We start from the raw sequence: 55,114 nt of genomic DNA on the forward strand, positions 1-55,114 counted from the left end.
CCATGAGAAAGCTGGTGCATCTATGCTTCGGCGTGCTTAAAACTCGGACACCGTATCGGCCCGACTACGCCTGAACGCTTGACGGTCAAGACGGTATCTAGACATATTAATGCCGCGGCTGCCTGAACCTGCCAAGAGCGTCTGCCGCTGCCGGTGTCTGACACCCTCGGGAGACACCCTCGGTGTGAAGCGAATCTCCCCAGGGTGTCAGACACCTAGAGCAGAAGCAGCCACACGCGAAGCGTCATCGCCCCGACGCAAGACGTCGCGTAAGCCCCCGAAGGCCGCCCGCGCGGCCGCCGCGGGCGGGCCCCGCAAGATCTTTCTCTCTCCCCCCACCGTGGGCAAGAACCTAAAGAACCCCACTCGCCCCACAGACCGCAAAGCTGAATCAACTGGAGCCCGTCGCAGCGGGGGCCGAGGCGCGCGGGGCGTGTAGATGCGCCCGAGGGAAACCGAAGGGAGCCGATGGCGTACGAGGTTGACGAAGGGGCAGTCCGGAGCGAAGGCTCCGGACCGCAATCGTAGCCCCGCGCGCCTCGGCCCCCGCTACGGCGGGCGTCTAAAGAACCCCCCTCAACGCCAGCCTAAACAACAAACACCCCCATAAAACCTAATGCGACCCACCCAAATAAGCCGCCACCACAGCCGGATCATGCTTCAGCTTGTCCGCACTCCCATGCACAGAAATCCGCCCATTCTCCAGCACATACCCATAATCCGCGACATTCAACGCCGCCGCCGCGAACTGCTCCACCAGCAGCATCGTCACGCCTTCTTCCTTGAGCCGCGCAATGATACGGAACACTTCCTCCACCAGAATCGGCGCCAGTCCCATCGACGGCTCGTCCAGCAGCACCAGCTCCGGGTTCAGCATCACCGCACGCGCCATCGCCAGCATCTGCTGCTCGCCGCCCGATAACGTGCCTGCCAGCTGATCGCGCCGTTCCTTCAGCCGAGGGAAGAGATCCATCGCCCGCCCCAGATCCGCCTGCACGTCACCCTTCGGCCGGCTGCCCGTCAGGCGAGGAAACGCGCCCAGCAGCAGGTTGTCCGTCACCGACAGCGTCGGAAACACCCGGCGTCCCTCCGGCGAATGCGCCAGTCCCAAGCGGGCAATCCGATGCGACTCCAGCCCGTCGATGCGCTTGCTGCCCAGCGTGATCTCCCCCGCCGTCGGCCGGATCATCCCCGACAATGCCCGCATCGTCGTCGTCTTGCCGGCCCCGTTCGACCCGATCAGCGTGACCACCTTTGCCTTGGGCACCTCCATGCTGATGCCGTGCAGCACCTTCACTTTCCCGTAGCCTGCTTCCAGATTCTTGATCGATAGCATCTTGTTGTCCCCTTGGCGTCAGGCGGGCGCGCCGCCCAGATACGCCTCGATCACCTTGGCGTTGCTTTGCACTTCATTTGGCAGCCCTTCGGCGATCTTCTGGCCGAAGTCCAGCACCGACACGGTGTCGCACACGCCCATCACCACGTCCATGTGGTGTTCGATGAGGATCAGCGTGATGCCGTGATCGCGCACCTTGCGGATGATGGCCAGCAGCTCCACGATGTCGGGCGCCGTCAGGCCGGCCGCCGGTTCGTCCAGCAGCAGCAGTTGCGGATCCAGCGCCAGCGCGCGTGCGATCTCAAGCAGGCGCTGCTTGCCGTAGGGCAGGTTGCGCGCTTCTTCGTTGGCCAGCGACTCCAGCCCCACGAACTCCAGCAGCGCCATGGCCCGCGCCCGGGCGCCCTGTTCTTCGGTCTTCCACTTGGGCGTGCGCAGCGCGATGGCCGCCAGGCCCGTCGTGAAGGTGTGGTGCAGGCCCACCAGCACGTTCTCCAACGCGGTCATCTCGCCAAAGAGCTGCACGTTCTGGAATGTGCGGGCGATGCCGGCCTCGGCGATATGGGCCGGGGGCAGGCCGACAAGCGACTTGCCGGAAAACTCCACCGCACCGGCGGTGGGCACGTAGATGCCGGTCAGCACGTTCATCATCGTGCTCTTGCCGGAGCCGTTCGGTCCGATCAGCCCGTGGATCGTGCCGCGTTTGACGGTCAGGTCCACTTCGTTCAGCGCCTTCAGGCCGCCAAACTGCATCAGCACGCTCTTGGCCGCCAGCAGTGTCTCGCCTTTGCCGGCTACTGCGTCGGGCACGGCGTCCTGTTCCTTCACCAGGTCCTTCTTCACCGTCAGCGCGGCGCGGCGCGTGGAGAAGAACAGGTTGCGCACGAAGCCCACGATGCCGTCGGGCAGGTAATACACGACGAACAGGATCATGGCGCCGAAGATGGTCAGACGCCAGTCGGTCACGGCCTCCAGCCAGTACGAGAAGACTGCCAGCACGATCGTCCCGATCACTGGCACCGCCACCTTGCGCGGTTCGGTGCGGCCTTTCGAGATGGCCACGGCGCTGCCTACCGTCACCAGGATCGCCACCGCCAGCGCGATCAGGCGGAACGTGCCGATGTCGTCCAGCATCTTGGGCAGCAGCACGATGATCGACGCGCCCAGCAGCGCGCCGGTGCGGCTCTTGCGTCCGCCCATGATGATGGCCAGCAGGAACAGGATCGTGAGTTCGAAGTTGTACGTGTTGGGCGAGATGTACTGTTCCGAATACGAATACAGCGCGCCCGCCAGCCCGGCAAATCCCGCACTGATGACGAACGCGATCACCTTGTGGCGGTACACCGACACGCCCATGCAGTCCGAGGCGATCGGGCTGTCACGCAGGGCTTCGAACGAGCGGCCCAGGTGCGACTTCAGGATCCGGTGCACCACGATCAGCGAGATCACCAGCAGCGCGCCGACCAGCCAGAAATACTCGGCCTTGGTCAGCACGTGTCCGGCGATGGACGGCTTGGAGATCTTGATGCCTAGCGGGCCTTCGGTCAGGAAGGTCATTTCGTTGATCAGGATCTGGATGATCGTGCCGAATGCCAGCGTCACCATCGCCAGATAGGGGCCCGTGACGCGCAGCGCCGGCAGGGCCAGCACCGCGCCGAACGCGGCGGCGATGAGGATGGCGGCGGGTAGCGTCAGCCAGATCGGAATCTGCAGGTGAAAGACCAGAACGCCGGCCACATACGAGCCGATGCCGAACAGGCCTGCGTGGCCCAGCGACACCTGGCCGGTGTATCCCACCACGATATCGAGCCCGAACAGCAGGATCGAATAGATCATGATGGTTTCAATCAGGTGCAGGTAATACGTGTTGGTCACGCCCAGCGGCACGGCGGCCAGGCAGGCCACGGCCACGATGGATAGAAGAAGGTGCAGGGGTTTCATCGCTTACACCTTCTTGATCGCGGTCTTGCCGAACAGGCCGGCGGGCTTGAAGGTCAGCACGAGCAACAGCAATACCAATCCCGGCACGTCTTTGTATCCCGTAGATAGATAGAAACCGGTGGTCGTCTCGGCGATCCCCAGGATCAGCCCGCCCACCACGACGCCCATCCCGCTGGACAGGCCGCCAATGATCGCGACGGCAAATGCCTTCAGGCCGAGCACCGCGCCCATCGTGGCGCCGGTCAGCGTCAGCGGCGCGACCAGCACGCCTGCGAACGCCGCGGTCAGCGACGAGAGCGCGTACGAGAACGTGATGACCATGCCCGTGTTGATGCCCATCAGGCCGGCCGCGTCGCGGTCGTTGGATGTGGCGACGAAGGCCTTGCCGTAGATCGACTTGCGGTTGAAGATTTCCACCAGGATCATCATGCCCAGCGCGCCAAACACCACCAGCAACTCCATCGGCAAGACGTTCGCGCCCAGCACCTGGATGGGCGCCTCGGGCAGCGGCGAGGGAAAGCGCAGGTCGTCGCGGCCCCAGATGTTCTCGGCCACGTTCTTGAAGATGATGCCCAGCGCAATGGTGGCCATGATCCAGCCGAATTCGGATCGCGTCTTGATGGCGGGCCGCACGCCCACGCGCTCGACCAGCGCGCCCTGCGCGAAGCCGAAGATGCAGACGATGGGAATCATGACCCAGTAGTTCACGCCCAGTCCGACAAGCGTCAGACCGACGAGCGCACCCAGCATCAGGGCTTCGCCCTGGCCGAAGTTCAAGGTGCCGGACGTGGCGAAGGTGAGCTGGTAGCCGAAGGCAATGACCGCGTAGATCATGCCTAGCGCGATACCGCTATAGATGAGCTGTAGAAGAATCATGGTGTGTGTCTTGAGGCGCTGTGTTCCGTCCCAACCCCCTTGGGCAGAACGCTGTTTTCAGGCGGCTGCATGCCCCGCGCCCTGAGCTTGGGGCGCGGGCGGCGGCGGCCGGGCAGCCGCCGCCTTCCTGCTTGTTGGGATTAGTTGGCCTTGACGACCCGGCCGCCCTTGACCTCGCCGATGACCACTTCCTTGGCGGTGATCGCGTCGTGGTTGTCGTGCGAGAAGGGCTTGTTGTAGGTCATCACCACGCCCTCGACCGGGGTCTGCAGGTTCTCAAGCGCTTCGCGCACCTTGGGACCGTCGGTGGAGTTTGCCTGCTTGATGGCGGCTGCCAGCAGGAAGATCGAGTCATAGCCCTGCGCGGCCGACACCGGCGAGTCGATGCGGTTGTTCTTGGGCTTGAACTTGGCCAGGTACGCGTCGATGAACGCCTTGCGCTTGGGCGTGTCCGGGTCCTGGATGAAGGTCTGCGGCATGCGCGCGCCTTCGCCGTTGGCGCCGGAGTTGTCGATGTAGTTGGCCATGGACAGCGTCCAGCTGCCGATGATCGGCACCTTCCAGCCCAGCTTGGTCATGCCGTTGGCGATCTGCGCCAGCTCGGGGCCGATGCCGTAGGTCAGCACGGCTTCGGCGCCCGCGGCCTTGGCCTTGAGCAGCTGGGCCGTCATGTCGACGTCCTTGATGTTGAACTTTTCGACGGCCACGGGCTTGATGCCCTTGGCGTCCAGCGCTTTCTCCAGATCTTCGCGGCCCAGCTGGCCGTAGTTGGTGGAGTCGGCCAGGATCGCCACTTTCTTGAAGCCGCGGCGCGTGATCGCTTCTTCGACGATCATCGGGGCCTGGATGCTGTCGTGCGCCGCGTTGCGGAACACGTAGTTGTCGGGGTATTCCGGCGCCTTGAACTGATGCGTGATCACGCTGCCGGTGGCCACGTTGTTGAACACCGGAATCTTGGCGTCCTGGTAGAAGCGCTGGGAGGCCAGCGCCACGCCCGTGTTGATGTAGCCGACGGTGGCGGTCACCTGTTCCTTGTTGATCAGCTCCTGCGCGATCTGCACGCCGCGCTCGTTCTTGGCTTCGTCATCGCGTTCGACGGCGACGAGCTGGCGGCCCAGCACGCCGCCGTTCTTGTTGATCTCTTCGATGGCCAGGCGCACGCCGTCGCGCATGCTGACGCCCATGGAGGACGAGCCGCCGGTGTAGGGGCCGGCCACGCCGATCTTGATGGGGTCGGCGGCGTAGGACGCGGCCGATACGGCAAATGCAAGGGTTCCTGCAAGCAGCTTCAAACGAAAATCCATGGATGTCTCCGTTGTAATTGGGTGAACTGCGTGGAAAGCCGTGTGCCGGCGCCAGTCGGCGTGGGTTGTTTTGTTGGCGCGCTCCTTTATTGCGTGTCGTGACTGTCTGCTTAATCGCTTACGCGAATCTGACCCGGCGGCGCTTTTCCGCGTAAATACCTAGTGCCGCTGCAAGGTTCCTTTCAGACTGCTGAACGTCTTTAGCCTGATGGCGGGCCCGCAGCTGCATCGGCGCGCCGGGCGCGCGCAGACGTGCTGGCCGCATCCTAGCGATCAGGGTGCGGTGTCGTGCGGAAATTCATTCCGCCATCGAGTGGAAATTTATTCCTGACTGGCCTCGGGCCCGCATGGCCATTGGGCTGCGCGCTGGCAGACCTCGGTCAGCCATAGGGAAAACGCCTGGACTGCGCCACCAGGTGCGCGTGTGGTTTCGGTGCACAGGTAGTACTGCGACTCGCCGGGGATTTCCACGTCCAGCAGGCGGACCAGCTTGCCTTCGTCCAGCCACTCGGCGGCCAGCGACCGGCGCGTCAGCGCCACGCCCTGGCCCGCGCGTGCGGCGGCGAGCATCATGCCCAGGTCCACCAGCCACACGCCGCGCGACGGTTCGGGCCAGTCCAGGCCCGCTGCCGCCAGCCACGGACGCCAAGGCTCCATCGGGCAACGCAGCAGGTCGGCGCGGGCCAGGTCCGCCGGGCGCTGGAACGGGCCGCGCGCCGCCTGATAGCCGGGCGAGCACACCGCGAACACGGGATCGTGCGTCAGGGGGTGTGCATGCAGCCCGGGATACTTGCCGCTGCCGAAGCGGATCCACACATCGGCGTTGGGCGGCATGATGTCCAGGTAGGGAATGGACAGCATGATTTCCAGTTCGACATCGGGATGTGCCGCCGTGAAGCCGGGCAGGGCGGGGATGAGCACCTGCCGCGCGAACGTGGGTGTGGACACCACACGCAGCGTTTCCAGCTTGGGTTCGTTGCGCTTGTGCAGCGAGGCGTCCGACAGCAGGTCGAGCGCCGTGCGCACCTGCTCCAGGTATTCGCGTCCGGCCGCGCTCAACGTCGCGCCGCGGCTGCTGCGGATGAAGAGTGTGACGTCAAGCAGGGTTTCAAGCGAGGCGATGCGCTTGCCGATGGCGCTGGCGGTGACGAAGAGTTCTTCGCTGGCCCGCTCGAAAGAGCCCAGGCGGGCGGCGGCTTCGAACGCCTGGATGGCGGCGAGCGGCGGCAGGCGCACGTCTTTGGAAGATGAAGGTCCGCGCATGGAGCGGTGGCGGGCCGGTCCCGCGCCCGACAGAAAGTGGTGAGGCCCCGATTATAAAAGTGCGGGGGCGGGCACGCCGTGCCCGTACTGGCGCAGCACCTGAGCGATCTCCACGCGATAGCCGTCCAGCCATTGCGATTGCGCCGCCTTGGCTTCCAAATGCGCCGGATGCCGGATCAGCGCGTCCAGCGCATCGAGCGTGTCCCAGTAATACACATTGGCGAACAGTCCCCGGGTGGTGTCTTGCCAGGACTCTTCACCGAGGTAGCCAGGCATCGCGCGGGCCGCCTGCGCAATGCGCTGGTCCAGTTGATGGAACGCATCGTCGAACTGCTTTTTCGCGAAGATGAAGGTGGATGTGTACATGGCGGCGCCTCAGACGCCCTTGACCGCCAGGCTGACCGCCAACCCGGCCATGACTGCGGCGATGACCCCGTCCAGGACCCGCCAGGCCGTCGCGCTGGCAAAGAACGGGGCGAAGAGGCGCGACCCGATGCCCAGGACGGCGAGCCACAGCAGGCTGGCCGTGAAGGCGCCGGCCGCGAAGGCCATGCGGGCGTCTTCGAAGCCATGCGCCAGCGAGCCCACCACCACCATGTCCAGCCAGAAATGCGGATTGAGCAGCGAAAAGCCCAGCGCGCCCAGCATGGCGGCGCGGCGCGACGGCACCACGTCGCGGGCGGCGGCGAGACCACCCGTGGCCGTCCAGGCGCGGCGCGCGGACTGCGCCGCGTACCAGGTCAAAAAGGCCACGCCGAACCACAGCACGGCGGTGGTCAGCCAGGGGAACCACGCGGTCAGCGCCTGCAGGCCGGACACGCTCGCGAAGATGAACACCAGGTCGATCAGCGCGCAGATGGCGACGACGCTGAGCAGGTGCGCGCGCATGAGGCCCTGGCGCAGGATGAACGCGCTTTGCGCGCCCACGACAGCGAACAGGCCGAGGCCCGTGGCCGTGCCGCTGGCCCAGGCGGTGAGGAAGGCGGGGGATGACAACGTGGCAAACATGGAAGGGATACCTGTGAAACCGGTGACTGCAACGCCTGTGGCGGCGCTTCTATGGGTTGCCGGGCGCGTGGAGCGGGCGGCATGGTGTGATTTTCCCTTGCCATGCATGTGAAATACAGCTAATTTTCCTTCACTATATTAAGCGCAGCTAATGTCATGAGAATCGATCACGGCAACCTGCGCGCACTGGCTGCGGTGGTGCGCGAAGGAAGTTTCGAGCGCGCGGCGCTGTCGCTCAGCGTCACGCCGTCAGCGGTGTCGCAACGGATCAAGGCCCTGGAAGACCGCATGGGCCGGCTGCTGGTCCAGCGCACCGTGCCCGCCGCCGCCACGGCCGATGGCCAGGTGCTGGTCCAATTGGCCGAGCAGACCGCCTTGCTCGAGCACGATGCGCTGAACCGGCTGGGCGTGGCCGATGACGACATCCCCCACGCCAGCATCCCGATCGCCGTCAATCACGACAGCCTGGAAACCTGGTTCGTCGACGCCGCCCTGCAGTTCGCCGCGCGCACCCGCGCCACGCTCGACATGCTGTCCGAAGACCAGGACCACACGGCCGCCCTGCTGCGCAACGGTTCCGTGCTGGGCGCCGTGACCACGCTGGCCGATCCCGTGCAGGGTTGCCGCATCCATGCGCTGGGCAGCATGCGCTACGTGGCTACCTGCACGCCCGACTTCCACAAGCGCTACTTCGCGTCGGGGGTCAATGCGCAGACGCTGGCCCAGGCGCCCGTCCTGGTGTTCAACCGCAAGGACGCCCTGCAGGCGCGCTTTGCGCACAAGATCGCCGACCCCGCGCCGTGGGAGCCGCCGGTCTGGTGGGTCCCGTCCACACGCGCATTCGTACAGGCGACGCTGGGCGGGTTGGGTTGGACCATGAACCCGCTGCCGCTGGTGCAGGAACACCTTGATGCCGGTCAACTCGTCCTGCTGCGCGGCCGGGCGTGGGAGGACGTGCCGCTCTACTGGCAGCATTGGCGGGTAAACTCCGAGGCCATGGAAGCCTTGACCGACGCGGTGCTGTCAGCCGCCCGCAGCCTGGTCAGGCGCCGTTAACGTCTCAGGAGGACACGCATGAACATCCGCAAGTTTGCCGCCATTGCCGCGATTGGCCTGTGCACCGCCGGTTCGGCGTGGGCCAAGGACTACAAGGTGGGCCAGGTCGAAATCGACGATCTCTGGGTGCGCGCTTCCGCGCCGGGCCAGGCCAACGGTGCGGGCTACATGGATATCGACAACGACGCCAAGGCACCGGACCGCTTGCTGTCCGTGACATCGGACGCCGCCGAGCGCGTGGAACTGCACACCGTGCAGACCGAGAACGGCGTGTCCAAGATGCGCCAGGTCGAAGGCGGCATCGCGCTGCCCGCCGACACCGAGGTCAAGCTCAGCCCGGGCGGCTACCACATCATGTTCATCAAGCTGAAGGCGCCGTTCAAGGACGGCGCCACCGTGCCCGCCACGCTCAAGTTCGAAAAGGCGGGCGAAGTGGCGGTGCAGTTCAAGGTCATGCCGGCCTCGCACAACCCCGGCATGAGCCACGGTCATGGCGGCATGAAGCACTGATCCCGGCAAGCCCGCGTCCCCGGGGCGCGGCAGTCTTGCCAAGTGGCTGCGGCCTTGCCGCCGCCGCCAATAACAAGGCCGACTCGCATTGAGTCGGCCTTTTGCTTGGTCCGCTTACCTGCGCCGCTGCGGGCGAGGGTCAGCGGGCAGCGATCAATACAGGCCTTGCTGGCGCATGGCGTCCGCGACCTTCACGAAGCCGGCGATGTTGGCGCCGTCCAGGTAGTTCACGTACTCGCGCTCGGAGTGGCCGTGACGCACGCAGTTTTCGTGGATGTCGCGCATGATGGCGTGCAGGCGGGCGTCCACTTCCTCGCGGGTCCACGACAGGCGGGCCGAGTTCTGCGCCATTTCCAGGCCCGACACGGCCACGCCGCCGGCGTTGCTGGCCTTGCCCGGCGCGTACAGCACACGGGCGGCAACGAAGGCCTTGGCGGCTTCAAGCGTGGCGGGCATGTTCGCGCCTTCGGCGACGGCCAGCACGCCGTTCTTGATCAGCGTCTGCGCATCCGACAGTTCCAGCTCGTTTTGCGTGGCGCAGGGCAGGGCGACGTCCACGGGCACATGCCACGGGCGCTTGCCGGCCTCGTATTGCAGGCCGAATTGGCGGGCGTAGGTGTCCAGGCGGCCCCGCAGGTCGTTCTTGATGTGCATCAGCGCCACGAGCTTCTCGTGGTTGAAGCCGGCCTCGTCGACGACGGTGCCGTTCGAATCCGACACGGTGATGACGCGGGCGCCCAGGGCCATCGCCTTCTCGATGGCGTATTGCGCCACGTTGCCCGAGCCCGACACGGAAACGCGCATGCCATCAAAGGACTTGCCCACGCGCTTGAGCATTTCTTCGGCGAAGTACACGGTGCCGTAGCCGGTGGCTTCGGGACGGATCAGGCTGCCGCCAAAGGTCAGGCCCTTGCCGGTGAACACGCTGGCGGTCGAGTTGGACAGCTTTTTCATCATGCCGGCCATGAAGCCGACTTCGCGCGCGCCCACGCCGATGTCGCCGGCCGGCACGTCGGTGTCCGGGCCCAGGTGGCGGTACAGCTCGATCATCAGCGCCTGGCAAAAGCGCATGACTTCGGCATCGGACTTGCCCTTGGGATCGAAGTCCGAGCCGCCCTTGCCGCCGCCCATGGGCAGCGTGGTCAGCGAGTTCTTCAGGGTCTGTTCGAAGGCGAGGAACTTCAGGATCGACAGGTTCACGGACGGGTGAAAGCGCATGCCGCCCTTGAACGGGCCGATCGCCGAGCTGTGCTGGATGCGGAAGGCGCGGTTGACCTGGGCGCGGCCCTGGTCGTCGGTCCAGCACACGCGGAACTGGATGACGCGCTCGGGTTCGACCAGGCGTTCGAGCAGGGCGTGTTCAGCGTAGTGGGGATGCTTCTCGACGAAAGGCCACAAGCTGAGCATCACCTCCTGGACGGCTTGCATGTACTCGGGTTGCTGCGGGTCGCGCGCGGCGACGCCACGCAGAAAGTCGTCCAGACTCTGCACTTTCACCATGATCTCCTCGGGGGTGCTTCGAATAGGTGCGGAAATTGCGCCAGATTGGGGCGCGGTCAGTTTGTTTTGGTGCAAGACTGCACCGGTATGGTGCGGCGATTGTAGGGGCAAAATGTTGCCCTGCGCAAAGCGAAAAACCGCGCCATCATGTTGATAACAAACGGATTTTTCGAAGCAAAAATCGGGGACGTATTTCCGGGTGGGCGTCTCGGGATGCGGAATCCAAAGGTGCGCGGTTGGGCGTGATGCTTGAAATATCAGGGGAAATTAATGTGTCCCCGTTTTAAATGTCTGCCTCGTCATAGAGGCGGCTGCCCGTGCCCTCAGGCCACGAGGTCATTGTCAGGCCGCTTGCATGCGCAGCGGCCCGTGTCTCGCACGTAATACGACCCCAATTAAATATTGAGAAAAATCACGCGCGCAAGGTGGTGTCGTAATCGATCGTCAACGGCGCGTGATCCGAGAAGCGCTCGTCCTTGTAGATGGCCACGTTACGCGCCTTGGCGGCGATGCCCGGCGTGGCGATCTGGTAGTCGATGCGCCACCCGACGTTCTTGGCCCAGGCCTGGCCGCGGTTGCTCCACCAGGTGTATTGGTCCGGACGGTCATCAATGGTGCGAAACACGTCCACAAAGCCGCGCTTGTCGAAAACGTCCGTGAGCCACGCGCGCTCTTCGGGCAGGAAGCCCGAGTTCTTCATGTTGCCCTTCCAATTCTTCAGGTCGATTTCCTTGTGCGCGATGTTCCAGTCGCCGCAGATGACGAATTCGCGGCCGGTCGTCTTGTGCTCATGCATCAGGGCATCGATCCACGGCCCGAACCGGTCCAGGAAGCGGTACTTCGCCTGCTGGCGTTCGTCGCCGCTGGAGCCGGAAGGCAGGTAAGCGCTGATGATCGACAGATCCTTCCAGTCGGCGCGGATGATGCGGCCTTCGTTGTCGAACTCTTCACAATCAAAGCCGTTGTTCACGCGCTCGGCGGCATCTCGCAGGTAGATGCCCACGCCGCTGTAGCCCTTTTTCACGGCGTGATGAAAGTGGCCGGTGTAGCCGGGCGGATGGCGCAGGTCGTCGGTCAGGTCCTCGTGGGAGACCTTGATTTCCTGCAGGCACAGCACGTCGGCGGCGTGCTTTTCCATCCACGGTTGCAGGCCCTTCTTGAAGGCGGACCGGATGCCATTGAGGTTGATCGACGTGATGCGCAGCAAAGCGAAACTCCTGTAATGCGGCCGCAGGGGGGCGGACAATGCCAGGAATTTAACCGACTCGGCGGCGCCATCCGGGAAAGTCCCCGACAGCGGATAAAATGCGGGGTCTGCCACCTACCGGAACCCCTTGCATGCCCGCCGCCCAGTCCTCCGTCACCGCCCTGGATTTCGTCCGCTTTGCCTTGAACGAGGGCGTTCTGCGCTTTGGCAGCTTCAAGGTCAAGTCGGGCCGTATCAGCCCCTATTTCTTTAACGCGGGCCTGTTCAACAATGGCCGCTCGGTCGGCAAGCTGGCGCAGTTCTACGCGCAGGCCCTGCTGGATTCCGGCGTCGAGTTCGACATGCTGTTTGGCCCGGCGTACAAGGGGATCCCGCTGTCCACCGCCACCGCCGTGGCGCTGGCCGGCCATCCTGACATGCAGGGCCGCAGCGACGTGCCGTTTGCCTACAACCGCAAGGAAGCCAAGGACCATGGCGAAGGCGGCACCCTGGTCGGCGCGCCGCTCAAGGGCAAGGTCGTCATCATCGACGACGTCATCACTGCCGGCACGTCGGTGCGCGAATCGGTGGAAATCATCCGCGCCGCGGGCGCAGAGCCGGCCGCCGTGCTGATCGCGATGGACCGCATGGAGCGCGCCGGCCCGGACGACGCCTTGTCGCCCCACTCGGCCGTGCAGGACGTGGCCAAGACCTATGGCATCCCCGTGGTCGCGATTGCTTCGCTGACCGACATCCTGGCCTTGCTGCAAGACGATGCGGCGTTTGCCGAGAATCGGGATGCCGTGCTGGCGTATCGGACGAAGTACGGGGTGAAGTAAACGGGCCGGTTTGCCGGAAGCAACACGTAGGGCGGCCAGTGGCCGCCCATTTCATTGGCAAAGATAATGCGCGACGGGTTCGGCGACCCCATGGGGTTGGCCGAACACGGTAACGCCGCTGGCACGCGCCGCGTCCGCCAGCTTTCGGTCGAAGGTGGCCAGACAGGCGCGGTGCCGAAGGGAGAGCTCGAGATAGCTCGCGTCGTAGGCGGTCAAGCCATGGATGCGGGCGATCTCGCAGGTGCACGCGATGTGGTGAGCGGCATCGTCGTGGTCTGGGCGGAAAGGCAGGCTGTCCAGAAGCTGGTTGAATGCAGCGACCTGATCCTGCGAGATACGCCGGCTGCGCTCGGCACGCAGAACGCCATTGGCGACCTCGACGCGCCAGATGTGAGGCACCGTGTTTTGCGAGCCGTGGGCGACGTCGAGCAGGTGCCGGGCAAGGAGCGATTCGTGGACATCCACACGATCGAGCAGCCATGCAAGCGCGACCGACGCATCGGGTACCAGATTGAAGGTGTTCATTCTCTCCCTTCTTCGATCCATTCGCGGATGGTTTCGTGAGAGACGGGGGCTGCTGTCTGCAGGCGCTTCATGGCCTCAAGGGCGTCGTGCGCGTCGAGCGAGGTTTCGGGCAGGACGGGCGTCAGCCTGGCACGGCGCACGCCGTCGACCGCGATGATGAAGTGCTGCCCCTGGTTGAGGGCCTGCAGGTAGTCGGTGAATCGGTGCAGCAGGTCGTTGCTGCTGACCTCGATGTATTTCATGGCCAAGTCTCCGGCGAATTCGACCAGATCATTCTTGGCCAAGCAAAAGGCCGCGGCAAGATGCCGCGGCCTTTGACTTAGTCTGATATTGCGCCGGTCCCCCGTTTGGCGAACCGGCAGCCCATCAACTATCCAACTTCTGCTTCAGCAAGTCATTCACCTGCTGCGGGTTGGCCTTGCCGCGGGCGGCCTTCATGATCTGGCCGACCAGGGAGTTGAACGCCTTTTGCTTTCCGGCTCGGTACTCCTCGACGATGGCCGGGTTGGCGGCCAGCACCTCGTCGATCATCGCGCCGATGGCGCCCGTGTCGCTGATCTGTTTCAGGCCGCGGGACTCGATGATGGCGTCGGCGTCGCCGCCGTTCTCGCCGGCCCACATGGCGCCAAAGACCTCGCGGGCGATCTTGTTGGAGATCGTGCCGTCGATGATGCGGCCGATCAGGGCCGCCAGCGCGGGCGCGGCGACGGGCGATTCGGCGATGGTCTTTTCTTCCTTGTTGAGCACCGCGGCGACTTCGCCCATGACCCAGTTGGACGCAAGCTTGGCCTGACCGGCCGGCAGCGCGTGCGCCACGGCCTCAAAGTAGGCGGCCAGGTCGCGGCTGACGGTCAGTTGGGCCGCGTCGTAGGCGGGCAGGCCGTATTCCGATTCAAAGCGCGCGCGCTGGGCGGCCGGCAGTTCGGGCATGGCGGCGCGGACCTCGTCCACCCAGTCGCCGGAGATCACCAGCGTGGGCAGGTCGGGATCGGGGAAGTAGCGGTAGTCGTGCGCGTCTTCCTTGCTGCGCATGCTGCGCGTTTCGTCGCGGTCCGCGTCGTACAGACGCGTTTCCTGGACCACGGTGCCGCCGTCCTCGATCAGCTCGATCTGGCGGCGCGCTTCATAAATGATGGCGCGTTCCAGGAAGCGGAACGAGTTGACGTTCTTGATCTCGGTGCGGGTGCCGAATTCCTTCTGGCCCACCGGGCGCACCGACACGTTGGCGTCGCAACGGAACGAGCCTTCCTGCATGTTGCCGTCGCAGATGCCCAGCCACACGACCAGGCTGTGCAGCGCGCGCGCATAGGCCACGGCCTCGGCGGCAGAACGCATTTCAGGCTCGGTCACGATTTCCAGCAGCGGGGTGCCGGCGCGGTTAAGGTCGATGCCGCTGGCCGGGGCGCCATTGGCCAGGTTGAAGTCGTCGTGCAGGGACTTGCCGGCGTCTTCCTCGAGGTGGGCGCGCGTCAGGTTGACGGTCTTTTCTTCTTCGCCCACGAAGAACGACAGCGAGCCGCCCACCACCACGGGCAGCTCGTACTGGCTGATCTGGTAGCCCTTGGGCAGGTCAGGGTAGAAGTAGTTCTTGCGCGCAAAAACCGAGCGCGGCGCGATCTTGGCGCCCACGGCCAGACCGAAGCGGATGGCGCGTTCGGCCGCGCCGCGGTTCATGACCGGCAGGCTGCCCGGCAGGGCCAGGTCGACTTCATTGGCCTGCGTGTTGGGCGCGGCGCCGAATTGCGTGCTGCTGCCCGAAAAGATCTTGGAGTCCGTGGAAAGCTGCGTGTGCGTTTCCAGGCCGATGACGATTTCCCAGTTCATGTTCTCAGCCTTGCAGGACAGGGGCACGCTGATGCCAGTCCGTCACGTGTTGGTAGCGGTCGGCGATGGCCAGCAGGCGGCCTTCGTCGAAGTAGTTGCCGATGATCTGCAGGCCGATGGGGCGATTTTGTTTTTCGCCTCCGAAGCCGCAGGGGATCGACATGGCGGGCAGGCCCGCCAGGCTGACGCCCAGCGTGTAGACGTCGGCCAGCCAGTCGGCGGTCGGGTCGTCGCGGTTGTCGCCGATGTTCTTGGCGACCGTGGGCGTGACCGGTCCCATGATGACGTCGCACTGGTCCGCAAAGGCGCGCTGGAAGTCCTGCGCGATCAGCCGGCGCAGGCGCTGCGCCTGCAGGTAGTAGGCGTCGTAATAGCCGTGGGACAGCACGTAGGTGCCGATCAGGATGCGGCGCTTGACCTCGTCGCCGAAACCTTCGGCGCGCGAGCGGCTGATCATCTCGTTCAGGTCGCCGTACTGCTTGGCGCGGTGGCCGTAGCGCACGCCGTCGTAGCGCGCCAGGTTGCTGGACGCTTCGGCGGGGGCGATCACGTAGTACGCCGGAATGGCCAGCTCGGTGCGCGGCAGCGAGACCGGCACGCGCACGGCGCCCAGCGCCTCGAACTGCTCAAGCGCGGCCTGCACGGCAGCGGCCACGTCGGACGCCAGGCCGGCGCCAAAATATTCCTCGGGCACGCCGATGCGCAGGCCCTTCAGGGGCTGGCTGCCGGCGGCGTCGAAGCGCCCTTGCGCGGCGTCGAAGTCGCGGCGCACGCGGCCGGGCTCGTTGACGGCGCCGTCGCACTTTTCAAGGCTCGTGGCGTCGCGCGGGTCAAAGCCGCTGATGACGTCCAGCAGTTCGAGCAGGTCGCGGCTGCTGGGGGCCAGCGGGCCGGCCTGGTCCAGGCTGGAGCCGAAGGCCACCATGCCGTAACGCGACACGGTGCCATAGGTGGGCTTGATGCCGCTCACGCCGCACAGGGCGGCGGGCTGGCGAACCGAGCCGCCGGTGTCGGTGCCGGTGGCGGCAGCGACCAGGCGGGCGGCCACGGCGGCGGCAGAACCGCCCGACGAGCCGCCGGGCACGGCAGCGTGGTCCCACGGGTTCTTCACGGCGCCGTAGGCCGAGTTCTCGTTGCCGGAGCCCATGGCGAATTCGTCGCAGTTCAGCTTGCCCAGCGAAACCGCGCCGGCCGCTTGCAGGCGCTCCACGACGGTGGCGTCGAACGGGCTGGTGTAACCCTCGAGCATCTTGCTGCCCGCGGTAGTGCGCCAGCCGCGCGTGACGAAGGCGTCCTTGTGGGCGATCGGGATGCCCGCCAGCGGACCGGCGGTGCCGGCCGCCAGCGCGGCGTCGGCCGCGCGTGCCTGGGCCAGCGTCAATTCGGCGTCAATATGTAAAAAGCTGTTCAGGCCGCTGGCCGCTTCGGCGGCCGACAAGGCGCTTTGCGCCAGATCGACGGCACTGACTTCGCGTTGGGCGAGGGCCGCGCGCAGGGCGGCGATCCCCTCGAACTGGGTGTGCAGGGCAGGTTTCGTCATGACTTATTCCAGGACCTTGGGAACCAGGAACAGGCCGTCCTGGGCATCCGGCGCGTTGGCCAGCAGTTCCTCGCGGCGGGCTTGCGAACCGGCTTCGGTCACGGCGTCTTCACGCAGGCGCAATACGATGTCTTCGTGGGCGGACAGCGGATGGGCCAAAGGTTCCACGCCTTGCGTATCGACGGACTGGAGCCGCTCGATCAAGTGAAGGATGCCGTTGAGTTCGGCCTGCGCGACGGTGCGCTGGTCGGGGGTCAGTTCGATTCTGGCCAGCCGGGCAATGCGGGCCACATCTTTGTCGTTGAGCGCCATGGGGAATTGCAAAAATCGGTGAGCGAAGGCCGCGGGGCGGGAGTGGGCAGTATGCACATGCCAAACCCGTTACAAAGCTTGAATAGCCTGCATTTATGCGCTATTTCCGGGGAAATTATAAGTTATGATTCACGGTTTAATCGCCGTGATGACAGGCGGACCCGTCGTTTTACGGGCCAAACGCCCCGCGGCTTGACCCCAATTCCCCCCAGAATTTAGCTGAGCTCCCATGTTCGGATTCCTGCGCAGTTATTTTTCCAGCGATATGGCGATTGACCTCGGTACCGCCAATACGCTGATTTACGTCCGCGGCAAGGGCATCGTTCTCGATGAGCCTTCCGTGGTCGCAATCCGTCATGAAGGCGGGCCCCACGGCAAGAAGATCATTCAAGCCGTCGGGCACGAAGCCAAGCAGATGCTCGGCCGCGTTCCCGGCAATATCGAGGCCATCCGGCCCATGAAGGACGGCGTGATCGCCGACTTCACGGTCACCGAGCAGATGCTCAAGCAGTTCATCCGCATGGTGCACCCCCGCAACATGCTGGCGCCCAGCCCGCGGATCATCGTCTGCGTTCCCTGCGGTTCCACCCAGGTTGAACGCCGCGCCATCCGCGAATCGGCCCTCGGCGCCGGCGCCTCCCATGTATTCCTGATCGAAGAACCCATGGCCGCTGCCATCGGCGCCGGCCTGGCCGTGTCCGACGCCAGCGGCTCGATGGTCGTCGACATCGGCGGCGGCACCACCGAAGTGGCCGTCATCTCGCTGGGCGGCATGGTCTACAAGGGTTCCGTGCGCGTCGGCGGCGACAAGTTCGACGAGGCCATCGTCAACTACATCCGCCGCAACTACGGCATGCTGATCGGCGAACCCACGGCCGAACTGATCAAGAAGGAAATCGGCTCGGCGTTCCCGGGTTCCGAAGTCCGCGAAATCGAAGTCAAGGGCCGGAACCTGGCCGAAGGCGTGCCGCGCAGCTTCACGGTTTCGTCCAACGAGATCCTGGAATCGCTGACCGATCCGCTCAACCAGATCGTGTCCGCCGTCAAGATCGCCCTCGAACAAACGCCGCCCGAGCTGGGCGCCGACATCACCGACAAGGGCATCGCCCTGACCGGTGGCGGCGCGCTGCTGCGCGACCTGGACCGCCTGCTGCAAGAAGAAACCGGTCTGCCGGTCGTGGTGGCCGACGATCCCCTGACCTGCGTCGTGCGCGGTTGCGGCGAGGCGCTGGAACACCTTGAGAAACTGGGCGCCATCTTCATCAACGACTAATATTGCCCGCCAGCCCGGAGCCCCGCTTTTTTCTGGCTCCGGCCGCTGCGGGGGCCTCGGACGCGGGCGCCCGGGCTGAGATTCATGCAACGACAAGGGACTCCCCCCCTATTCAGGCGCGGCCCACCGGCAGAGGTGCGGCTGGTCGTTCTGGTCGTCCTTGCTCTGGCCCTGATCGTCATGGATTCACAATGGCGCATGCTGGAGCCGGCGCGCCGGACGATCGCCGTGGCGCTTTATCCCTTCCAGCGCGCCGTCATGGCGCCGCGCGACCTCGTCCAGCAAGTCAATGAGTGGGTCAACGCGGCCAATCTCATCCGCAGCGAAAACGAAGCCCTGCAACGCCAGCGCATCGAGCTTGCCCAGGTCGCGTCCCACGCCGCCCAGCTCGCCGCCGAAAACTCCCAGCTTCGCCGCCTGCTTGGTGTGACCGACACCGTGGCGCAGTCCGCGGTGGTGGTCGAAGTCATGTACGAACCCACCAACGCGTTCACCCAGCGTCTGGTGTTCAACAAGGGCAGCAAGGCCGGTCTTGCGCCGGGCATGCCCGTGATCGACGAAGGCGGCGTGGTCGGCCAGATCGTCCGCGTGACGCCGATGACCGCCGAGGCGGCCCTGGTCACCGACGAGCAGGTCTCCATCCCGGTGCAACTGCTGCGCAACGGACTGCGTCTGATTGCATTTGGCGGCAATTCCCCCGGCAAGATGGAAGTGCGTTACCTGGCGGCCAATGCCGACATCAAGGAAGGCGATACTATTGTCACCAGCGGCGTCGGCGGCCTCTTTCCCGCCGGCCTGCCCGTGGCCAAGGTGACCTCGGTCGAACGCGATACCGCATCCGGTTTCGCGCGCGCCGTGTGTGAACCCCTGGCCCACCCCGAACGCTATCGCCACTTCCTGGTTCTGCAAGTGGATGTGGATCGCGCCGAGTCCAACCGTCAGGAGGTCGATTCCGGTGGATCGGACTAACCAACAAGCCGCAGGGCAGTCTCCGCGCCGCCTTGGCACGCCCAGCAACGTGCAGCCCGACAGGCTGTCAGGGCCCGCGCATGCCTTCTTCGTGTGGGGCACCGTGCTGCTCGCGTGGCTGGTGTCGCTGCTGCCGTGGCGCCTGTGGCAGGGCGCGCCCGACGTGCTGCTGCTCATCATCGCCTTCTGGTGCGTGCACGAGCCGCGCCGCGTGGGCCTGTTCACCGCGTTCTTCTTCGGCCTGCTGATGGACGTGCACGACGCGGGCCTCTTGGGCGAGCACGCGCTGTCGTACACGCTCGTCGCCTACGGCGCGGTGGTCCTGCACCGCCGGCTGCAGCGCTTCGACCTCTGGAGCCAGGCGATGCACATGCTGCCTGTGTTCTTCATTGCGCGCTTTGTCACCCAGATCATCCACGCCTGGCTGGCCGGCAAATGGCCAGGCTGGGACTGGGGCATCAGCGTGCTGTTGACCGCCGCCCTGTGGCCGCTGGCGGGCTGGGTGCTGCACCTGCCGCAACGTGGTGTCGACGACGCCGAATCCTCATCCGCCTGACGGCGGCGTCGCGTCATGTTTGAATTCAAGAAAACCGGCCAGCAGCAGAAGCAGCGCTTCCGCCTGCGCGCGTGGGTGGGCGGCGCCTTCGCGCTGGTGTGCTTTGGCGTGCTGGTGGGCCGGTTCTGGTACCTGCAGGTCGACCGCTACGAAGGCCTGTCCGAACGCGCCGACCGCAACCGCATCGCGGTCGTGCCGATTCCGCCGCGCCGCGGCGAGATCCTGGACCGCAACGGCGAAGTCCTGGCCCGCAACTACCGCACCTATACCCTCGAAGTCGTGCCGGCCCACGCGGGCAACATGAACGAACTCTTCGAGCGCCTGACCGAAGTCGTCTACATCAGCCCGTCCGACCAGCGCCGCTTCAAGCGCCGCGCCGCCGAGTCCAGCCGCTACGCCAGTCTGCAGCTTCGCAACAACCTGAACGAAACCGAGGCCGCGTGGTTTGCCGCGCACGCGTTTCAATTTCCGGGCGTGGAACTGCGCGCCCGCTGGGTGCGCGAGTACCCGCAGGGCGTGTCGGCCGCGCATGTGGTGGGCTACATCGGCCGCATCGCCGACAACGACATCGAGGAACTGGACCGCGCCGGACAACTGGGCAACTATCGCGGCACCGAGGTCATCGGCAAGAAGGGCATCGAAAAGACCTGGGAAGAGCAACTGCACGGCCGCACCGGCCTTGAAGAAGTCGAGGTGACGGCGGGCGGTCGGCCCATGCGCACGCTGCGCCGCATCGATCCGGTTCCTGGCTCGGACATCATGCTGTCCATCGACATGGGACTGCAGAAAGTGGCCGAAGAGGCGTTCGAAGGCCAGCGCGGCGCGCTTGTCGCCATCGATCCGGACACGGGCGAAGTGCTGGCTTTCGTGTCGCAGCCGTCATTCGATCCGAACCTCTTTGTGGACGGCATCGATGTCGACAATTGGCGCATGCTGAACGAATCGCCGGACCATCCCCTGATCAACCGTCCCCTGTACGGCACCTATCCCATCGGCTCCACCTACAAGCCCTTCGTGGGTCTGGCCGCGCTGGAGCTGGGCAAGCGCCGCGCGACCGACCGTATCTCGGACCCGGGCTACTACGAATTCGGCGGACAGAAGTTCCGCAACGCCGGCGGCGCAGCCTATGGCATGACGGACATGCACAAGGCCATCGTCGTGTCCTCCGACACGTATTTCTATTCGCTCGGCCCCGAAATCGGCGTGAACGCCCTGCACGATTTCACCAAGCAGTTCGGGTTTGGCCAGATCACGGGCATCGACCTGGAAGGCGAAAAGCGCGGCGTGCTGCCGTCCACCGACTGGAAGCGCGCGGCCTACAAGGACAAGGAACGCCAGCGCTGGTACGCGGGCGAGACCATTTCCGTCGCGGTGGGCCAGGGCTACAACGCGTTCACGCTGCTTCAACTGGCGCAGGGCACTTCCACGCTGGCCAACAACGGGCTGTACCGCCGTCCGCACCTGGTGCACGCGGTGCGCGATCCGCGCTCGGGTGTGGCCAAGCCGACCGAGTCGCCGCCCGACTATCGCATTCCGCTCAAGCAGGCCAATGTGGACGTCATCAAAAATGCCATGGCCGACGTGGTGCGGGCCGGCACGGCGCGGCGCGCGTTCGCCAACACGCCCTACCAGGCCGCCGGCAAGACCGGCACCGCGCAAGTGTTCAGCCTGCGCGGCGGCCACTACCGCGCCAGCGCCATCGACGAACGTCTGCGCGATCACGCGCTGTTCATGGGCTTCGCGCCGCTTGAGCACCCGCGCATCGCCGTGGCGCTGATCGTCGAGAACGCCGGCTGGGGCGCCAGCGTGGCGGCCCCCGTCGCGCGCAAGGTCTTCGACTACTGGCTGGCCAAGGACCGCCAGGACAAGATCGTTCGTCCCGAGCGCGCGGACACCATGGCGACCGTCGACGACATCGCCTCCGACCTGGTGCGCCAACAATGAAGCGCCTTGGCCTGATCCTGCTGCGCGTCTTCACGGCCTTCGACTGGCCGCTGCTCGCGATCCTGATGATGTTCGCGGCGCTGGGCCTGACGGTGATGCACTCGGCCGTCGGCGGCACCGACTGGCGTTTTGCGGAACAGTCGCGCAATTTCATCATCGCCTTCTTCGCGATGTGGACGATGGCGCTGATTCCGCCGAAGCTGCTGATGAAGCTGGCCTTGCCGTTCTACGTGGTGGGGGTGGTGCTTCTGCTGGGCGTCGAATTCTTCGGCGAAACCAGCAAGGGCGCGACCCGCTGGCTGAACCTGGGCGTGACGCGCATCCAGCCGTCCGAGATGATGAAGATCGCGGTGCCGATGATGCTGGCCTGGTACTTCCAGCGCCACGAAGGCGCAGTCCGCGTGCGCGACTTCCTCGCCGCGGCCGCGATGCTGGCCGCGCCTTTCGGCCTGATCGTGCTGCAGCCCGACCTGGGCACGGCGCTGCTGGTGTTCGGCGCGGGCTTTTTCGTGATCTATTTCGCCGGCCTCTCGTTCAAGCTGCTGGTGCCGGTCATGCTGGCTGGCATCATTGCCATCGGCACGCTGGTCTACTACGAAGACCAGCTCTGCGAGCCGGACGTGGACTGGGTGGTGCTGCACGATTACCAGAAGCACCGGGTCTGCACGCTGCTCAATCCCAGCTCCGATCCGCTGGGCAAGGGCTTTCACACGATCCAATCTATGATCGCGGTGGGCTCCGGCGGCGTCTACGGCAAGGGCTACATGAAGGGGACGCAGACGCACCTGGACTTCATCCCCGAACGCACGACCGACTTCATCTTCGCGGTGTACGCCGAGGAATTCGGCCTGTACGGCGGCATCGCAATCCTGGTGCTGTACGGCCTGATGATGGCGCGCGGTTTGACGATCGCGTCCCGCGCCTCATCGCAATTCGGCCGCCTGCTGGCCGGCGCGCTGACGATGATGCTGTTCATCTATGTCTTCGTGAACGTCGGGATGGTGACGGGGATCCTGCCCGTGGTGGGGGTGCCGTTGCCTTTCATGAGCTACGGGGGGACGGCGTTGTTCACGATGGGGATTGCGTTTGGGATCATGATGAGTATTAGTCGGCATCGGTCTGTGAAGACTTGATGTTGATGGTTGTTCTTCGTCGGTCGGTGTCTCTGTGACTTGGAGTTCTTCTTAGGGCGATGATCTTCGTGCCGTGGAGTGCTTTGCAGGTCGATGATCTTCGTGTCGTGGAGCTCTGCGTAGGGCGATAGTCTTGCGCTACGGAGTTCTTCGTAGGTCGCCCGACGCCGCGGTCACCGTGGGCACGATCGCCCACGATTGCGGTCCGGAGCCTTCGCTCCGGACTACCCCGTTGTCATCTTCGTCCGCCTTCGGCTCCCTTCAGATTCCCTCGGGCGCATCGACGGCGCTCGCACCCACGGTGCCCGCGACGCCGTGCTGCCAGATCGGCATCGGGCCGGTGGGACGTCGTGGCGGTGTGCGCTTCGCGCTGGCGGAGGTTGGTGTGCTGATGGCATCACGAACAAGGGGTGGGGCGGTGATGGGCGGCGCGCGTCGACCGCCTGCCACAACTTGCCGACCCGTACGCGCGCCGCCCATCGGGCACTGGAGATCAAGTGACGGTTAATGGCGAGCCGGGCGCGATTCGCAGATGGGTTCGGACAGCGGAATGAGTGTCGGCTTTCTGCCGGTGTCTGACACCCTAGGGAAAAGCACTTGGTATGACGGAAATCTCACCAGGGTGTCAGACACCTTGTATCGCGCCGCCCATCGGGCACTGGCGTTCAAGTGACGAATAATGGCGAGCCGAGCGTGATTTGCAGTTGGGTTCGGACAGCGGAATGAGTGTCGGCTTTCCGTCTTGTGCCGGTGTCTGACACCTTGAGCCGTCGCAGCCACACGCGAAGCGTCATCACCACGACGCAAGACGCCGCGTAAGCCCCCGAAGGCCGCCCGCGCGGCCGCCCGGGGGCGGGCACCGCAAGATCTTTCTCTCTCCCCCCATCGTGGGCAAGAACCTAAAGAACCCAACTCGCCCCGCCGCCGGCAAAGCTGAAGCGACTGGAGCACGTCGTAGCGGGGGCTGGGGTGCGCGGGGCGTGTAGATGCGCCCGAGGGAAACCGAAGGGAGCCGAAGGCGTACGAGGTTGACGAAGGGGCAGTCCGGAGCGAAGGCTCCGGACCGCAATCGTAGCCCCGCGCACCCCAGCCCCCGCTGCGGCGGGCGTCAAAAGAACCCGCCTGAATGCCAGCCTCAACGTTTCGCCATTGAAACTGCCATCGCTAACACCGACCGCTTCAACGCCGCCGTTTCAAAACCTTCCTCAAGGCAACGCTTCAGGCACCCCAAGCTCCACGGCCAACTTCGTCAACCCGTCCCAAATCCGGCTATCAAACTCCACCGAATCCGCATTGACCGCCCGATTGCGAGCCTCGTACTCCCCCGGATACTGCACCGCTTCCACGCCGGGTTGCGGCTTGCACGCATGCAGGTAGTCGATGAAGGCGCCGACTTCCATCGACCGCCAATCCGTATTGAAGTCCACCTGCGGATCCAGCAGCAGCGCGAACATGTTGTTCGTCGCCACGCCGATGCGCGGATGTTCCGGTTGGATGGTGCCGCCGCCGGACAGTACGCCGGCAAGCAGTTCGGCGACCAGCCCCAGCGCGTAACCCTTGTGGCCGCCGAATGGCAGCAGTGCGCCGGGCGGGTCGGTGAAGAGCGCGCCCGGGTCCGTCGTAGGGTTGCCGTCGGCATCGATCAGCGATCCCGGCGGCGCCTGTTCGCCTTTCGCCGCCAGCACGCGCGCCTTGTTCACCGCGATCGAGCTGGTGGCCATGTCCACGATGAACGGCGGACGTCCGCCAGGCAGGGGGCCGGCAAAGCACAGCGGGTTCGTGGTCAGGCACGCCTGAGCGCCGCCGAACGGGGCGACGGTGGGCGAGCGGTTGATCACGTTGGTGAAGGCCAGCAGGATCAGGCCCTTGGCCGCCACCATTTCGCCAAAATGGCCCATGCGGCCAAGGTGATGGCTGTGGCGCAGGGTCAGAATGCACTGGCCGTGTTCCTGTGTGCGCTCGATCGCCTTTTCGATGACGACCTTGCCCACGTACTGACCGAGTCCGTGGTGGCCGTCGTAGGCCAGCATGGCGCCACGGTCGTTGAGGAGTTCTGGCCGGCCGTCGGGTTGGGCCAGGCCCTCGGACAACACGCGGCGGTAGTTGGTCAGGATGGACAGGCCGTGGCTGGTGTAGCCGACACGGTCGGATTCCACCAGGTGTTCGGCCACGTCGCGGGCGATGTCCTCGGGCACGCCTTGTGCCATCAGCACCCGGCGGCCGTATTCGTTGGCTTGGGCAATCGTGATCTTCATGAAGATTCCTTACAGCCAGCCCAGCCAGCGCCAGTACGTCATGCCCATCAGCAGCATCAGCAGGTAGCCGACGATGGTCACGATGATCCCGACCTTGGCGAACTGCTTGGCGTTGAAGGTCTCGGTGCCCAGGCACACCATGTTTTGCGGCGCGTTGATGGGCAGGATGAAGCCGTAGCTGACCACGAAGCCCAGCAGCATCGTCATGCCCAGGCGGCTGAAGTCGCCCGGCAGCGTTGCCAGCACCGAGATCAGGATGGGCAGCATGGCAGAGGTCAGTGCAGTGGCGCTGGCAAAGCCCAGGTGGATCACGATCAGGAAGGCGGCCAGGATGGCGAAGATGGCGAGCGGGCCAAGGTGGTCCAGGCCGGTGTGATGCACCACCTGGTTGCCCAGCCATTGGCCGGCCTGCGTCGTGAGAAGCGCGGTGCCCAAGCTGATGCCGACACCGAACACGATCACCGTGCCCCATGGGATGCGCGACTGCACGTCTTTCCATGTCATCACACCAAAGCGCGGCAACATCAGCAGCACGAGGCCGAAGTAGGTGGTCGAGGTGGTGTCGAACTTGTGCAGCTTGCCTTCGGTCGACCAGAACAGCAGCAACATGATGGACACAGCCATCAGGCGCTTCTGTGCGCCGGTCATGGGACCGAGGTCGAGCAGCGACTTTTCGACGGCTTCCTTGCCGCCGGCAATGCTGTTGCTTTCAGGCGGCAGCAGCTTGAGCACGATGACGATCAGCACGGCGGACATGATGAGCGACCAGGGGGCGCCGGCAATCAGCCAGTCCGACCAGGCCACGCGTTCGCCCAGCATCTTTTCCATGAAGCCGACCGTCAGCAGGTTCTGCGCTGCGGCGGTCTGGATGCCGACGTTCCAGATGCTGGTGGCCTGGGCCACGATGATCATGATGCCGGCGGCGATGTTCGAGCGCTTGTCCACGCCGAAGGCCGCGATCACGCCCATCATGATGGGCACCACGGCGGCGCTGCGCGCGGTGGCGCTGGGCACGACCAGGCTCAGCACGATCGTCACGGCGATACATCCGATGAGGATGCGGCGCGTGCTGGTGCCCACCTTGGACAACGTGACCAGCGCGATGCGGCGGTCCAGCCCCGTGAAGGTCATGGCGGCGGCAATGAACAAGGCGCCGGTGACCAGCGCCAGCGCCGAGTTTGCGAAGCCGGTGAGCGCCATGCTGATGGCGGCCGACGTGCCGTACAGAACGTTGGGATCCTTGATGGTGGGAGCTGTGCCCAGCAGGAAGGCCATCAGCGTCGTGATCATGATGGCGCTGGCTTCGTAGGAGACGGCTTCAGTGATCCAGACGACCACGGCAAACGCCAGGATTGCCAGCATGCGGTGGCCTGCGACGGGCAGGTCTGCCGGCAAGGGCATCATTAAAACGCCGATCATCACGAGGATGCCGGCGACGAGCCCGATTGGGATTTTGGCTTTTTTGGGGGCTTGCGAGGCGGGGACTGCGGTTTCCGCGGCCATATCCTTCTCCGGTTGAGGTCAAACTGACGAAACACCGCCCGCGAGCACGGGGTCAATCAAATCGGTGTGTCGACGCTACAGGATGATCGTGACGGCATTGAGGAAAACCCGTATTGATGAACATCAAGCAAGCGGAGAACAGCGCTTGTGGAAAACTTGTCCCGGGCATTATGCTCGTCGCCCCCTGCGTGGGGCAAGCAAGTGAGTGTTGCATTTACACGAACCAATCGGGTCACGATGAATGCGTTTTACCCCGCAAGGGCCGCGCGCATTGTTCCGTGAAATGATGCTAATGCAGGCGGTTCAGCCCAAGGCCAGGCGCAGTTGTTCGTCCAGATGCAGCGTGGGGGTGACGCGCCATCCGCTTTGGGCGTAGCGCAGCCAGCGGCCCAGCACCAGATGCGTCAGCAGGCTGGCGTGCGCGGCGACATTGGCTTCCTGCGGCAGGCCGCCGTCGGTGATCGCGATGCGCAGCGACTGCTTTAGCGACGCCTCGATGCGATCGTTGATGTGGTTGATGCGTTCCTGCAGCCGATTGTCTTCGGTGACCAGCGCGTCGCCGGTCAGCACTCGCGTCATGCCCTTGTTGCGTTCCGAGAAGGTCAGCAGCATGGCGACCGTCTTGTGCGCCTGGGGCACGCCGTAGGGCTCGGCGGTGGCGATCTGGTTCACCAGCGTGAAGATGCTGGTTTCGATGAATTCGATCAGCCCCTCGAACATTTGCGCCTTGCTGGCGAAGTGCCGGTAGAGGGCGGCTTCGGAAACCTCGAGGCGCGCGGCCAGCGCGGCCGTGGTGATGCGGGACGCGTGCGGCTGCTCCAGCATTTCGGCCAGAGTCTGCAGAATCTGGGTCTTGCGCTCGCCGGGTTTGCTCGCCATGGAAGGGACTGCTTCGCGCAGGATGACGGGTGGAGGGGGAATGGAGCGCGCCGTCAGGCCCGCAGGGGGCGTCGGCGTAACAACAAATCACTGACGCAGTTTACCCGCAAGTCGACGTAGGCCGGACGGTGCGAGCGTCCGCGGCCGAAGGGCGTGCCGGGGTGGTAGACGTGGACCGTCTTTAAGCCCGCCACGCGGGCGCCCCGCAAGTTGGCGAGCGTGTCTTCCACGAGCACGGCGCGGTGGGCGGGAACGCCTTCGCGCGCCAGCACGTAGCGCAGCAGCGCCGCGGAAGGCTTGGGACGGTATTGGCCATGCAGCCGCATGTGCTCGATGGCCCACAGGCTGTCGAACTGGCGCAGGATGCCCAGGTGCGACAGGACGGACCGCGCATAGTGCAGCGGCGCGTTGGTAAGCAGCACCTTGCGGCCGGGCAGGCGGCGCAGCTTGTCGGCGAGCGCCTTTTCCGACCGCATCAGCGGCGCGACGTCGAAGTCATGGCTGCGATGCAGGAATTCATGCGCATTGACGCCGTGGTGCCGCACCATGCCGATCATGGTGGCGCCGTAGCGTTTCCAGTACTGCGACCGCACCAGGTTGGCGGCATCCACGTCCACGTTGAGCGCCTCGGCCACCGCCATCGTCATGCCGTGATCGATCTTGGAGAAGATGGCGTGCGAGGTGTCGTGGAGCGTGTTGTCCAGGTCGAAGAGCCACAGGCGCTCGGGCGCGCCCGTGGCGATCCCGCGCGACCGGCGCATGCGGACCGCGGGCCGCAGCAGCTGGCGACGCGCTTGCATCATGAGAGGCTCACGGCGCGCAGTGCTGCGGAATCGGGCTGCATCAGTGCGAGCTGATCATCGTGCCGACGCCCTGGTCGGTCAGGATTTCAAGAAGCAGGCAGTGCGGCACGCGGCCGTCGACGATGTGCACCGAGTTCACGCCGTTCTTGGCTGCGTCCAGCGCGGACGAGATCTTGGGCAACATGCCGCCGGAGATCGTGCCGTCGGCAAAGAGCTCGTCGATGGTCTGGGCGGACAGGCTGCGCAGCAGCTTGCCGCCCTTGTCCAGCACCCCGGGGGTGTTGGTCAGCATCAGCAGCTTCTCGGCGCCCAGCACTTCGGCCATCTTGCCGGCGACCACGTCGGCGTTGATGTTGTACGCCGTGCCGTCCTCGCCATAGCCGATGGGCGAGATGACGGGAATGAACTGGTCGTCTTGCAGGGCCTTCACGACGGCCGGTTCGACCATGGTGATGTCGCCCACGAAGCCGATGTCGATGGGCTCGGACGGGTTGTCCTTGTTGGCCATCAGTTTCTTCTGGGCCTGGATCAGGCCGCCGTCCTTGCCGGTCAGGCCCACGGCCTTGCCGCCGACCTCGTTGATCATCATGACGATGTCCTGCTGGACCTGGCCGCCCAGCACCCATTCCACGACTTCCATGGTCTCGGCGTCGGTGACGCGCATGCCCTGGATGAAGGTGCCTTGCTTGCCAATGCGGCGCAGGGCGTCATCGATCTGCGGACCACCGCCGTGGACCACCACCGGGTTCAGACCCACCAGCTTGAGCAGCACGACATCGTGCGCGAAGCTGCGCTGCAATCGCTCTTCCGTCATGGCGTTGCCGCCGTACTTGACCACGATGGTCTTGCCGTGAAATCGTCGGATATACGGCAGAGCCTCGGACAGCACGGCGGCTTTGACGGCGGGAGACGAAACGGCAGCAGGGTCGGGGGTGTCGGTCATGGCAGCTAAGTCGGCAAATAAATAACAGGTAAGTTAGCGGGCGTTAAAAAAATGCCTGCACAAGAACGCGGTTGGAACGCGGCTAGCGCAAGCATACGACGGATTGTAGTCCCCTCAGGTTTCTTATGCTGGAAAGCCATGTCCTTATGCCCGACAAATAACCGGCATTCAGGTAAATTGGGGGCGTTTTCACAACGGCTGGCCCCGCAAAAGGGGGCTCGCCCGAACCTGCGGGGACATCTATCCCCGTTTTTCATACATAAAAGAGGCAAGACATGCGTTTGAACTTCGTCCGTTCCGCCCTGGCGGCGTCGGTCCTTCTGGTTGCCGCCAATGCGGCCCATGCCGAGAAGGTGGTCGTCGGCGCCACGCAGGTTCCGCACGCCGAGATCCTTGAAGTGGTCAAGCCCAAGCTGGCCAAGGAAGGCGTGGAGCTCGACATCAAGGTGTTCAGCGACTACGTGCAGCCCAACCTGCAACTGGCGGACAAGCAGCTGGACGCCAACTTCTTCCAGCACAAGCCGTACCTGGACAGCTTCAACAAGGACCGCAAGGCGACCCTCGTGCCGGTGGCGCTGGTCCACGTCGAGCCCTTCGGCGGTTACTCCAAGAAGATCAAGAGCCTGTCGGACCTGAAGGACGGCGCCACGGTCGCCATCCCCAATGATCCGTCCAACGGCGGCCGCGCACTGGTGCTGCTGCAAAAGCAGGGCGTCATCAAGCTCAAGGACCCGGCCAACATCCTGGCCACGGCCGCGGATGTTGTCGAGAACCCCAAGAAGCTGAAGTTCCGCGAACTGGAAGCGGCCATGCTGCCGCGAGCGCTGGACGACGTGGACCTGGCGCTGATCAACACCAACTATGCGCTGGAAGCTGGGCTCGTGCCGACCAAGGACGCCCTGTTCATCGAAGGCGCCGATTCGCCCTACGCCAACGTGCTGGTCACCCGCAGCGACAACAAGGACGCCCCGGGCATCAAGAAGCTGGTCGACGCGCTGCACTCGCCGGAGGTCAAGACCTTCATCCAGGAAAAGTACAAGGGCGCGGTGGTTCCCGCCTTCTGATGCGCAGCGCGCGGGTGGCCGTGAACCGCCCGCTCCCGCCCATCGGCATGCCCCAAACAAAACGCCGCCCGTTATTTTGCGGGCGGCGTTTTGTTTGGGGGCAGCTTGCGTGGGCGGATCAGCCGGCGGCCAGGGCCTTTTCCACCGTGGCGTGGAATTCGGCCTTGTCGTATTCGCCCAGATAACGCTTGATGATGCGTCCCTCTTTGTCGATGAGGAACGCCGTGGGCGTCAGGCGGATGTCGCCGAAGGCGCGCGCGATGTCGCCTTTGGTGTCCAGCGCAACGGGGAACGGCAGCTTGCGGGTCTCGGCGAAGTTCAGCACGAAGTTGGGCGGGTCGTAATTCATGGCGACCGCAATGGCCTCATACCCTTTGTCCGCATACTCGTTGTAGGCGGAGATGGTGTCGGGCATTTGCTTGACGCACGTGACGCAGCTGGTCGCCCAGAACTTGACCAGCACGACCTTGCCGCGCAGGTCCTGCATCGAGAACGTCTTGCCTTCCAGGGTGGTGAAGGTGACGTCGGGGGCGGTCTGGGCCGGGCGCATGGCGAACCACGCGCCGATGCCGACTGCGACGAGAACTGCGAGCGCTACGATGGCTTTTTTCATTTGATGGGCATTGCTTCGACGCCGCCGCTCGTGCCGCCGGTGCCGGCCGCATTGTCGGTGGCCGGACCGGTGCCGCTTTCGATGGGCGCCTTGCTTTCCGTGGTTGCGGGTTTGGAGCCGCTGCCCGACAGGCGGATGGCTTCTTCGCGGCTGATGGTTTCAAAGAGCTTGACCACCTTGGTCACGCCGCCCACGTCGGCGGTGGCGTTGGCGGCGTAGTCGCCTTCGGCCTGGGTGACCTTGCCCATCAGGTAGACGACGCCGCGGTCAGTCGTGACGGCGATGGTGCCGGAGGGCACGTACTTGGTGTTGAGCAGGGCGGTCTTGACCTTGGAGGTCAGCCAGGTGTCGTTGGAGCGCTGGCCAAACGAGGCGATGGGGCCGACATTGAGCTGGTTGATGACCTGCTTCACGTTTTCCACGCCCTGGGCAATGGTGGTGGCCTGGTTCTTGGCTTCTTCGGAGGGCACGTCGCCCGTCAACAGAAGGTGGCCGCCGTAGGCCATGGCATTGACGCGTGCGGTATCGCCCAGCTTCTGGGAGATCAGGTTCTGCGCCTTGAACGCCATGTTCTGGTCTTCGAGCTGGACGCCGGACGTGCGGCGGTCGGTGACGACGACCGCCGTGGTGGCGGCGGCGCCGCCCACGATCAAAGGCGCGCAGGCCGTCAGCGAAAGCGCCGCGGTGGACAACGCGGCGGCAAGCATCAGCGGGCGGACTGCGGGTCTGACGTCAAGAATCATTCGGTGTCTCCAAGCAGAAGAGCGTCGATGCCGTCGCACAGCGCGTGCAGCAGCAGAATATGGACTTCCTGGATGCGCATGGTGCGATCGCTGGGAACACATAGATGGACGTCCATCGGGGTAATGAGTTCCCCCATGACGCCGCCGCCCTTGCCGGTCAGGGCCAGGACGTGCATTTCGCGTGCGCTGGCGGCTTCCATGGCGCGGACCACGTTGGGCGAATTGCCGCTGGTGGAAATGGCCACGAGCACGTCGCCGGCCTGCCCGAAGGCGTTGACCTGCCGTTCAAAGACTTCGTCAAAGCCGTAGTCGTTGCCGACCGCCGTGAGGATGGAGGTGTCGGTATTGAGCGCGATGCCCGCGAGCGGCAGGCGTTCGCGTTCGAAGCGGCCCACCAGCTCGGCGATGAAATGTTGCGCGTCGGCGGCCGAGCCGCCATTGCCGCAAGCCAGAATCTTGCCGTTGTTCGCCAGGGCGCCGAACAGCACGTCCACGGCCACGGCCAGCGGTTCGGCCAGGACGTTCATGCTTTGTTCGTGAGCGGCCATGGCGTCGCGAAAGTGCGACGTCATACGAGAGGTCATATCCATGGGCGCGATTATCTCACGGGGCCGGGCCGCGGTTCTGTCCACGCGCAACGATCGCCCAGGGCCAGCGCCGGACTGCGCCAGCCGGATCAGGGCAGCCAGAAAGCGCCGCGCAGCCAGGCCGGCTCGCCGTCGTCGAAAACCACCGCGTCGAAACGGGCGGGCGGGGGCGCGCCTTGCCAGTGGCGGCGGGCCAGTTCGGGCAACCACAGCGCCGCCGCCCGCGCCAGCCGCGCCTGCTTTTCCCGGCCGATGCTGGCGGCGGCCCCGCCGAACCGGCGATTGGCGCGCGCCCGGACCTCCACGAAGACGAGCGTGTTGCCGTCGCGCATGGCCAGATCGATTTCACCGGCGCGGCAGGCCAGGTTGCGCGCCAGCAGCGTCAGGCCGTGCGCCAGCAGCAGGCGCAGCGCGGCCGCTTCATGATGATCGCCGCGCCGCTGCGTGGGCGAGCGGCGCGGGGGCGGACGGTCGGCCGGCGTGCGTCCGGTGCGCCGCCGGCGTTTGGCGGCGCGGCGGCGGGCGGCCAGGGCAAGTTCGCAGGCCAGGCGCAGGGTGTCGTCCGTCATGGATTCCAAAGGCAGCGGGCATAGGCGGCTACACTGACATGGTTTTCCGAGTCCGCAGGCTGCAATGAATCAAAACGTCTCACCTCCCGTTGCCGGCGATGCCTGGTCCCGCGTGTCGGAACGCGTGGCCGGCCAGCATTGGCCCACCTCGACGCTGTATGTCGTGGCCACGCCCATCGGCAATCTGGGCGACCTGGGCCTGCGTGCCTGGCACGCCCTGCAGCGGGCTGACGTGATTGCTGCCGAAGATACGCGCGCCAGCCGCACGCTGCTCGATGCCTGGGGCGTGGGCACGCCGCTCATGGCGGCGCACCGCCACAACGAGGCAGCCGCGGCGCAGGCCATCTGCGAGCGCCTGGCGCAAGGCCAGCGCGTGGCGCTGGTGTCCGACGCCGGCGCCCCCGCGGTCAGCGACCCCGGCGCGCGGGTGGTCCGGGCGGTGCGCGCCGCCGGCTATGCCGTGGTGCCGGTGCCCGGCCCCAGCGCCGTGATCGCCGCGCTGATGGGTAGCGGCGTCACCACGGACGAAAACCCCGCCTACGCCTTCGCGGGCTTTGCGCCTCCCAAGGCCGTGGCGCGCCAGCGCTGGCTGCGCCAGTGGTGCACATTGCCCGCGCCTGTCGTGATGTTCGAGTCGCCGCACCGGCTGGCGGCCACCTTTGCCGATCTGCTCGAGGTGTGCGGTCCCGACCGCGAACTGACCGTGGCGCGCGAACTGACCAAGCGTTTCGAAGAGATCGGCACCTTCCGGTTGAGCGAGGCGTCTGCCTGGCTGGCCGCGGATCCGCATCGCGAGCAGGGCGAATTCGTGCTGATCGTCCATGCCGAGCCCGAAGCGGCCGCGGACAAGGACGCGGACCCGGCCCACGACGTTCTGCTGGACGCCTTGCTGGAATCGCTGTCCGTGCGCGATGCCGCGCGTGTCGCGGCCAAGGTGACCGGCCAGCCTCGCGACGTTCTGTACAACCGCGCCCTGGCGCGCAAGAAGTCGCAGGAATAATCCATGGCGTATTCGACGCTCGTGTCCAACAAACCGGCCGACCCGAACGAGCGGCTGACCTATCGCGACATGCCGACGCCGTTGGGGGAGATGCGCCTGGTCGCCAGTCCCAAGGGGTTGCGCGGCGCCTGGTTCACCGATCAGGCGCTGCTGCCGTCGCCGGAAGGCTGGACGCTGTCCGGCAGCGACCCCTTCCTGGAGCAGGCGCGGCGCGAACTGGACGAGTGGTTCGCCGGCGAGCGGCGCGTGTTCGACGTGACGCTCGACCCCGTGGGAACGACGTTTCAGCATCAGGTCTGGCATGCGCTGTGCGCGCTGGAATTCGGCGTGCTCACCAGCTACGGCGAGCTGGCCCGCGCCGTGGACCGGCCCAAGGGCGCGCAGGCGGTGGGCGGCGCAGTGGGCCGTAACCCCATCAGCATCATCATTCCGTGCCACCGCGTGATCGGCGCGGACACGTCGCTGACGGGTTTTGGCGGCGGGTTGCCCCGCAAGCAGGCGCTGCTGGCCCACGAGGGCAATCGCTATCTCAGCCGCAGCGCGCGCGCCCGCCGGGTGTGCGACGGGCAGGCAGAGCTGTCCTGGTAGGCAAGCCCGGCGCCCGGCCGCTTATTTGGGCGCTGATTTGGCCGCAGACTTGGCCGCCGGCTTGGCCAATTACCGCGATGCGTTATTGCGACGCGATGGTCGGCAGAATGCCGATGCGGTCCGACACGAGCGGCACGGCATTGAGCGCGCTCTGGCGGTCCGGATACGGACCGATTCGCACCCGGTAAAGATTGTTGGTCTGTTCCACCGTCGCTGCAGGCGCGCCTTCGGCGCCCAGTTGCGTGTTGATGCGGCTGACCAGCGACTGCGCATTGGCGGGCTGGCTGAACGCGCCCACCTGCAGGTAGACGCTGCCGCTGGCCACGCCGGACGCTGGACGCATCGGCGCGGGGCTGGGCGCGGCAGGCGCCAGGGGCTCAGGCGTCAGCGCCACGGGCGTGGCGGCCACGGGCGCCATCACGGGCGTCGAGCCTGTGGCCGATTCCGGCTCCGGCGCGGGGGCCGCGGGCGCGCCTTGCGAGGCCAGCCGGCGGATCTCGTCGGCCTGGATCGCTTCCACGACCACCTGGCCGCTGCCCGGGCCGATGATGCCCAGCTTGTAGGCGGCCACGTATGACAGGTCCATGATGCGGTCGCTGTGGAAGGGCCCGCGGTCGTTCACCCGCACGATGATCGTCTTGCCGTTGACCAGGCTGGTCACCCGCGCATAGCTGGGAATCGGCAGCGTCGTGTGCGCGGCCGTCATGGCATACATGTCGTAGGTCTCGCCGATCGACGTGGAGTTGCCATGGAACTTCTTGCCGTACCACGACGCGATGCCGCGCTTCTTGTAGGGCTGTCCGCTGGTGTCGGGCACGTAGCGCTGACCGAATACGACATAGGGCCGGTTTGCGCCGCTGGCGTAGGGTTCCAGCTTGGGCACGGCGTCTGGAATCTGGTCCAGATTCGACGGCGGATTGGCATCCGGCCCGTCGTCCTTGTAGTAACCGCCCTTCTTGCGTCCGCCGCTGGTCGAGCAGCCTGCCACGGCGATCGCCAGCAGCAGCACGGAAATGAGATGTAGGGGGCGGGAAAGCGTCATGCGGTTTCGTCGGGCAGTTGCGTGCGGTGGCGCACCAGGAGCGGGTCGTGATCGGCAAAGCGCAGCGCCAGCTGTTCCACCACGTAGACCGAGCGGTGCTGGCCGCCGGTACAGCCGATGGCCACGGTCAGGTAGTTGCGGGTGTCCTGCGTGTACAGCGGCAGCCAGCGTTTCAGGAAGCCCGCGATGTCGTCGATCATCAGACCCACCTGCTCGTATCCCGCGAGCCACGTGGCCACGGGCTCGTCGCGGCCCGTCAGCGGGCGCAGATTGCGGTCGTAATGGGGATTGGGCAGGCAGCGCACGTCGAACACCAGGTCCGCGTCTCCGGGCACGCCGCGCTTGTACGCGAAGGATTCGAACGTCAGCACCAGCGGCGCGCGGTCTGCCTTGATCAGGTCGCGGATCCAGGCGCGAAGCTGGCCGGGCGTCAGGTCCGAGGTGTCGATGACGTGTTCCTGCTCGCGCAGCGGCGCCAGCAGTTCTCTTTCCAGGGCGATGCACTCGGTCAGCGACGGCGCGGTGCCGCCGCGCTGCAGGCGGTCGGTCAGCGGATGGCGGCGGCGAGATTCGGAATAACGCTGCACCAGCGTGGCCGTGTTGGCATCCAGGAAGACGACCCGCAGGCTGGTGCCCATGGCGCGCAACGCGGTGACCACATCGGGCAGTTCGGCAAGTTCGCCCGGCGAGCGCACGTCGATGGCGACCGCCACGCGCTCCATGCCGTCATCGCGCGCCTGGGCAATGAACTCGGTCAGGAAGCGAACGGGAAGATTGTCGACGCAGGTGTAGCTTGCGTCCTCGAGCATGCGCAGCGCGACGGATTTGCCGGAGCCGGAAATGCCGGTGACGAGGACGACTTTCAACATGGACATGATTGTGGCACGCTTTTCCAGGACGATGCCGGCGGGATAGCATCTGATATGGCCATAAACTCAGGAACTGCTTCTGTTCCCTGCTGCTTGCCCTGACGTAAGCTAGGGGCCGCACACTCCGCAGTTCCATCGCAGTTCCACTTTACGCGCCCCGCCGTCTCGATTCGGGGTTTGGAATTCGACCTAGATGTTAGCCCTCATTTCCTCTTGTAGTGTTTCACTGCTGCGGTTTTGGACGATCCCAAGGGCCTTGGCCGCGGCGGCTGTTGTGTTTATGTCCGCGCCCGCGCTGGCGCAGCAGCCCGATCCGCCGGTCTTGCAGCCCGACACCATTGCGGCGCGCGTGGCGGCCTGTACGGCCTGTCATGGCGCGCAGGGCAGGGCGGGTGCCGATGGCTACTACCCGCGGCTGGCCGGCAAGCCGCAAGACTATCTCTACCACCAGCTACTTAATTTTCGCGACGGTCGGCGGCAGTACCGGCCCATGACGCACCTGCTGGCGGGACTGCCCGACGACTACCTGCGCGAAATGGCCGCGTATTTTGCCGACCAGCATGTGCCGTATCCGGCGCCCGTGCGCGCGGACGTGTCCGCGGCCACGCTCGAGGCAGGCCGCAAGCTCGCGCGCGATGGCGACGCGGCGCGCGGCCTGCCGGCCTGTGCGTCCTGTCACGGCGCGGCGCTTTCCGGCATGCTGCCCGCGATTCCCGGCCTGCTGGGGCTGCCCCGCGATTACATCGGCGCGCAGATCGGCAGCTGGAAGAACGGCCTGCGCCGCGCCGCCGCGCCGGACTGCATGGCCGACATCTCCCACAAGCTCACGCCTGCCGACATCGGCGCACTGGCGGCCTGGCTGTCGTCGCAGCCTGTCGTCGAGCCCTACGTGCCTGATGCCGCGAATTCGGTCCGGCTGCCCGCGGAATGCGGCAGCCAGGCGCAACGCTGAACGGGGCCGCGAATGACGCTGATGAAAAGAGTTCTGGGTGTCCTGTTGCTGGTGGCCGTGGCGGCCGTCGGCGGGTTGTATTGGCTGGGCACGCGTGACGATGCCAGCACCGGGCCCACTGCCGCGGCAGCCGAGGGCGCCACGCTGATCGAACGCGGCCGCTATCTGGCGCTGGCCGGCAACTGCATGGCCTGCCACACCAGCCAGGGGGGCAAGACGTTTGCAGGCGGCACGCCCATTCCCACGCCGTTCGGCACGGTCTACGGTCCGAACATCACGCCCGATCCGGATACCGGCATCGGCGCATGGACGGCCGACGACTTCTGGCAGGCGCTGCACAACGGGAAATCAAAGGACGGCACCTTGCTGTATCCGGCGTTCCCGTACACCGAGTACACGCGGGTCAACCGCAGCGACGCCGACGCGCTCTTTGCCTATCTGCGCAGCGTGTCGCCCGTCAAGCAGGCGAACCGTCCGCCCGACATGAATTTCCCGTACGACCAACGCGCGCTGCTGGCGGCGTGGCGCGCGCTGTACTTCAAGCCTGGCGTGCAAGCGCCCGATCCCGGCCAGTCGGTCCAATGGAATCGCGGCCGGTATCTGGTCGAGGGGCTGGGGCATTGCGCGGCCTGCCATACGCCGCGCAACAGCCTGGGCGCCACGCGTACCCGCGACGCGCTGGCGGGGGGCGTGATTCCGGTGCTGGACTGGTACGCGCCGCCGCTCACCAACGACATGCAGACCGGCATGGGGCGCTGGTCCGCGCAGGACATTGCCGCGCTGCTCAAGACCGGCATTTCGGCGCATTCGACCGTCAGCGGACCCATGGCTGAAGTCGTGCTGGGCAGCACCCAGCACCTGACCGACGACGACGCCCTCGCCATCGGCACGTATTTGAAGTCGTTGCCCGCCACGCCGCCCGCGACCGATGCGCGTGCCGCCATCCCCGCGCCCGCGGCCATGGAACTGGGCGGCAAGCTGTACCGCCAGCAATGCGCGCAATGCCACCAGGCCGACGGCAAAGGCAGCGGCACGGCATGGCCCGCGCTGGCCGGCAATCCCACGGTGACCGCCCCATCGCCCGTGAACGCCATCCGCATGGTGCTCGACGGCGGCTACGCCCCGGCCACGGCCGCAAACCCGCGTCCGCACGGCATGCCGCCGTTCGGCCAGGTGCTCAACGACAACGACATCTCGATGCTGGTGACCTACATCCGCAACAGCTGGGGGAACGAAGCAGGCGCGGTGAGCGGCCTGGAGGTCAAGCGCGCGCGGGCGTCGTCGACGTTGAACTAGCGCCCGGCGGTGGCCGCGCGGCAGGCCTCGTGCGCCAGGTCGCCCAGCGTGCGGATCGCCGCTTCGGTGCTTGCGTCCCACGGGTGCCCGTAGTTCAGGCGTAGCGCGCTGCCAAATTGGCCGCTGGCAGAGAAGATAGGGCCGGGCGCCACGCTGATGCCGCGCGCCAGCGCCTGGCGGTGCAGCGACAGCGCATCCACGGCGGTGGGCAGTTCCAGCCACAGGAAGAATCCGCCCTGCGGCCGCGTCACGCGCGTGCCGGCAGGAAAGGCCTGCGCGATCGCGTCGGCCATGCGCTCCTGCTGCGCCTGCAAGGTCTGCCGCAACCGGCGCAGATGGCGGTCGTAGCCGCCTTGTTCCAGGTATTCGGCAATCGCGCCCTGCGCAGGCCCGGACGCCGACAGCGTCGATGACAGTTTCAGGCGTTGCACCTGCTGGGCGTAGCGCCCGGCGCTGGCCCAGCCAATGCGATAGCCGGGCGCAAGGCATTTCGAAAACGACGAGCAGTGCAGCACCAGCCCGCGCGTGTCGTAGGCCTTGGCGGGAACGGGCCGCGTCGCGCCGAAGTAGAGCTCGCCATAGACGTCGTCCTCGATCAGCGGAATGTCGTGCCGGGCAAGCAGTTCGACGAGCCGGCGCTTGTTGTCGTCGGGCATCAGGCAGCCCAGCGGATTCTGGAATTGCGTCATCAGCCAGCAGGCGCGCGGCGCGTGGCGCAGGATGGCCGCCTGCATCGCGTCCAGGTCGATGCCGGTGCGCGGATGCGTGGGCACTTCCAGCGCTTTCAGCCCAAGGCGTTCCAGTGCCTGCAATGCGCCGTAGAACGTCGGCGCTTCCACCATGACGGTGTCGCCCGGCTGCGTGACCGCCTGCAGACAAAGATTTAAGGCTTCGAGCGCGCCATTCGTGACGACGATGTCGGTGGCGGGCAGGTTGATGCCGCCGATCAGGTAGCGCAGCGCGATCTGCCGGCGCAGGCGCGGATTGCCGGGAGCCAGATCTTCAACGGTGTCGCGCGGGTCCTGGCGCTTCAGATGCGTGGCCATCGCCTGCGCGAGGCGCGGCAGCGGAAAGAGCAGCGGCGAGGGGAAGGCCGAGCCCAGCGGGGTGACATCGCGATTGCGCACCGAGCCCAGGATGTCGAAGATCCGTTCGCTGATCGCCAGTTCGGTCGATTCACCGTCGGGGCATGAGGCGCCGGGTTCGGGCGGCAGCGATTCGGCGGGGGCGCTGACGTAGTAGCCCGAGCGCGGCTGCGCGCGGATGAGACCGCGAGCTTCAAGCAGGTAGTAGGCCTGGAAAACCGTCGAGGGGCTGACGCCGCGCGCGGCACACGCGTCGCGCACGGAGGGCAGCTTGTCGCCGGCGCGCAGCACGCCGCTTGCGATCGACGTGGCGATCTCGTCGGCCAGGGTCTCGTAGAGGCTCACGATGCCGCAGGGCGACGACGCGGGCTCATTTGCTGCTTTGCAGGATCGCCATGGCCTGGCGTTCCATGAATTCGCCCAGCGTGTCGATGCCGCGCAATTTCAGGATGGTGTTGCGCACGGCCGCCTCGACCAGCACGGCCAGGTTGCGGCCCGCGGCCACCTGCAGCATCACCTTGCGCACGGGCAGACCCAGCATGTCCTGCGTGATGTCTTGCAGCGGCAGGCGTTCGAACTTGTCCTGCGCGGTGGCGCGCACCAGGTGCACGATGAGCTTGAGCCGCATCTTGCGGCGCACCGAGGTTTCGCCAAAGATGGTGCGGATGTCGAGCAGGCCCAGGCCGCGGACTTCCAGCAGGTTCTGCAGCAATTGCGGACAGTGGCCTTCGATCATGTTGGGCGCGGTGCGCGAGAACTCGACTGCGTCGTCGGCCACGAGGCCGTGGCCGCGCGAGATCAGTTCCAGCGCCAGTTCGCTCTTGCCCAGACCCGATTCACCCGTGATCAGCACGCCCAGTCCCAGCACGTCCAGGAACACGCCGTGCACCGTGGTGGTGGGCGCCAGCTTCTTGCCCAGATAGATGCGCAAGAGGTCGATAAGTTGCGCGGCCGCGACCGGCGTGGACAGCAGCGGTACCTGGTGCTGGTCGCATTGGTCGACGAGGTCTTGCGGCGGCGTCAGGCCATCGGCCAGCAGAATCGCAGGCACGCCGCCGATCAGCAGCTCGTCCATGTGGTGCATGCGGCGGCGCAGGTCGAACCGCGTGTAATACGCCAGCTCTTCCTGGCCAAACACCTGGATTCGAGACGGGTGGATCAGGTTCAAGTGGCCGACCAGGTCGGCGGCCGCCATGCCGTCATCGGGAATCGCGCGGTCCGCCGCGCCTTGGCCCGAGATCCAGTTAAAAGGGATTTTGTCGGCGTTGTCGTCGACGAGTTCCTGCACCGTGAGCATGGCAGCGATTCCGCGTGGGATCAGAGTTGGCCGGTCGTGAGCATTCTGTGCACGATGGCCGGGTCGGGCTCGGTGGCCAGCGCCTCGCGCAATGCCTTGTTGGACATGAGCTGGGCGAGTTCGGCCAGGATGTCCAGGTGCTGCTGCGTGGCCGTTTCAGGCACCAGCAGGCACAGCAGCATCGACACGGGTTGACCGTCGGGCGCGTCGAACGTGATGGGCTGGGCAAGGCGGATGAATGCCGCCAGCGCTTGTTCCAGACCTTTCACGCGGCCGTGCGGCACGGCCACGCCCTGGCCGAGGGCGGTTGACCCCAGACGCTCGCGGGCAAAAAGGCTGTCGAACACGAGCGCGCGTGCCAAGCCGTTGTTGTTTTCAAAAAGCAGACCGGCCTGTTCGAACGCACGTTTCTTGCTCGTGGCGAGCATATCGAGCACGACGTTGCCGGCGGGGAGGATGCGCGACAAATGATTCATCAGGGCATTATAGGGTTATATGACGCACTGCAACAATCAACCGCCCCGGACGTTTCGGACGACCGGAAGCGATCGGGGCACAAGAGCGACAGCATAGTCTGATCGCGGCGCGTTGTGGGCATTCTGGGGGTGGCGATCATCACGGCGCGGCGCACGTCCGGCAAAAGCCACGGAAAACGCCAATCGGCCGGCAGTCGCCAGCGGGATGAAACACGAGGGGGGGAGGGGACTTTGCCGATGCCCCGGCTGGACACAAGGTCTAGCGGGACACCGGGACTTAGGCAGGATCCTGGGATCCCTGTACGGCTAGTCGCTCAGGTGAGCGGTCATGAAGCGCGTTACTGCTGGGGTGGCGAGAGGGTCGCCGCTTGCCGCTTCACGGACTCTGCTGAATGACTTCTTACCTTGTCCTTGTGCTTGATGACCTGACGGTCGACTTTGTCAGCAAGAAGGTCGATGGCTGCATAGAGGTTTTCATCGGTTGCTTCACAATGAATGTCCTTGCCGCTCAGTCGCATGGTGATTTCGGCTCTATGCCGCAGGGGCTCTACTGAGAGCATGACCTGGGTATCGATGACGTGATCGAAATGCCGCAGCACTCGCGCCAGTTTGTTCATGACATATTCCCGGATGGCCGGGGTGACGTCGAGGTGACGACCGCAGATGCTCAGGTTCATAGTGTGCTCTCCTTCTAAAAGAGGAAAAAGGTGCGCAAAAGGCGCGGTGAAGTCGTTAGGCGTTCTCCTTCAATAAGCAGGTTCGTTTAGTACTAGTGTATAGACTCGGGCCGATAAAACAAGCTGACCTACCGCAAGTTCATGGCAATTTTATGGCTGAGCCCCTAGGGCGTATGGCCCTTCTTTCCCAGGCGTTACGGTGTCTTTCAGCATGGGGTTACATCCGGAAGTGTTCGCCCAGGTACACGCGGCGAACGGCGGGGTCGCCCACGATTTCCTCGGGGTGGCCGTCGGTCAGCACCTTGCCTTCGCTGATGATGTAGGCGCGGTCGCAGATGCCCAGGGTTTCGCGCACGTTATGGTCGGTGATCAGCACGCCGATGCCGCGGCCCTTCAGGAAGCGCACGATGCGCTGGATCTCGATGACCGCGATGGGGTCCACGCCGGCAAACGGTTCGTCCAGCAGGATGAAGCGCGGGCTGGTCGCCAGCGCGCGCGCAATTTCCACGCGGCGGCGTTCGCCGCCCGACAGCGAAATCGCGGCATTGCTGCGGATGTGGCCGATCTGCAGTTCTTCGAGCAGCGACTCCATCTGCTCGTTGATCTTGGGCGTCGTCAACGGACGGCCGTCCGGACCCACCTGCAATTCCAGCACGGCGCGGATGTTCTGTTCGACCGTCAGGCGGCGGAACACGGAAGCGTCCTGCGGCAGGTACGACAGGCCCATGCGCGCGCGCTTGTGGATGGGCATTGCCGTGATGACGGCGCCGTCGATTTCGATGCGGCCCGCATCCGCGGGCACCAGGCCGACGATCATGTAGAAGCTGGTGGTCTTGCCGGCGCCGTTGGGGCCCAGCAGGCCCACGACTTCGCCGCTTACCACGGACAGGGACACATCCTGCACCACGGTGCGGCCGTTGTAGGTCTTGCGCAGTCCGGTTGCGCGCAGGCTGCCCTGCTTGACGCCCGAAGGGGCAGAGGTCACGGGGGTCGGCACTGAAGGTTGGTTCATCGTGGCTGCGATTGGTGTTGCATGGGAGGCGCTTCAGCGCCCTTTCTTGGCTGCCTGCTGCTTGCGGCATTCGGCGACAGCGGCGTCCAGCTTGGCGCGCGGTTCGGCCAAGGAACGCACGCGTCCGCCAGCCGCGGCGGAATTCGGGCCGCCTTGCGCTTCGTACGTGCCGGACTTCTCGTTGTAGCGTACCCGTTCGCCGCGAATGGTATCGAACGGTTTCCCACAGACGTAGCGGGTCACGATGGCCTGGCCGATCAGGTCGAACGTGCTGTTGGTGCCGTCGTATTCGGCGCGCAGGCCCTTGCCTTCGATGAGTTCGAAGTTCTCGGGGCGTTCCTGGCGGATGGTGACGACCTTGCCCTTGTTGGCGGTGGCCGTGCCGTATTGGTTGCCCTGCGCGTCCTCGTTCATCTGCAGCGTGTCGGACGTCAGCGTCATCAGGCCGCGCGTCATGTTGACGTTGCCGGTGAACACGCTTTGTTTCTTCACGTCGTCGTAGTGCAGCGTGTCCGACAGGATCAGCGTGCTGGGCTCTTCAGCCGGGGTTGCCGCCTTCGGGTCCGCGGCATGGGCCGGCGCAAACGCGCAAGCCGTCAACAGCACGGCGCCCATCAGGCGGGTCGTCGGGGCGAAGAGGGTCCGAAGGTCGGTCATGGTTTTTTCTGGTTAGAGTTGTTGGCAGGAATTTCGGTGCGGCGCTGCTGCCTGCCTTCCGAACCGGCAATTTCCACGTCGGTCGACGCCGACACCTGCAATTGGCGAGTCTTGTTGTTGTAGTGCATGCCCGTGCCCTGCATGCGCGAGCGGCCCTTCAGGACCGTGGCGGGCAGGTCGGTGAAGACCACGTCGTCATCGGGCAGGATGATGAGTTGCTGGCTGCGCACGTCCAGCATGTCGTTTTCGGCATCGGGCTGGCGCAGCACGTGGGCGTCGCCCTGCATGACGATCCGCTTGCCGCCCTGTTCCATCACGGCCGTCTTGGAAACCGCGACCGTGATCGGATTGGTCTCGCGCTGGCCCACCGCGCGCGGCGCGGTGACGTGATACGAATCGTCGTCGGGAAAGTGCTCCATGTAGTCGCCTTCCAGGCGATTGATGGGCTTGCCCGTGGGATCGGTGCGCAGCATCACGAATTCGCGCGACCATGCGTCCATTTCGTGGGTGACGCGGCGTGGCGGGTCCACCTGGATGGCGCGCTGCGCGTAATCGGCCGCCCACCACGAGCTGGTAACCAGCACCAGCAGCAGGAACAGCGCGATCAGTGAGGGAAAACGTTCTTTCATCGGGTGCGCCGCGAGGGCGTATTCGTTAACGGGGCGATCACTGGATGGCTCCGGGGCCGAGCAGGCCCGGCGATGCCAGGAACGCGCCCAGGCGGCCTTGCGAGGCCAAGAGGAGGTCGCAGCATTCGCGTACGGCCCCGCTTCCGCCGGGCAGGGTGGAAACCCAGTGGGCCGCCTGGCTGACGTAGCCGGGAGCGTTGGGCACGCTGGCCGCAAAGCCGGCGCGCTGCAAGGCCGGCAGGTCGATGATGTCATCGCCCATGTAGCCGGTTTGATTGAGTTGGACACCGCAGCGCTGCGCAAGTTCGGTCAAGGCGCTGCCCTTGTCGCGCACGCCCTGGATGACTTCGGCGATGCCCAGTTCCGCGGCGCGGCGGGCGACGATGGGGCCGGAACGTCCGGTGATCAGCGCCACTTTCAGGCCGCCTTCCATCAGCAGCCGCAGCCCGTGGCCGTCCAGCGCGTGGAAGCGCTTTTGCAGTTCGCCGCCTTCGCCGTAATAGAGGCTGCCGTCGGTCAGCACGCCGTCCACGTCGAAAACCATCAGGCGCACGGCCGCGGCGCGTTCGCGCACGATGGCGGGGATACGGGCAAGCACCAGCGCTTCGGCCGGGTGATTCACGGGAGCAGAAAGGTTCATAGTCATACCACTTTAGCGGCCATCAGATCGTGCATGTGCAATGCGCCGACCAGCGCGCCGTCATTGTCCAACACCAGCATGTGATTGAGCCGTTGTTCGTCCATCTGCCGGGCGGCCTCGACCGCCAGCGCCTCGGGATTGATGCTGCGCGGCGAGCGCGTCATGCCTGCCTCGACGGTCAGGCTGCGGATATCGCCGTGCCGCGCGATGAGACGGCGCAGGTCGCCGTCGGTGAAGATGCCCAGCGGGCGGTGCTGCGCGTCGGTGACGACCGTCATGCCCATGCCCTTGGCCGACATGACCTCCAGCGCCTGCGATACCGGGGTGCCCGCCATGACGATGGGCAGGGCGTCTCCCTGGCGCATGACGTCGCGCACGTGGGTGAGCAGGCGGCGGCCCAGCGCGCCGCCCGGGTGCGAGCGGGCAAAGTCCTGCGGCCCGAAACCGCGGGCCTCCAGGCAGGCGACGGCTAGGGCGTCGCCCAGCGCCAGGGCGGCGGTCGTGCTGGCGGTGGGCGCCAGGTTCATCGGGCAGGCTTCCTGAGCCACGCTGGCATCCAGGTGAATGTCGGCCTGCCGGGCCAGTTCGGATTGCGGGTTGCCTGTGATGGCAACCAGCCCCGCGCCCATGCGGCGCACGACCGGCAGGATCGTCAGCAATTCCGAGCCTGAGCCGGAATAGGAGATCGCGATGAGGACGTCGTCGCGGGTGATCATGCCCAGATCGCCGTGGACGGCCTCGGCCGCATGCACGAAAAAGGCGGGCGTGCCGGTGGAAGCCAGCGTCGCGGCGATCTTGCGGGCGATGTGTCCCGTTTTTCCGATGCCGCTGACGACCACCCGTCCGCGGCAGGCGAGCAGCAGGTCAACGACACGCGTGAAGCTGTCGTCCAGCCGGGCGGACAGGTCTTGCAGCCCTTGGCTTTCAATCTGAAGCGTTCTGCGCGCAGATGCCAGCGCGGTGCCGGACGAAGAGGTGGGATGGTCGTTCATGGGGCGGATTTTAATCGCAGTACGCTAGTTTGCCCCGCGCAGGGGCGTATGGCATGCTGGCGAGTCTTTCAACGGCTTTCAAACTTTCCTTCCAGGCCCGCTCCATGTCCAGCATTTCCAGTCCCGTCCTTGGCACGCCACTGTCCCCCTTGGCCACCCGCGTCATGCTGCTGGGTTCCGGTGAACTGGGCAAAGAGGTCATCATCGCCCTGCAGCGCCTGGGCGTCGAAGTCATTGCGGTGGATCGGTATGCCGACGCCCCGGGCCATCAGGTGGCGCACCGGGCGCATGTGGTGTCGATGACCGACCCGCAGGCCTTGCGGCAGGTCATCGAAGCGGAGCAACCGGACGTTATTGTCCCCGAAATCGAGGCCATTGCCACCAGCTTGCTGGTGGAACTGGAAGCGGCCGGCGTGGCGCGGGTCACCCCGACGGCCCGCGCGGCACAGCTCACCATGAATCGCGAAGGCATCCGGCGCCTCGCGGCCGAGACCCTCGGGCTGCCGACCTCGCCCTACCGTTTTGTCGACACCGAGGACGAGCTGCGCCAGGCCATCGACGGCGGCATCGGCTATCCCTGCGTCATCAAGCCGGTCATGTCCTCGTCGGGCAAGGGCCAGTCGGTCATCAAGAGCGCCGACGACGTGGCCTCCGCGTGGCGCTACGCCCAGGAAGGGGGACGGGTCGGGGGCGGCCGCGCCATCGTCGAGGGGTTCATCCGCTTCGACTACGAAATCACGCTTCTGACCGTACGGGCCCGCGGCGCCGACGGCCAGGTCGAGACCCGCTACTGCGAACCCATCGGCCACAAGCAGGTGGATGGCGACTACGTCGAAAGCTGGCAACCGCATCCCATGTCGCCGGCGGCGCTCCAGCGTGCGCGCGACATCGCGCTGGCCGTCACGTCCGAGCTGGGCGGACTGGGCATTTTCGGCGTCGAGCTCTTCGTGGCGGGCGACCAGGTCTGGTTCTCCGAGGTCAGCCCGCGTCCTCACGACACCGGCATGGTCACCATGATTACCCAGGTGCAGAACGAGTTCGAATTGCACGCGCGCGCGCTGCTGGGGCTGCCGGTCGACCCCAGCCTGCGCCAGCCGGGCGCCAGCAGCGTCATCTATGGCGGTGTGGAAGCCCGGGCGGTGACGTTCCATGGCGTGGCCGAGGCGCTTGCCGAGCCCGGCACGGACATTCGCCTCTTCGGCAAGCCCGAATCCTTCGTCAAGCGCCGCATGGGCGTGGGCCTGGCCGTGGCGGAAGACGTTGCTGCCGCCCGCGCCAAGGCCAAGCGCGTGTCGGCCGCCGTGACCGTCAAGGCCGGCTGATCGTCCACGCTGGCCTGTCCCCGGACCGGGTAGCGCCCGCCGTTACCCCGCTTTTTCCCTCCCATCAACGCCACCCGCCAACCGGCCGGTGGCGTTTTTGCTGGGCGCTATTCCCCGATTTGTGTTGTATGGCTGTCACGTTCGGCGGCTAATTTGGCCTGCCCGCGCCCTGAATGGCGCCCGGTTGCGCCTTCGCCCCTGAGCGCAGTGTGGTTTGCGCTTTCTCATCGTTTGTTCGATAATTTCAGAAATTTCTGAAATCGAAGTAACTGCATGTGTCGTGCAGCCCTTCGCTGTGTTACTGGCTGATCCTCATGGCGCTTTCCCCCCAGATCGAACGATTTGTCCTGCACTTTGGTGAAATGGGCAGCCGTTGGGGCGTGAACCGCACCGTCGGCCAGATCTACGCGCTGCTGTTTCTCGCGCCGCAGCCGCTGAACGCCGACGATATCGCCGAGGCCCTGGGCTTTTCGCGCTCGAACGTCAGCCTCGGGCTGAAAGAGCTGCAGTCCTGGCGCCTGGTCAAGCTGATGCATCAGGTGGGTGACCGCCGCGACTACTTCGAGACCCCCAAGGACGTCTGGGAAATCTTCCGCATCCTCATGGAAGAGAAGCGCAAGCGCGAAGTCGACCCCACCCTCACGCTCCTGCGCGACACGCTGCTGGAGTCGCCGTCCGGCCCCGACGAGGCTTACGCGCAACAACGAATGACCGAGATGCTGGAGCTCATCGAACTATCCACGGGGTGGTTCGATGAGGTTCAACGGCTGCCGCCCGAAACTTTGCAAAGCCTCATGAAACTTGGTTCCAAGGTTCAGAAGGTGTTGGGATTCGCCGGCAAATTGCGGGGCAAGGGCTGACCCATCACGCCCCGATTTTTCAGGAAACCTCTATGAAGTTGTATGCAACGCCCCTAACATGGCGCGGTAGACGGCCTGGGAACCATGCCGGTTGCCGCAGCGCGTCGACGCCTTGGGAGCAGCCTCATGATTGATCTCGATGTCGTGAATCTCTCGCGGTTCCAATTCGCCGCGACTGCGCTCTACCATTTCATCTTTGTGCCGCTCACGCTTGGCCTGTCGTTCATCCTGGCCATCATGGAAAGCGTGTACGTCATGACCGGACGCGCCATCTGGAAGAAGATGACGATGTTCTGGGGCACGCTGTTCGGCATCAACTTCGCGCTGGGCGTGGCCACGGGCGTGGTGATGGAGTTCCAGTTCGGCATGAACTGGTCCTACTACAGCCACTACGTGGGCGACGTCTTCGGCGCGCCGCTGGCCCTTGAAGGGCTGATGGCGTTCTTCCTGGAAGCCACCTTCGTCGGCCTGTTCTTCTTCGGCTGGAACCGCATGTCCAAGGTCAGCCACCTGGCCGTGACCTGGCTGGTGGCCTTCGGCACGAACTTCTCGGCGCTGTGGATCCTGATCGCCAACGGCTGGATGCAGAACCCTGTCGGCGCGGTCTTCAATCCGGACACGATGCGCATGGAAATGACCGACTTCGCCGCGGTCATCTTCAACCCGGTCGCGCAAGCCAAGTTCGTGCATACCGTCAGCGCCGGTTACGTGGCGGGCGCCATGTTCGTCATGTCGATCAGTGCGTGGTATCTGCTGCGCGGCCGTCATATCGACCTTGCCAAGCGCTCGATGGCGGTAGCTGCCAGCTTCGGCCTGGCCGGCGCACTGTCGGTGGTCGTGCTGGGCGATGAAAGCGGCTATCTGACCACCGAACACCAGAAGATGAAGATCGCGGCCATGGAATCCATGTGGCACACCGAGCCCGCACCCGCGTCCTTCAACCTGATCGCCATCCCGAACCAGGCCGAGCGCCGCAACGACTTCGCGATCGAGATTCCCTATGTCATGGGCATCATCGGCACGCGTTCGCTGACCACGCCGCTGCTGGGCATCAATGACCTGATCCTGCGCGCCGAGAATCGCATCCGCGACGGTATCGTGGCCTACGAGGCCCTGCAGAAGATCCGCGCGAACCCGAAGGATGTGGATGCGCGCATGGTGTTCGACAGGACCTGGCCGGACCTGGGCTACGCGCTCCTCGTCAAGCGCCATCAGCCCGACATCAGCAAGGTCACCGAAGCGGACATCAAGCAAGCCGCGATCGATACCGTGCCGACCGTGGCGCCGCTTTTCTGGGCGTTCCGCATCATGGTCGCGGTGGGCATGTACCTCATACTGTTCTTCGGCGTGGCGTTCTGGCTTGCCTCGCGCGGCCGCCTGGACAAGCGTCCGGCGCTGCTCAAGGTGGCGTTGTGGAGCCTGCCGCTGCCGTGGGTCGCCATCGAAAGCGGCTGGTTCGTCGCCGAATACGGCCGCCAACCCTGGGTGATCGAAGGCGTGCTGCCCACGTACTACGCGGCGTCGGGTCTGACCATGACCGACCTCGTCATCAGCCTGTCGATCTTCCTGGTGCTGTACACGATCCTGCTCATCATCGGCGTGAAGGTCATGCTGCATGCCATCAAGGCCGGACCGAAATCCGACGGGCCGGCGCCGGGTGATGCCGCCGCCGATCCCGTCCACGCCGCCGTGCGCGCCTGAGGGGAGAAACGCAAATGGATACCCTAATTCCTTTTGATTACGGCACGCTGCGCGTGGTGTGGTGGGTGCTGCTGGGCGCCTTGCTCATCGGCTTTGCCGTCATGGACGGCTTTGACCTGGGCGTGGCGGCGCTGTTGCCGGTGGTCGCCAAGACCGACGCCGAGCGGCGCATCGTCATCAACGTGGTGGGGCCGGTCTGGGAAGGCAATCAGGTCTGGCTAATCACCGCGGGCGGCGCCATCTTTGCCGCGTGGCCCTTGCTCTATGCCGCCTCGTTCTCGGGCTTTTACCTGGCGATGATGCTGGTCCTGCTGGCGCTGATCCTGCGGCCGGTGGGCTTCAAGTACCGCAGCAAGATGGAAGGCACGCGCTGGCGCAATCGCTGGGACGCCGTGCTGTGCTTCTCGGGTGTGGTGGCGTCGCTGGTGTTCGGCGTGGCGATGGGCAACATCGTGCTGGGCGTGCCGTTCACGTTCGATGCCGTGACGCTGCGCCCGATCTACGAAGGGCACTTCTTCCAGCTGTTCATGCCGTTCGCCCTGCTTGCAGGCGTGCTGAGCGTGATGATGCTGGCCATGCATGGCGCGGTGCTGCTGGCGTGGCGCACGGATGATCCCGTGTCCTCGCGCGCTCGCAACTGGGGCCGTCTGTGCGCGGTGCTGACGGCAGTGCTGTTCGTGGCCGGCGGCTTCTGGGTCGCGGGCGGCGTGCCGGGTCATGCAATCACCAGCGCGGTCGATATGTCCGCGCCGTCCGATCCGATGCTAAAGACCGTGTCGGTGCAGACCGGCGCCTGGATGGCCAACTACGCGAAGTGGCCGTGGATGTGGATCGCGCCCGCGCTGGGCGTGGCCGGCGCGGTGCTGGCGGCGCTGCTGCTGACCGTGCGCGCCAACATGCTGGCATTCCTGTCGTCCTCGGCGTCGATCGCCGGCGTGATCCTGACGGTGGGCTTCTCGCTCTTTCCGTTCATCATGCCGTCCTCGACCAATCCGAAGGCCGGCCTGACCATCTGGGACGGCTCGTCCAGCCACCTGACGCTGTGGATCATGGTGATTGCCGTGGCCATCTTCCTGCCGATCGTGACCGTCTACACCGGCTGGGTGTACCGCGTCATGCGCGGCAAGGTCACCCATGATTCGGTGGGCGACACGCCCAACTCGTACTGATAAAGGAGCCTCGTCCATGTGGTATTTCTCGTGGATTCTCGGCCTTGGCCTGGCGTGCGCATTCGCCATTCTCAATGCGATGTGGTTCGAGCTGCGCGAAGGTCAGACCCATGACCCGCGCGCCAGCCGCGACGTCGAGTGAGCGGCGGCGCAAGCAGCCTCGAGCACGACCCGTCGGCGTCCCTGCAGAAGCCGCCGCGCGAACAGTCGCGGTGGCTGATGGGACTGGCCAGAACGGCGCGGTATCCGCTGATCGTGGCGGGCGCCGCGCCGCTGGTCAGCGGCGCATTGCTCGTCGTGCAGGCCTGGCTTCTTGCCAGCGTGCTGGACTCGGCGATCGTTGGCGGCGTGCCGCGGCATGAACTGCTGGGCGGCATCGCCGGTATTGCGGGGCTGATGCTGCTGCGCGCGTGCATCGCCTGGGCGGGCGAGCGCGCCGGCGCGGATGCCTCCGAGCGCATCAAGCGCCACGTTCGCCAGTCGCTGTTCCTGCGGCTGGTGCAAAAAGGCCCTTACTGGAGCCGCGGCAAAACGTCGGGTGAACTGGCGAGCGCGGTGGTCGACCAGGTCGAGGCGCTGGATGGATTCTTTGCGAAGTATCTGCCCGCGATGGCCGCGGCCGCGATGCTGCCGGTGGCATTCGCGGTGGTGCTGCTGCCCGTCGACGTGATTGCGGGTTTGGTGTTGCTGATCACGGCGCCGCTGATTCCGCTCTTCATGGCGCTGGTGGGGTGGGGCGCGCAAGGCGCCAGCCGCCGCCACCTGCGTGCGTTCGCCCGGCTGTCGGGGTTTTTCGCGGACCGGTTGCGCGGGCTGTCCACGCTGAAGCTGTATGGGCGCGCGCAGGCCGAGGCCCAGTCCGTCGTGGCCGCCAGCGATGCGCTGCGCCAGCGGACGATGTCGGTGCTGCGCATCGCGTTTCTGTCCTCGGCCGTACTGGAATTTTTTGCCGCGTTGGGCGTGGCGGGCATTGCGGTCTACATCGGCCTGACTTACCTGGGATTTCTGGACATGCGCTGGTCGCCGCTGACGCTGCAGGCCGGGCTGTTCTGCCTGTTGATGGCGCCCGAGGTCTACGCGCCGCTGCGCCAGTTTGCCGCCCACTATCACGATCGCGCGACGGCGCTGGCCGCCGTCACGCAAATTGCCGTCCTGTTCGATGGCCTGCCGCAAGCCGAGGCCGAAGCAGCGCCCGATTTGGGCGGCAAGCTCGCGCATGCCGGCAAGGGCGCCGCGGTTGCCATTGATGGCTTGCGGGTCGAGGCGCCGGGCCGCGGCCACGCAGTGCTGGCCGATGCGGCGCTTGTGCTCGCGCCCGGCGAGCACATGGCGCTGATGGGCGCGAGCGGTATCGGCAAGTCCACCCTGATCGAGGCCATGGCGCGCCTGCGGCCCGCCGACGGCGATATTCGCATCGATGGCCTGCCGCTGGCGCAATGGGACGAGACCGCCTTGCGCCAGCGTGTGGCGCTGATCGGCCAGCGGCCGCAATTGCTGGCCGGATCGATCGCCGACAACATCCGGCTGGGCCGGCCCGGCGCCACGGATGCGCAGGTCGAGGATGCCGCGCGCCGCGCTTGCGTGCTGGAATTCGCGCAGGACCTGCCGCAAGGATTGGATACCGTGCTGGGCAGCCGCGGCCACGGCTTGTCCGGCGGGCAGGCGCAGCGCGTGGCGCTGGCCCGCCTGTTCCTGCGCGATCCGGGGCTTATCCTGCTGGACGAACCCACCGCCCACCTGGACGACGCGACGCAGGCCCGCGTGCTGGATGAGATTCTGCAATTTGCCGCTGGCCGCACCTTGGTGCTGGCGACGCACGCGCCCGCTGTGGCCGCACGCTTGCCGCGCGTGGCGCGCATCGCCGCCGGCGGCGTGGAAGACGCATGAAGAATCTGCTGTTGCTCCTGCCGCTATACGCACGCCGCAAAGGCGGGCTTTTGCTCGCATTGTTCTGTGCGCTGGCGACCGTGGCCGCCGGCGTGGGACTGCTGGGCGTGTCGGGCTGGTTCCTGACGGGCGCGTTCCTGGCCGGCGCCGGCAGCGTCTTCAACCTGTTTGCGCCGTCCGCGCTGGTGCGGGGACTGTCCTTCCTGCGGATCGTGTCGCGCTATGCCGACCGGGTGGTCGGTCATGCCGCCACGCTGCGCTTGTTGGCGGATCTGCGCGCCTTGGTGTTTTCGGCGCTGATCCGGCTGACGCCGCGCCAGCTTGCGCGTTATCGCAGCGGCGATCTGGTCGCCCGCATGACGAACGACGTCGATGCGCTGGATACGGTCTTTCTGTTTGTGCTGGCGCCGCTGGCCACCGCCATCGTTGCCGGCGCGGTGCTGACCGCTGTGCTGGGGCAATGGGTCCCCGCGGCGGCGCTGGTCTTTGCGCTGGCGCTGTTGACGGCGTGCGTGATCGTGCCCCTGTGGCTGCTGCGTGCGGCGCGCAAGCCAGGCGCGGCCGCGCAGGAAAGCGCGGCGGGGCTACGCGCCGCCACGCTGGATGCGGTTGACGGCCACGCCGACATGGTGGCCCTGAATGCCCAGGCCGAGACGCTGGCGCATTTCGAGCGTCTGTGCCAAGCCAGCGCCCAGGCGCGCCGCAGCCAGGCGCGGGTGGCGGTGCGCGGGCAATGGTTCCTGCAGGTGGCCGCGGGCGTGGCGGTGATGGCGCTGTTGTGGTTTGGGCTTGCCGCGCATGAGGCGGGGCGGATCGAAGCCCCCGTCCTGGCGGGCTTGCTGCTGGCCGTCATCGGCATTTTCGAGGTCGCCGGTCCGATCATGCGGGGCGCATCGCGGATGGGATCCGCGATGTCGGCCGCCGCGCGCATCCGCGAGGTCACGCAATGCGAACCCGACATGCAGGATCCGGCGGTGCCGCGCCCCTTGCCCCACAGCGGCGCGCTGGAACTGGATGGTGTCGGCTTCGCCTATCCGGCCCGCGCCGCCGGCGATAGCGTGCGGGTGCTGAAAGACATCAACCTGCGAATCGAACCGGGCGAACGCGTGGCCATCTTGGGCCCAAGCGGCGCGGGGAAATCCACGCTGCTGCATCTGATCCTAAGGCTTGAAGATCCGCAGGCAGGGCAGGTCCGCTTCGGCGGATGCGATGCGCGCGAATGTGCGCAGGCCGACTGGCACCGGCGGATCGTCCTGCTTTCGCAGGATTCGCCCCTGTTTCTGGGCACGCTGCGCACGAACCTGTTGATCGGCAATCCCGACGCCGACGATGGCGCGCTGTGGCAGGCGCTGGATGCAGCAAGACTCGGTGATTTCGTGCGCGGTCTGCCCGATGGCCTGGACACCTGGGCTGGCGAAACCGGCTCGCAGCTGTCGGCCGGGCAAGCGCGGCGCCTGTGCCTGGCCCGGGCGTTGCTGGCGCCCGCCGCGGTCATCGTGCTGGACGAGCCGACCGCGGGATTGGATGGCGCGGCCGAAGCGGCATTCTTTGCGGACCTGGAACACGCGGTGCGCGGACGCACCGTGGTGCTGGCCACGCACGCGGCCCTGCCCGAGGGCGCGGTGCACCGTTGCCATGTGTTGCGCAACGGTCGACTGCATGACATGTCATCGCATGCGGCAATCCTGGCTTAAGCGCGGCGGCGCGGTTATAGTTCGCCTTGCTTCAATTCACTCAGGGCCGTATCCATGCAGACCGACAACGCCGAGTTCATCCGGCGCACCATCCGCAGCGTTCCGGACTGGCCCCAACCCGGTGTCACGTTCCGCGATATCACGCCGGTGCTGCAGGATCCGCGTGCGTTCCGCGTCCTGATCGATCTCTTCGTCTATCGCTACATGCGCCAGCGCCTGGATCTGGTGGCGGGTGTGGACGCGCGCGGTTTCATCGTGGGCAGCGTGCTGGCCTATGAACTGAACCTGGGCTTCGTGCCCGTGCGCAAAAAGGGCAAGCTGCCTTACCGCACGGTGGCAGAGGAATACTCGCTCGAATACGGCAACGCGGCCGTCGAAATGCACACGGATTCGGTCCGGACGGGCCAGCGTGTCC

At 65.7% G+C, this 55,114-nt stretch carries 55 protein-coding genes (1 of these 55 cut by a window edge); 21 read left to right on the forward strand and 34 right to left on the reverse strand.

Features of this window, described 5'->3' with window-relative positions; genetic code table 11:
• Positions 1-613: 613 nt before the first annotated feature.
• The 7 genes from ASD87_RS07700 to ASD87_RS07730 all read right to left on the reverse strand — a co-directional run bounded on the left by ASD87_RS07700 (position 614) and on the right by ASD87_RS07730 (position 7,728).
• A complete protein-coding gene (locus tag ASD87_RS07700) occupies positions 614-1,336 on the reverse strand; it encodes an ABC transporter ATP-binding protein (protein ID WP_056319502.1) in 723 nt (240 codons plus the stop codon).
• 18 nt (positions 1,337-1,354) lie between these two features.
• A complete protein-coding gene (locus tag ASD87_RS07705; protein WP_056319504.1) occupies positions 1,355-3,277 on the reverse strand; it encodes an ATP-binding cassette domain-containing protein in 1,923 nt (640 codons plus the stop codon).
• A gap of 3 nt (positions 3,278-3,280) precedes the next feature.
• Entirely contained in the window at positions 3,281-4,153 is an 873-nt protein-coding gene (locus ASD87_RS07710; protein ID WP_006216335.1) for a branched-chain amino acid ABC transporter permease, read from the reverse strand.
• Between the two features lie 140 nt (positions 4,154-4,293).
• Positions 4,294-5,457, reverse strand: coding sequence for an ABC transporter substrate-binding protein (locus ASD87_RS07715; RefSeq protein ID WP_056319508.1), 1,164 nt, complete (start codon positions 5,455-5,457; stop codon positions 4,294-4,296).
• Positions 5,458-5,778: 321 nt separating this feature from the next.
• Positions 5,779-6,720 (reverse strand): LysR substrate-binding domain-containing protein, encoded by a 942-nt coding sequence (locus ASD87_RS07720; RefSeq protein ID WP_056319512.1) that lies wholly within the window; start codon positions 6,718-6,720, stop codon positions 5,779-5,781.
• A 51-nt stretch (positions 6,721-6,771) separates the two neighbouring features.
• Positions 6,772-7,086, reverse strand: coding sequence for an antibiotic biosynthesis monooxygenase (locus ASD87_RS07725; RefSeq protein WP_056319514.1), 315 nt, complete (start codon positions 7,084-7,086; stop codon positions 6,772-6,774).
• 9 nt (positions 7,087-7,095) lie between these two features.
• Complete coding sequence (locus tag ASD87_RS07730) at positions 7,096-7,728, reverse strand: LysE/ArgO family amino acid transporter (RefSeq protein ID WP_056319516.1); 633 nt, start codon at positions 7,726-7,728, stop codon at positions 7,096-7,098.
• A gap of 156 nt (positions 7,729-7,884) precedes the next feature.
• Between ASD87_RS07730 and ASD87_RS07735 the strand changes: the two genes are divergently transcribed.
• Both ASD87_RS07735 and ASD87_RS07740 read left to right on the forward strand, forming a co-directional pair.
• Positions 7,885-8,784 (forward strand): LysR family transcriptional regulator ArgP, encoded by a 900-nt coding sequence (locus tag ASD87_RS07735; RefSeq protein WP_056319519.1) that lies wholly within the window; start codon positions 7,885-7,887, stop codon positions 8,782-8,784.
• 18 nt (positions 8,785-8,802) lie between these two features.
• Positions 8,803-9,294, forward strand: a complete 492-nt coding sequence (locus tag ASD87_RS07740; protein ID WP_056319522.1) for a copper chaperone PCu(A)C — start codon at positions 8,803-8,805, stop codon at positions 9,292-9,294.
• A gap of 153 nt (positions 9,295-9,447) precedes the next feature.
• On the opposite strand, the gene gdhA is transcribed toward ASD87_RS07740, so the two are convergent.
• Positions 9,448-10,794 (reverse strand): NADP-specific glutamate dehydrogenase, encoded by a 1,347-nt coding sequence (gdhA, locus tag ASD87_RS07745; protein WP_056319526.1) that lies wholly within the window; start codon positions 10,792-10,794, stop codon positions 9,448-9,450.
• A gap of 412 nt (positions 10,795-11,206) precedes the next feature.
• Complete coding sequence (locus ASD87_RS07750; protein WP_056319529.1) at positions 11,207-12,001, reverse strand: exodeoxyribonuclease III; 795 nt, start codon at positions 11,999-12,001, stop codon at positions 11,207-11,209.
• Positions 12,002-12,132: 131 nt separating this feature from the next.
• Here ASD87_RS07750 and pyrE point away from each other — a divergent pair, with 131 nt between their 5' ends.
• Entirely contained in the window at positions 12,133-12,819 is a 687-nt protein-coding gene (gene pyrE, locus ASD87_RS07755; protein WP_056319532.1) for an orotate phosphoribosyltransferase, read from the forward strand.
• 51 nt (positions 12,820-12,870) lie between these two features.
• Here pyrE and ASD87_RS07760 read toward each other — a convergent pair whose 3' ends face one another.
• From ASD87_RS07760 to gatC, 5 genes are all read right to left on the reverse strand, one after another.
• Positions 12,871-13,344 carry a type II toxin-antitoxin system VapC family toxin gene (locus tag ASD87_RS07760; protein WP_056319534.1) on the reverse strand — a complete coding sequence of 158 codons (474 nt, stop codon included), beginning with the start codon at positions 13,342-13,344 and terminating at the stop codon, positions 12,871-12,873.
• Entirely contained in the window at positions 13,341-13,586 is a 246-nt protein-coding gene (locus ASD87_RS07765; RefSeq protein WP_056319758.1) for a hypothetical protein, read from the reverse strand. Before ASD87_RS07765 ends, ASD87_RS07760 begins: the two co-directional genes overlap by 4 nt.
• A 124-nt stretch (positions 13,587-13,710) precedes the next feature.
• A complete protein-coding gene (gene gatB, locus ASD87_RS07770) occupies positions 13,711-15,168 on the reverse strand; it encodes an Asp-tRNA(Asn)/Glu-tRNA(Gln) amidotransferase subunit GatB (RefSeq protein ID WP_056319760.1) in 1,458 nt (485 codons plus the stop codon).
• Positions 15,169-15,172: 4 nt separating this feature from the next.
• A complete protein-coding gene (gene gatA, locus ASD87_RS07775; RefSeq protein WP_056319536.1) occupies positions 15,173-16,708 on the reverse strand; it encodes an Asp-tRNA(Asn)/Glu-tRNA(Gln) amidotransferase subunit GatA in 1,536 nt (511 codons plus the stop codon).
• Between the two features lie 3 nt (positions 16,709-16,711).
• Entirely contained in the window at positions 16,712-17,020 is a 309-nt protein-coding gene (gatC, locus tag ASD87_RS07780; RefSeq protein WP_056319538.1) for an Asp-tRNA(Asn)/Glu-tRNA(Gln) amidotransferase subunit GatC, read from the reverse strand.
• Between the two features lie 229 nt (positions 17,021-17,249).
• Here gatC and ASD87_RS07785 point away from each other — a divergent pair, with 229 nt between their 5' ends.
• From ASD87_RS07785 to rodA, 5 genes are all read left to right on the forward strand, one after another.
• Positions 17,250-18,293 carry a rod shape-determining protein gene (locus tag ASD87_RS07785; protein ID WP_006216320.1) on the forward strand — a complete coding sequence of 348 codons (1,044 nt, stop codon included), beginning with the start codon at positions 17,250-17,252 and terminating at the stop codon, positions 18,291-18,293.
• 84 nt (positions 18,294-18,377) lie between these two features.
• On the forward strand, positions 18,378-19,262 hold the full coding sequence (gene mreC, locus ASD87_RS07790; protein WP_056319540.1) for a rod shape-determining protein MreC: 885 nt from the start codon (positions 18,378-18,380) through the stop codon (positions 19,260-19,262).
• Positions 19,263-19,311: 49 nt separating this feature from the next.
• Positions 19,312-19,818 carry a rod shape-determining protein MreD gene (gene mreD, locus ASD87_RS07795; protein ID WP_108005818.1) on the forward strand — a complete coding sequence of 169 codons (507 nt, stop codon included), beginning with the start codon at positions 19,312-19,314 and terminating at the stop codon, positions 19,816-19,818.
• A 15-nt stretch (positions 19,819-19,833) separates the two neighbouring features.
• Complete coding sequence (gene mrdA / locus ASD87_RS07800) at positions 19,834-21,762, forward strand: penicillin-binding protein 2 (RefSeq protein ID WP_056319545.1); 1,929 nt, start codon at positions 19,834-19,836, stop codon at positions 21,760-21,762.
• Positions 21,759-22,895 carry a rod shape-determining protein RodA gene (gene rodA / locus ASD87_RS07805; protein ID WP_056319549.1) on the forward strand — a complete coding sequence of 379 codons (1,137 nt, stop codon included), beginning with the start codon at positions 21,759-21,761 and terminating at the stop codon, positions 22,893-22,895. Before mrdA ends, rodA begins: the two co-directional genes overlap by 4 nt.
• Before the next feature lie 1,205 nt (positions 22,896-24,100).
• Here the strand turns inward: rodA and ASD87_RS07810 are convergent.
• The 5 genes from ASD87_RS07810 to argB all read right to left on the reverse strand — a co-directional run bounded on the left by ASD87_RS07810 (position 24,101) and on the right by argB (position 29,278).
• Complete coding sequence (locus tag ASD87_RS07810) at positions 24,101-25,150, reverse strand: Ldh family oxidoreductase (RefSeq protein WP_056319551.1); 1,050 nt, start codon at positions 25,148-25,150, stop codon at positions 24,101-24,103.
• Positions 25,151-25,159: 9 nt separating this feature from the next.
• Positions 25,160-26,653, reverse strand: coding sequence for a DASS family sodium-coupled anion symporter (locus ASD87_RS07815; RefSeq protein ID WP_056319553.1), 1,494 nt, complete (start codon positions 26,651-26,653; stop codon positions 25,160-25,162).
• 303 nt (positions 26,654-26,956) lie between these two features.
• Positions 26,957-27,532, reverse strand: coding sequence for a nucleoid occlusion factor SlmA (gene slmA / locus ASD87_RS07820; RefSeq protein WP_056319559.1), 576 nt, complete (start codon positions 27,530-27,532; stop codon positions 26,957-26,959).
• A gap of 53 nt (positions 27,533-27,585) precedes the next feature.
• Positions 27,586-28,332, reverse strand: a complete 747-nt coding sequence (locus ASD87_RS07825) for a pyrimidine 5'-nucleotidase (protein WP_056319764.1) — start codon at positions 28,330-28,332, stop codon at positions 27,586-27,588.
• A gap of 43 nt (positions 28,333-28,375) precedes the next feature.
• Positions 28,376-29,278 carry an acetylglutamate kinase gene (gene argB / locus ASD87_RS07830; protein WP_013396740.1) on the reverse strand — a complete coding sequence of 301 codons (903 nt, stop codon included), beginning with the start codon at positions 29,276-29,278 and terminating at the stop codon, positions 28,376-28,378.
• A 275-nt stretch (positions 29,279-29,553) separates the two neighbouring features.
• Between argB and ASD87_RS07835 the strand changes: the two genes are divergently transcribed.
• Positions 29,554-30,342 (forward strand): MetQ/NlpA family ABC transporter substrate-binding protein, encoded by a 789-nt coding sequence (locus tag ASD87_RS07835; RefSeq protein WP_056319563.1) that lies wholly within the window; start codon positions 29,554-29,556, stop codon positions 30,340-30,342.
• A 118-nt stretch (positions 30,343-30,460) separates the two neighbouring features.
• Here ASD87_RS07835 and ASD87_RS07840 read toward each other — a convergent pair whose 3' ends face one another.
• The 4 genes from ASD87_RS07840 to ASD87_RS07855 all read right to left on the reverse strand — a co-directional run bounded on the left by ASD87_RS07840 (position 30,461) and on the right by ASD87_RS07855 (position 32,854).
• On the reverse strand, positions 30,461-30,955 hold the full coding sequence (locus tag ASD87_RS07840; RefSeq protein ID WP_056319566.1) for a peroxiredoxin: 495 nt from the start codon (positions 30,953-30,955) through the stop codon (positions 30,461-30,463).
• Positions 30,952-31,698, reverse strand: coding sequence for a BON domain-containing protein (locus tag ASD87_RS07845; RefSeq protein ID WP_056319569.1), 747 nt, complete (start codon positions 31,696-31,698; stop codon positions 30,952-30,954). The genes ASD87_RS07840 and ASD87_RS07845 overlap by 4 nt, the downstream gene beginning before the upstream one ends.
• On the reverse strand, positions 31,695-32,288 hold the full coding sequence (locus ASD87_RS07850; RefSeq protein ID WP_056319572.1) for a phosphoheptose isomerase: 594 nt from the start codon (positions 32,286-32,288) through the stop codon (positions 31,695-31,697). The genes ASD87_RS07845 and ASD87_RS07850 overlap by 4 nt, the downstream gene beginning before the upstream one ends.
• A gap of 86 nt (positions 32,289-32,374) precedes the next feature.
• A complete protein-coding gene (locus ASD87_RS07855) occupies positions 32,375-32,854 on the reverse strand; it encodes a YraN family protein (protein ID WP_056319574.1) in 480 nt (159 codons plus the stop codon).
• A 64-nt stretch (positions 32,855-32,918) separates the two neighbouring features.
• On the opposite strand from ASD87_RS07855, the gene rsmI reads away from it, so the two are divergent.
• Together rsmI and ASD87_RS07865 are read left to right on the forward strand one after the other, a co-directional pair.
• Complete coding sequence (gene rsmI / locus ASD87_RS07860) at positions 32,919-33,854, forward strand: 16S rRNA (cytidine(1402)-2'-O)-methyltransferase (protein ID WP_056319577.1); 936 nt, start codon at positions 32,919-32,921, stop codon at positions 33,852-33,854.
• Positions 33,855-33,857: 3 nt separating this feature from the next.
• Positions 33,858-34,442, forward strand: coding sequence for a methylated-DNA--[protein]-cysteine S-methyltransferase (locus ASD87_RS07865; RefSeq protein ID WP_056319578.1), 585 nt, complete (start codon positions 33,858-33,860; stop codon positions 34,440-34,442).
• A gap of 82 nt (positions 34,443-34,524) precedes the next feature.
• Here ASD87_RS07865 and ASD87_RS07870 read toward each other — a convergent pair whose 3' ends face one another.
• A complete protein-coding gene (locus ASD87_RS07870) occupies positions 34,525-35,484 on the reverse strand; it encodes a septal ring lytic transglycosylase RlpA family protein (RefSeq protein ID WP_056319581.1) in 960 nt (319 codons plus the stop codon).
• Positions 35,481-36,353: an RNase adapter RapZ gene (gene rapZ / locus ASD87_RS07875; protein WP_056319767.1), complete on the reverse strand. Its 873-nt coding sequence runs from the start codon at positions 36,351-36,353 to the stop codon at positions 35,481-35,483. The genes ASD87_RS07870 and rapZ overlap by 4 nt, the downstream gene beginning before the upstream one ends.
• Positions 36,354-36,546: 193 nt before the next feature.
• On the opposite strand from rapZ, the gene ASD87_RS07880 reads away from it, so the two are divergent.
• Both ASD87_RS07880 and ASD87_RS07885 read left to right on the forward strand, forming a co-directional pair.
• Positions 36,547-37,305 carry a c-type cytochrome gene (locus ASD87_RS07880; RefSeq protein WP_082586231.1) on the forward strand — a complete coding sequence of 253 codons (759 nt, stop codon included), beginning with the start codon at positions 36,547-36,549 and terminating at the stop codon, positions 37,303-37,305.
• 12 nt (positions 37,306-37,317) lie between these two features.
• On the forward strand, positions 37,318-38,601 hold the full coding sequence (locus tag ASD87_RS07885; RefSeq protein WP_056319582.1) for a cytochrome c: 1,284 nt from the start codon (positions 37,318-37,320) through the stop codon (positions 38,599-38,601).
• On the opposite strand, the gene ASD87_RS07890 is transcribed toward ASD87_RS07885, so the two are convergent.
• From ASD87_RS07890 to ASD87_RS07930, 9 genes are all read right to left on the reverse strand, one after another.
• A complete protein-coding gene (locus tag ASD87_RS07890; protein WP_056319585.1) occupies positions 38,598-40,031 on the reverse strand; it encodes a PLP-dependent aminotransferase family protein in 1,434 nt (477 codons plus the stop codon). The genes ASD87_RS07885 and ASD87_RS07890 overlap by 4 nt on opposite strands.
• A 25-nt stretch (positions 40,032-40,056) precedes the next feature.
• The gene (gene hprK / locus ASD87_RS07895; RefSeq protein WP_006216298.1) at positions 40,057-40,983 is read right to left on the reverse strand and encodes an HPr(Ser) kinase/phosphatase; all 927 of its coding nucleotides are present in this window, start codon (positions 40,981-40,983) and stop codon (positions 40,057-40,059) included.
• A gap of 20 nt (positions 40,984-41,003) precedes the next feature.
• Positions 41,004-41,459: a PTS sugar transporter subunit IIA gene (locus tag ASD87_RS07900; protein WP_056319588.1), complete on the reverse strand. Its 456-nt coding sequence runs from the start codon at positions 41,457-41,459 to the stop codon at positions 41,004-41,006.
• Positions 41,460-41,797: 338 nt separating this feature from the next.
• Positions 41,798-42,136 carry a ribosome hibernation-promoting factor, HPF/YfiA family gene (hpf, locus tag ASD87_RS07905; protein ID WP_056319592.1) on the reverse strand — a complete coding sequence of 113 codons (339 nt, stop codon included), beginning with the start codon at positions 42,134-42,136 and terminating at the stop codon, positions 41,798-41,800.
• Positions 42,137-42,353: 217 nt separating this feature from the next.
• Positions 42,354-43,148 carry an LPS export ABC transporter ATP-binding protein gene (lptB, locus tag ASD87_RS07910; RefSeq protein WP_056319593.1) on the reverse strand — a complete coding sequence of 265 codons (795 nt, stop codon included), beginning with the start codon at positions 43,146-43,148 and terminating at the stop codon, positions 42,354-42,356.
• 33 nt (positions 43,149-43,181) lie between these two features.
• Positions 43,182-43,805, reverse strand: a complete 624-nt coding sequence (gene lptA, locus ASD87_RS07915; protein WP_056319596.1) for a lipopolysaccharide transport periplasmic protein LptA — start codon at positions 43,803-43,805, stop codon at positions 43,182-43,184.
• Positions 43,802-44,434: an LPS export ABC transporter periplasmic protein LptC gene (lptC, locus tag ASD87_RS07920; protein WP_056319599.1), complete on the reverse strand. Its 633-nt coding sequence runs from the start codon at positions 44,432-44,434 to the stop codon at positions 43,802-43,804. Before lptC ends, lptA begins: the two co-directional genes overlap by 4 nt.
• A gap of 37 nt (positions 44,435-44,471) precedes the next feature.
• Entirely contained in the window at positions 44,472-45,080 is a 609-nt protein-coding gene (locus ASD87_RS07925; protein WP_082586232.1) for an HAD family hydrolase, read from the reverse strand.
• Complete coding sequence (locus tag ASD87_RS07930) at positions 45,077-46,066, reverse strand: SIS domain-containing protein (RefSeq protein ID WP_056319605.1); 990 nt, start codon at positions 46,064-46,066, stop codon at positions 45,077-45,079. The genes ASD87_RS07925 and ASD87_RS07930 overlap by 4 nt, the downstream gene beginning before the upstream one ends.
• Positions 46,067-46,170: 104 nt before the next feature.
• Here ASD87_RS07930 and purT point away from each other — a divergent pair, with 104 nt between their 5' ends.
• The 8 genes from purT to ASD87_RS07970 all read left to right on the forward strand — a co-directional run.
• Positions 46,171-47,388 (forward strand): formate-dependent phosphoribosylglycinamide formyltransferase, encoded by a 1,218-nt coding sequence (gene purT / locus ASD87_RS07935; protein WP_056319606.1) that lies wholly within the window; start codon positions 46,171-46,173, stop codon positions 47,386-47,388.
• A gap of 314 nt (positions 47,389-47,702) precedes the next feature.
• Positions 47,703-48,248 carry a GbsR/MarR family transcriptional regulator gene (locus ASD87_RS07940; protein WP_056319609.1) on the forward strand — a complete coding sequence of 182 codons (546 nt, stop codon included), beginning with the start codon at positions 47,703-47,705 and terminating at the stop codon, positions 48,246-48,248.
• A gap of 126 nt (positions 48,249-48,374) precedes the next feature.
• Complete coding sequence (locus ASD87_RS07945; protein WP_056319612.1) at positions 48,375-49,949, forward strand: cytochrome ubiquinol oxidase subunit I; 1,575 nt, start codon at positions 48,375-48,377, stop codon at positions 49,947-49,949.
• Positions 49,950-49,963: 14 nt separating this feature from the next.
• Complete coding sequence (gene cydB, locus ASD87_RS07950; protein WP_056319614.1) at positions 49,964-51,118, forward strand: cytochrome d ubiquinol oxidase subunit II; 1,155 nt, start codon at positions 49,964-49,966, stop codon at positions 51,116-51,118.
• 16 nt (positions 51,119-51,134) lie between these two features.
• Positions 51,135-51,260, forward strand: a complete 126-nt coding sequence (gene cydX / locus ASD87_RS07955) for a cytochrome bd-I oxidase subunit CydX (protein ID WP_056319618.1) — start codon at positions 51,135-51,137, stop codon at positions 51,258-51,260.
• Positions 51,257-53,005: a thiol reductant ABC exporter subunit CydD gene (cydD, locus tag ASD87_RS07960; RefSeq protein ID WP_056319620.1), complete on the forward strand. Its 1,749-nt coding sequence runs from the start codon at positions 51,257-51,259 to the stop codon at positions 53,003-53,005. Before cydX ends, cydD begins: the two co-directional genes overlap by 4 nt.
• Positions 53,002-54,699, forward strand: coding sequence for a thiol reductant ABC exporter subunit CydC (gene cydC, locus ASD87_RS07965; RefSeq protein ID WP_056319623.1), 1,698 nt, complete (start codon positions 53,002-53,004; stop codon positions 54,697-54,699). Before cydD ends, cydC begins: the two co-directional genes overlap by 4 nt.
• Positions 54,700-54,753: 54 nt before the next feature.
• On the forward strand, positions 54,754-55,114 hold the 5' portion of the coding sequence (locus ASD87_RS07970; RefSeq protein WP_056319625.1) for an adenine phosphoribosyltransferase. 194 nt of this gene lie beyond the right edge of the window; only the first 361 of its 555 coding nucleotides appear in the window; its start codon is at positions 54,754-54,756; its stop codon lies off the right edge, out of view.

This window comes from Achromobacter sp. Root170 (genome assembly GCF_001428165.1).
GTDB lineage: Bacteria > Pseudomonadota > Gammaproteobacteria > Burkholderiales > Burkholderiaceae_B > Achromobacter > Achromobacter mucicolens.

What these genes read in the sequence shown, in the direction of transcription:
- lptA (WP_056319596.1), bottom strand. Translation starts at nt 43,805, where the DNA reads ATGACCGACCTTCGGACCCTCTTCGCCCCGACGACCCGCCTGATGGGC.
- lptB (WP_056319593.1), bottom strand. Translation starts at nt 43,148, where the DNA reads ATGAACCAACCTTCAGTGCCGACCCCCGTGACCTCTGCCCCTTCGGGC.
- ASD87_RS07945 (WP_056319612.1), top strand. Translation starts at nt 48,375, where the DNA reads ATGATTGATCTCGATGTCGTGAATCTCTCGCGGTTCCAATTCGCCGCG.
- ASD87_RS07700 (WP_056319502.1), bottom strand. Translation starts at nt 1,336, where the DNA reads ATGCTATCGATCAAGAATCTGGAAGCAGGCTACGGGAAAGTGAAGGTG.
- ASD87_RS07835 (WP_056319563.1), top strand. Translation starts at nt 29,554, where the DNA reads ATGCGTTTGAACTTCGTCCGTTCCGCCCTGGCGGCGTCGGTCCTTCTG.
- gatB (WP_056319760.1), bottom strand. Translation starts at nt 15,168, where the DNA reads ATGAACTGGGAAATCGTCATCGGCCTGGAAACGCACACGCAGCTTTCC.
- gatC (WP_056319538.1), bottom strand. Translation starts at nt 17,020, where the DNA reads ATGGCGCTCAACGACAAAGATGTGGCCCGCATTGCCCGGCTGGCCAGA.
- ASD87_RS07735 (WP_056319519.1), top strand. Translation starts at nt 7,885, where the DNA reads ATGAGAATCGATCACGGCAACCTGCGCGCACTGGCTGCGGTGGTGCGC.
- ASD87_RS07705 (WP_056319504.1), bottom strand. Translation starts at nt 3,277, where the DNA reads ATGAAACCCCTGCACCTTCTTCTATCCATCGTGGCCGTGGCCTGCCTG.
- rapZ (WP_056319767.1), bottom strand. Translation starts at nt 36,353, where the DNA reads ATGTTGAAAGTCGTCCTCGTCACCGGCATTTCCGGCTCCGGCAAATCC.
- lptC (WP_056319599.1), bottom strand. Translation starts at nt 44,434, where the DNA reads ATGAAAGAACGTTTTCCCTCACTGATCGCGCTGTTCCTGCTGCTGGTG.
- ASD87_RS07865 (WP_056319578.1), top strand. Translation starts at nt 33,858, where the DNA reads ATGGCGTATTCGACGCTCGTGTCCAACAAACCGGCCGACCCGAACGAG.
- hpf (WP_056319592.1), bottom strand. Translation starts at nt 42,136, where the DNA reads ATGAACCTGAGCATCTGCGGTCGTCACCTCGACGTCACCCCGGCCATC.
- ASD87_RS07815 (WP_056319553.1), bottom strand. Translation starts at nt 26,653, where the DNA reads ATGGCCGCGGAAACCGCAGTCCCCGCCTCGCAAGCCCCCAAAAAAGCC.
- ASD87_RS07845 (WP_056319569.1), bottom strand. Translation starts at nt 31,698, where the DNA reads ATGATTCTTGACGTCAGACCCGCAGTCCGCCCGCTGATGCTTGCCGCC.
- ASD87_RS07855 (WP_056319574.1), bottom strand. Translation starts at nt 32,854, where the DNA reads ATGACGGACGACACCCTGCGCCTGGCCTGCGAACTTGCCCTGGCCGCC.
- ASD87_RS07930 (WP_056319605.1), bottom strand. Translation starts at nt 46,066, where the DNA reads ATGAACGACCATCCCACCTCTTCGTCCGGCACCGCGCTGGCATCTGCG.
- gatA (WP_056319536.1), bottom strand. Translation starts at nt 16,708, where the DNA reads ATGACGAAACCTGCCCTGCACACCCAGTTCGAGGGGATCGCCGCCCTG.
- ASD87_RS07725 (WP_056319514.1), bottom strand. Translation starts at nt 7,086, where the DNA reads ATGTACACATCCACCTTCATCTTCGCGAAAAAGCAGTTCGACGATGCG.
- ASD87_RS07760 (WP_056319534.1), bottom strand. Translation starts at nt 13,344, where the DNA reads ATGAACACCTTCAATCTGGTACCCGATGCGTCGGTCGCGCTTGCATGG.
- hprK (WP_006216298.1), bottom strand. Translation starts at nt 40,983, where the DNA reads ATGCTCACGGTGCAGGAACTCGTCGACGACAACGCCGACAAAATCCCT.
- mrdA (WP_056319545.1), top strand. Translation starts at nt 19,834, where the DNA reads ATGTTTGAATTCAAGAAAACCGGCCAGCAGCAGAAGCAGCGCTTCCGC.
- cydB (WP_056319614.1), top strand. Translation starts at nt 49,964, where the DNA reads ATGGATACCCTAATTCCTTTTGATTACGGCACGCTGCGCGTGGTGTGG.
- ASD87_RS07885 (WP_056319582.1), top strand. Translation starts at nt 37,318, where the DNA reads ATGACGCTGATGAAAAGAGTTCTGGGTGTCCTGTTGCTGGTGGCCGTG.
- ASD87_RS07715 (WP_056319508.1), bottom strand. Translation starts at nt 5,457, where the DNA reads ATGGATTTTCGTTTGAAGCTGCTTGCAGGAACCCTTGCATTTGCCGTA.
- pyrE (WP_056319532.1), top strand. Translation starts at nt 12,133, where the DNA reads ATGCCCGCCGCCCAGTCCTCCGTCACCGCCCTGGATTTCGTCCGCTTT.
- ASD87_RS07925 (WP_082586232.1), bottom strand. Translation starts at nt 45,080, where the DNA reads ATGACTATGAACCTTTCTGCTCCCGTGAATCACCCGGCCGAAGCGCTG.
- ASD87_RS07825 (WP_056319764.1), bottom strand. Translation starts at nt 28,332, where the DNA reads ATGCAAGCGCGTCGCCAGCTGCTGCGGCCCGCGGTCCGCATGCGCCGG.
- argB (WP_013396740.1), bottom strand. Translation starts at nt 29,278, where the DNA reads ATGACCGACACCCCCGACCCTGCTGCCGTTTCGTCTCCCGCCGTCAAA.
- ASD87_RS07740 (WP_056319522.1), top strand. Translation starts at nt 8,803, where the DNA reads ATGAACATCCGCAAGTTTGCCGCCATTGCCGCGATTGGCCTGTGCACC.
- ASD87_RS07810 (WP_056319551.1), bottom strand. Translation starts at nt 25,150, where the DNA reads ATGAAGATCACGATTGCCCAAGCCAACGAATACGGCCGCCGGGTGCTG.
- ASD87_RS07870 (WP_056319581.1), bottom strand. Translation starts at nt 35,484, where the DNA reads ATGACGCTTTCCCGCCCCCTACATCTCATTTCCGTGCTGCTGCTGGCG.
- purT (WP_056319606.1), top strand. Translation starts at nt 46,171, where the DNA reads ATGTCCAGCATTTCCAGTCCCGTCCTTGGCACGCCACTGTCCCCCTTG.
- ASD87_RS07765 (WP_056319758.1), bottom strand. Translation starts at nt 13,586, where the DNA reads ATGAAATACATCGAGGTCAGCAGCAACGACCTGCTGCACCGATTCACC.
- cydX (WP_056319618.1), top strand. Translation starts at nt 51,135, where the DNA reads ATGTGGTATTTCTCGTGGATTCTCGGCCTTGGCCTGGCGTGCGCATTC.
- ASD87_RS07720 (WP_056319512.1), bottom strand. Translation starts at nt 6,720, where the DNA reads ATGCGCGGACCTTCATCTTCCAAAGACGTGCGCCTGCCGCCGCTCGCC.
- ASD87_RS07880 (WP_082586231.1), top strand. Translation starts at nt 36,547, where the DNA reads ATGTTAGCCCTCATTTCCTCTTGTAGTGTTTCACTGCTGCGGTTTTGG.
- ASD87_RS07900 (WP_056319588.1), bottom strand. Translation starts at nt 41,459, where the DNA reads ATGAATCATTTGTCGCGCATCCTCCCCGCCGGCAACGTCGTGCTCGAT.
- slmA (WP_056319559.1), bottom strand. Translation starts at nt 27,532, where the DNA reads ATGGCGAGCAAACCCGGCGAGCGCAAGACCCAGATTCTGCAGACTCTG.
- ASD87_RS07785 (WP_006216320.1), top strand. Translation starts at nt 17,250, where the DNA reads ATGTTCGGATTCCTGCGCAGTTATTTTTCCAGCGATATGGCGATTGAC.
- ASD87_RS07840 (WP_056319566.1), bottom strand. Translation starts at nt 30,955, where the DNA reads ATGAAAAAAGCCATCGTAGCGCTCGCAGTTCTCGTCGCAGTCGGCATC.
- rodA (WP_056319549.1), top strand. Translation starts at nt 21,759, where the DNA reads ATGAAGCGCCTTGGCCTGATCCTGCTGCGCGTCTTCACGGCCTTCGAC.
- ASD87_RS07940 (WP_056319609.1), top strand. Translation starts at nt 47,703, where the DNA reads ATGGCGCTTTCCCCCCAGATCGAACGATTTGTCCTGCACTTTGGTGAA.
- ASD87_RS07730 (WP_056319516.1), bottom strand. Translation starts at nt 7,728, where the DNA reads ATGTTTGCCACGTTGTCATCCCCCGCCTTCCTCACCGCCTGGGCCAGC.
- cydC (WP_056319623.1), top strand. Translation starts at nt 53,002, where the DNA reads ATGAAGAATCTGCTGTTGCTCCTGCCGCTATACGCACGCCGCAAAGGC.
- gdhA (WP_056319526.1), bottom strand. Translation starts at nt 10,794, where the DNA reads ATGGTGAAAGTGCAGAGTCTGGACGACTTTCTGCGTGGCGTCGCCGCG.
- ASD87_RS07850 (WP_056319572.1), bottom strand. Translation starts at nt 32,288, where the DNA reads ATGGATATGACCTCTCGTATGACGTCGCACTTTCGCGACGCCATGGCC.
- mreC (WP_056319540.1), top strand. Translation starts at nt 18,378, where the DNA reads ATGCAACGACAAGGGACTCCCCCCCTATTCAGGCGCGGCCCACCGGCA.
- rsmI (WP_056319577.1), top strand. Translation starts at nt 32,919, where the DNA reads ATGAATCAAAACGTCTCACCTCCCGTTGCCGGCGATGCCTGGTCCCGC.
- ASD87_RS07710 (WP_006216335.1), bottom strand. Translation starts at nt 4,153, where the DNA reads ATGATTCTTCTACAGCTCATCTATAGCGGTATCGCGCTAGGCATGATC.